This window comes from Scrofimicrobium canadense, assembly GCF_009696615.1.
GTDB classification, from domain to species: Bacteria; Actinomycetota; Actinomycetes; order Actinomycetales; family Actinomycetaceae; genus Scrofimicrobium; species Scrofimicrobium canadense.
The window spans coordinates 1-41,161 of the sequence record NZ_VULO01000017.1 but is presented as its reverse complement, the minus strand read 5'-3'; the positions used below and the strand labels follow the sequence as shown (position 1 = coordinate 41,161).

Sequence of the window (41,161 nt, the reverse complement as noted above, 5' to 3'; positions counted from 1 at the left end):
CTATCGATAGCCCATAGAGGCTGTTTGGGAGAATACTGATTCGCGCTACCGACGTAGCTCATGACATTCCATCCTTGGCCTATCACTTTAGACGTTCCGAGTAGTCCATTCGATGTGCCGGGGTAGAGGTGAAGCGTTCCGTCGCCGCGTCGCATTACGACATCGGGGATACTGTCACCTGTCCAATCGCCAACTCCCACGATCATGGTTGTGTTACCCCACCCTTTTCCCATTGAGACCCTGGAATTGAAACCACCCTTACCATTTCCTGGGTAGGAGAAGAGTTCCCCGCCAATGACTGCATAGATTGCTGGACCACGTGAAGTTCGGACTAACGCCATTTGGGTAGCAACGTTCCACCCCTGTCCGATCTGTCGACTTGCTTTAAAATTCCCGTTTCCGTTGCCGGAATATAAATACAAGCCGCCAGTACTCTTGTTTCTAGCGACTAGGTCCATTTTTCCGTCGCCATCCCAGTCAATGCCGCCTTGTACCCAATCCCATCCTTTCCATCCCCATCCAACTGGTTGGCGACTGCCGAACCTCTCTCCAGATTGGCCTTTGAAAGAGCCTAAGTTGCCCTGAGAATCGATGATCATGAGATCGGGATAGTTGTCGCGATCGATATTGCCTGCGAATATGGGTTTGCTAGAGCTCCATCCCCATCCGATTTGCTTACGATCTTTCCACGTTACCGTGGGTGCTGGGGGTTGAGGTTTCGTAGGAGATGTACCCCCGGGAGAAGTACCGTTATTCCCAGGCGCGGTACCACCATTGAACCATTTCTTCATGTTCATGTAGAAGTTGCGGTTGCCATAGGAACCACAAGAAGCGGTTCCAGGATAAGCATCTAGTGCTGCTTTATTAGGAACGTAAGGAGTATAGGTGTATAGAGACGCGGTGGCGTAGTTACTTATTTTGACTGTCTGTGCTCCGCAGGACTTGTCGGGATTATAGGGAATCGAGACCGAAGCCCCGTTCTTCACGGCTTTCAAATACGGCCAAGAATCAGGCGTCAACTTATAGGAAGCTAACTTGTCTGCCCCGTAATAGACCTGTTTCATGAACCCCGCCTGGGCTGAATCGCAGCTTTGACCGGTAGGACAGCCTGAACCCATGGCTCGCGTCCACTGATCATCTGTGAGCGGCTGGGTAATAGCAGAGGACTCTTTTTGAATAGTCGATAAGATCACTTGCGGGTTCAATCCGCAGGCAGACGCGGTCTTAGCAATAATCGTCCATGGAGCCTGGTTACCACTCAAGTTGAGAGGCTTGCATGCTCCCCGCAAGGTCTTGAGATTAGCCGAGGGGAATTTTTTGTCTTTGAGGCAGTTCTTCCCCGACCCTGACTTACAAGAAGCACCTTCCTTTTCGATGAAAGTCTTGATTTGTGCTTCAGTCATTGCGCCAGCATTGTAAAAGACCGCGTCCGAAATAATGTTGCCAGCATTCCAGCCGGGTGTTGCACTAGGTGAGGGGGTTGGTGTCGGGGTCGACGGCTTCATGTAGTTGGCGATCTTTGTCCTCAATGCGGGAAGCTGATTATAGAACGCCTGTCCAGGGCACGCAGTGCCCCCGATGTCTCGGTGTCCCGACACGCGGGGAACCATACGACCTTTGAAATCATAGCCGTCAACTTTAATCTGACCTGTTGCTGTAGTGATTCCATGAACCCCCAGTTTCCATGCAACTGCTTTTGCCACAGCGTCTTGAGCGACTGCAGGTGGTGCGGCGTTGGAGAAATCACCTAGAACGGAGATGCCGAAGGTCTGGGAGTTTGCACCGTAGGCCTGAGCACCTTTGATAGCTTTCGTGAGACCACCTGTGCGGCCTTCCCACACGCCGCCAAATTTGTCGACGAGGAGGTTGTATCCGATATCTCCCCAGTCCAGTGTGACCGCATGGTAGTAGTAGATTCCCCTCAGAATGCCGGGAACGTCAGCTTTGCTGTAGTTGTTCCCTCCAGCGGTGTGGTGAATAACCGCGCCTTGGATGGTGATAGGAACTGGATTCCCCGAAAGATATGCAGGATTGGGGTTCCACGCCTTGCGCGTGTTGATAACGAGACCATTTTTTCCTGTGTCGAATTGAGTGCCTGCCGGGTTGAGGGCAGTCGTGAGCGCACTAGGTGCCGCTGTCGCTGCGAGCCACGCCGGATCACCTTCGACGGCACCATCGAGATCATCTAGCTGGTCAGTATTTGAGTCAGCACCTTCTTGTGAAGGCTCTGGAAGTGAGTCCTCGTCTGGGTCAGTGAGGCCTTCGAAGTCCTCTGTAGTTGTTTCATCTTCTGATTTGTCGACATCTTCTTCAGGAGTGGTTTCGTCGACAACCTCTGGTTCTGCGATTTCATCGTCTTCGGTAGTCTCAGTGTCTTCCGATGGTGGAAGGTTCTCCAAAGAGTTTGCTATTTCTTGATTGCCCTCTGGGTCAACAACTGTGACGGTAATGCTGTCAATTGGATTGCCATCTTCAGTGTTGGCGACTACTTCGACGGCACTCGAGTTTGCTGCAATGAATGGTTCGGTTCCAGTTGGCGGAGCGTCGCTGTCCTGTTCTTGTGCAAGTTCAAGTTCACTCCATTCCGACCACAAGCCGTTTTCAAGAGTTCGTAGAGAAACTTTTGCCGGTTGGGGGCCATCAGGATTCCAGGTGACACCAATAATAGCGATGGTCGAGACCAAATCAGCTCTTGCAATGTAGTCGGTCGTCTGTTCTTGGTCTCCCTCTGCAGAGTTCTCTACAGCTTCGGCTTGTTGCCGGTCGCCTTCAGTCTGGAGTACAGCCGAGCTTTCGGTATACGCAGGGTCCAGGGTGGTTTCGACCATGGGTATGTCTGAGGCGGTTACTGCCCCGGCAGCTTCTTCGTAGACATCATCGTCCGCTATTGCTGCGGGCATAGTTGCGGCAAAGATGCCGGTCAGCGCCAGTGTGCTGACTAACGCAAAAGATGCTGACTTTTTCACTGTATTCATGCCAGTTTGCTCCAAACAGGGGACAATCACTGCCACATTAGCATCAGTAGTCACATTCTGCACAGTTGTAACAGAATATTTGGTTATTTAGCGTTTGGTGCCATCTACGCTGCCATTTAGACTGAACACCGTGAAAGTAATGTCTGTGGTGGGTGCGCGCCCTCAGTTTGTAAAGCTGGCTCCGATATCGAGAGCTTTTAAAGAAGAAGGTATCGAGCACGTCATCGTGCATACCGGTCAACATTATGATCCTCTGATGTCTGATTCGTTCTTCTCTGAGTTGGCGATTCCGCGTCCTGACGTTCATTTGTCGGTCGGCTCGGGTCCGCATGGGCAACAAACAGGGCAAATGCTTATAGAACTTGAGAAAGTCACCCAAGATAACGCGCCTTCTTGGGTCTTAGTCTATGGAGACACGAATTCAACTTTGGCTGCTGCGCTCGCTGCAGCAAAACTGCAAGTCCCTATCGCTCACCTCGAAGCTGGTCTTCGATCCTTCAACAGGGCAATGCCTGAGGAACACAATCGTGTGCTGACTGACCATTCAGCTGATCTTCTTTTGGCACCAACCGATGTTGCGATGAAGCACTTGGCGGATGAAGGACTCAGCCGTAGGTCGGTTCTTGTTGGCGACGTCATGACCGATGTGCTATTCCACGTACGTGATCAAGTCAAGGACCGGGCGCTGCCCATAGCTGCGATGGGTGACCACCCTTATTACATAGCGACTATTCACAGGCCCCAGAACACTGACACTCCTGAACGGTTGGCTGCGTTAGTTGACTCTTTGGCTGCCTTGGATGATCCGGTATTCCTTTTAGCGCATCCTCGGTTGCAGTCGAAAGCCAAAGAATGGAATCTGTACCAGGACGTGGGTACCCTCCGGTGGTGCGATCCGTTGCCTTACCCTCAACTAGTGAGAGCTGCTATGGGTGCAAAAGCTGTTATTACAGATTCTGGAGGCCTTCAAAAGGAGGCTTTCCTCCTTCGAACCCCCTGCATCACTGTCCGGACCGAAACGGAGTGGGTAGAGACCGTGGAACTGGGCTGGAATGTGTTGGCTGCTCCTGGACACGACATTCAGACTGCTGTAAAGAATTTGAATCCAATGCCAACGCAGGCCACACCTTACGGAGAAGGTCAGGCAGCAACGCGAGTAGCTGAGGTCTTGCTCGAAAAAGAAGGAAGCCGCCAGTCGTGAGTCAGAAGAAGCGGCGCATCCTCATTGCGACTAGAGTACACCTGCCCGAGCCCACAGCAGCGTCTCAACGTTGGGCGGCAGTAGAAAAGGCGCTTGTTAAAGCCGGGTTTGAGGTCGAGGTACTTACATCGAAGTATCCCCATACGGATGGAGGAGATCGTGACAATGACATTGTTGTGAAGCGCTGGCCCACCCTTCGCGATAAAGACGGAAACTTACGAGGCTACTTTCCGTATCTCTCTTTTGATATACCGTTATTCTTTCGATTACTTGCAGCGAAGCGCGCTGATCTCATCATGGTTGAACCGCCGCCAACGACAGGCTTGGCCGCGCGCGCAGCTGCAACTATTCGACGCACTCCCTATATGTGGTACGCCGCTGACACTTGGTCTTCTGGTGCGAAATCGATGGGCGCCCCAGGACTCGTGGTGAAGCTCTTGGAAAAGGCTGAGTCCTTCGCTATTAGTGGTGCCAAGGGAGTAATCGCCGTAACTGAAGGAGTCGAAAGACAAGTCAGGAAAATGGGGGCCAAACAAGTATTTCTGGTTCCCAATGGTATCGATACAGATGTCTATCGTCCCGGAGGTAGTCAGGACTTGGGGCTTGAAGACCCCTATTTTATTTATGCGGGTACAGCATCTGAGTTCCAGGGAGCCACTATATTCCTGGATGCTTTTGAAAGACTTCTAGAAACCAGACCGCAAACGCAGCTTCTTTTCGTAGGGGGAGGCTCGGATTGGGCGGAGATACGTCGACGGGCCCAACAGATCAACGACCAATACTCTGATATGGCTCCCAGGGTGCTAGTGATGGATATGCTGCAGCCACGGGAGGTGGCTCCATTACTTTCGAGTGCCATAGCGGCGCTGGTGTCTATAGCTCCCTTGCACGCCACAGATACGCCGTATCCAACGAAAATCTTGGCGGCGTTAGCTTGCGGGACGCCAGTTATTTTTGCTGGTCCTGGGCAGGCATCCGATGACATCACAAACGAAAAGCTAGGTATTGCCACCCAATATGAAATGGGTGAAATTCTTGATGCAATGACAGAGTTGCTCCGTACAGGGGACGTGTATAGCCCCAATTTTTTACGAGCTTGGGTTATTGAAAACAGGTCGCTTTCGAGAACGGGCGATGGGGTTCTTGGTGCTGTCAGGGATGCTCTGAGAAGATGAAAGACATCCTTCTATAGTCAGGACTGCTGTGCGGATTTGTCAGCCTCCATGCTGCACACGCTTGGCGCCAACAACTCACTTGTGGTGAGTGTGTGTAAAAAGGGTCTAGGTATCATCTTTAGAGCTCTAAGAGGCCGGACATAGCCGAGAAAAGGTAGAGTTGAAGAATGCTAGCAGGTAAGCGGTTCCTCATCACTCAGCCAACGGTGGCATGGATCAACGGGTCAACGGTGGCGACTTTTGAACTGTCGAAGTATTTACAAGAATCTGGTGCTCAGGTCACGGTATTCACATGGGTTTTAGACAGTCCTGCCCGTGATCTTTTTGCTGATAGCGGTATCGATGTGCTAACACCGCGGATGCGCTCGGTTAGCGTAGAGGATTTTGATTACGTATGGGTACACAGCCAGGTCCTCCCACAAGAGGTTCTTGAAGAGCTGCCTGGTGCCAAAGAACTTCCTATGTTCATCTATCTGCATATGTCTTCACTAGCTGAGTGTGCCGACGAAAGACCATTTGTCTTCGGTATTGAGGAATCTATTGCCTCCCTTTCACTTTTCATCTCACAGCGGGTGAAGGACGCCCAAGCTCCGTATTTCTCGTCTGGTTACGCTGGGGGCTTCTACTGTAATCCTGCTCCAGATGCTTTTGCCCAAATAGAAGCTAGGGCTTCTGGAGAAGCGCCACAGCGAGCCCTGGTGGTCTCAAACCATCCGCCCATAGAGGTTGTCGATGCAATGAGGATTCTGGAAGATTCTGGGTGTCAGGTGGTGTTTTTTGGTGAGAGCGGCGATGAATACCGCTTGGTGACACCAGAGGTTATCTCCGAATACGATCTGGTAGTCACCATAGGTAAGACGGTGCAGTATTGTCTCGTGTCGGGGACGCCGGTGTATATCTATGACCATTTCGGAGGTCCCGGATACCTCAACGCTGACAACTATGAGGACGCGGCATACTCTCATTTTTCGGGCCGCGACAGTGAATCGCGGTCAGCTTCTGAACTATTTGAAGACATTATTGGTAGATACTGTGAGGCCGCGAAATATCAGCGCGAACGACTCACAGATTTTCGGACCATCTATACTATTTCCAGTGTTTTCCTTGACATACTGCAATCCCTGACCGAAAGAAGCCTTGAGCCTCCCGAAGCGAGAGTGCTTCATGCAGCATCATCCGCATTATTAGTCGCCCAGCAGCGCTTCCAGAGCCAGTATGAGGCGAACACCCTTGCGTCCGGATTGCGTAAAGAGTCGACTAGGCTAGCTGACGCTGAAGAACAGCTGCGTCAAGCATGGTCGGATAATGTTTTACTTCAAGGGCAAATTGAGAGCCTACAAGATGAATTAACCGCCATAACAGATTCTCGCAGGTGGAGATATGTGAGCAAAGTGGCACGAATAAGCGACTCTCTGCGGCAGCTATTGGGAAGAAGATAAACCCCACTGCAATTATTGTGCATCTTTACAGGCTGTGATTTCAATCAGCTGCGATTTGCCCGAAGCGGCTATCACAGTGCCTATTTTGGGGTCGTAAAGATCGTGGACTGGAGAAAAAGTTTTGGGGTCCCCATATGGGCCATTATGTTCCCCTCGATCATTACCCAGACTAAGAATAAAACGATAGTTGTGATCGTTGGCAATTTGGCAGACTTCAGGGTCGGTGAGCGCGTTGCTAAGGTTTTCAATGAAGTAGGTTGTGTCGTCGCCCTCGGATGTATTGAGGCTGGGGAAAGCGAAGATTCTATTGGTGTATGCCGGAGAGAATACTGATCCATCCCAAGGGTCGCCGATGAGTACTTCATCGGGGTCCACGATATCTTCTACTTCTTCAAGTAAATCGAAGTCATCGCGCGAGAGCATCGCATCGTTGCTTGAAAAACTGTGGTTGAGTGCGACCATTGTATAGCTTGCGCGTAGCAGTGGATTGAATTGTGCTGCTACGAGAATCGAGCAGGTTACTAGTAATCCCACGGAGGTGGCTGTAAGTGGGGGGTGCAGGTATTTGACGATTAGTTCAGTAATGGTAAATGCGCCTAGTGCGGCTAATGGAGCAGCAACTAACCCTACAAGTGCGACTATGCGGTCAGTATCTGAATACCATATTCCGATGAGGTACGGTCTCCAAGGTCCGTTCACTCCGAGCGCTACAACGAATAGTGCGATAACTGTGGCGTATGAAAAAGGAAGCCATCGAGCTGCTGGTAACTTGAAACAATACAGGCAACCGACAATACAAAGAGCTCCAAGTAAAAAGGGAATAGGGCCAACAGTGATTGACTGCCAATCTACATAAGGTGTTTGAACCCAGCCTGCGCGGCCGGATAGTGCCGCCCATAAGGCCTCTTTCTTTCCTCCAAGAGCGTCCCAATGAGGTTTCGTGCGAAGAGCAGCTATGGAACGAACCCGCATACTTGCTTGGTTCACTATTAGTAGGACAATTACAGTTGCTAACGACGCAGCGGCAGCCCATGTGCGGGGATACTTCGAGTTGGGTGTCTTTATGCGGTAAACCCACAGGCCGATGCCATAAATGAATAATGGAGCAGAGATGACGGCGAAAGCGAAAAGGGCGTTAGGGTGAGCGAGGGTTATCCCGGGAAGGGAGAGAACTAGTAACAAAGCAGGAAGGTATTTCTGTTTCCTAGGTTGGCTTAGTATCTGTGCTGACATTCCCAAAAGGTAGGGCACAAGCACAAAACCCAATAGATTCGGATACAGCACGTACCACAAGAAATGGGCGGGGAACTGCGGTAGTATCCCTGCCAAAGCTGCACCCGTAAATGCCGCCGTTGGCAGACCGGTCAATGTCCACAGAAAGAGTCCTATTCCAAGACTCCATATCAATGAAGCCACCACAACCATTGTTGCATTGGTCGCGGTCGGAATAGAGCTGCCGGATACCTGGGCGACGAGAGCAACCAAGTCGTGCCAGGCGCTTGGATAGAAACTGTTACCAGAAGTAGATCCCACTAGGTTCCGAGATAGTGACGACCCCTGCCCGGTGCTGAGTATGGACCAAGCTAAGTTCACATGATGTGGAACATCATATGTTTGTGAGACCAAGCTGGGGTGGCTCAATGCAGATATTGTTCTAGCTGCAACGGAGGCTGTCCCTAGCGCTGTTCCTATTGTCAACCAAAGAAAGGGAGTTTTCCATTTTTTGGTAGATCTTGGGCTTTTGTATCTACCTCTGAGAAGGAAACCGCCCAATGAAACAGATACCAGCAGAACCCCCACGGAAATTGCATTCCAACGGATCCCCAGTGTTTGAAAGACAACTGCTGAAACTGAAATGAAAGTAATTGAGAGCGGAATCCCCCACAGGACAATCGGGTAGCCTCTCACACCCCAGGTATAAGTGAGTAGAGGGCCGGTAGCAGCTAACACAACTATTACCGCAAGAAAAGCTGCTGCGAATGAAATCCAGGTCATAGAAAACTCCGGTCGGTGTCCAGTTCGATGATAGTGATGCCATAAGAGTGCTACCGGATGAAAGTATAGGAACTATCTGAATGGCGCGTCCCCGTGGGCGGCAGAGAGTCACTTACTCTGCGTGACACTTTTTTGTTTTGAGTACCGGCAGTTAATATTACTGTCATATGGATGCTATCAGCGAACCTACTGCACACGATCAAGGTGGGAGCTTGCCCTACCCCGAGACCGATAGTCGAAGCACCTGCACCTAAGCAAAAGAAGCGTTTCTTCAAATTCGCTGTGTGGGGAGTCGGCGGTTTGTTGCTCCTACTAGGTTTGTTGCTTTTCACTGCGTCATCGTGGATTGAAAGCCGCTTTGGTGCGATTTCAGTACGTCAAATGCTGACATTCGTACCCGGGAATGCTGATGTAGCCGAAATCCCCAAGGGATATGTGAGGTCGTTTGCTTTCCGTGTGATTTTGGCATCAGTAGGGCTCACTGGATGCGTTACGTTTGTCACTCTTCTTGTTCGGCGGCTTTCCAGAAGAAAAAATGCCGTCAAATTAGAAAGGACAGCAGGAATAGCCTATGGTGTCATTTCTATGTCGATATTGGTAGTCGGATGTTGGCAGATGGCTTCGACTGTGAATCTTCAAGGGTATCTACGAACTCTGAACGGTGAGTACTCTATGGCTGACTATTATGTGAAGCCGGAGGTTGCGCAGCTTCCTTCGGGAGATTTGAATCTGGTCGTCATCTACCTGGAATCTATGGACGATGCTTTTGGGAATAAGGATCTCATCGGTGAAGATGCACTCACTACGCTAAAAGAAGCAACCGACGGGTGGGAGACAATAGAAAGACTCAGTCATTACCCCAGTGGGGGATGGACAATGCCAGGGATTGTCAGTACTCAATGTGGACTTCCGAAGCGCCCTCCCGAGTCTGAAACAACGTTCTTTGGCAATGCGGTATGTCTGGGCGACATCCTCTCAAACGCCGGATATACAAATGTCTGGATGGGAGGTGCTGACGCAGAGTTTGAAGACAAAGGCTTGTTTCTCAAATCCCACGGGTACGACGAAGTGCTGATGAAAGACTACTGGGCGCAACTAGGTGAGGACGTCGAGACTAGAGATTTCTGGGGTCTTTCTGATCAAAGGTTGTTTGAGCGTGCAAAAGAAAAGATTGTGGATTTACGTGAATCCGGTCGGCCATTTAACCTCGAACTATTGACGCTTGATAACCATGATCCTATATATCAGTGGGAATACTGTCCTACGACATCAGAAGACTTGACTATTTCAACCGTTCGGTGTCAATCCGATATCGTTGCCGATTTCTTAGATTTCATGAAAAATAACGGTTTCATGGAAGATACTGTAGTGGTTATCATGGCTGATCATTCGATGCATGCTCAGTTTCACCCAGTCTCGCAGTACACCCTAAAAATGGACAACGACGATCAGAGAAACATCCCTTTATTCAACCGCATATACAGTCCCAATCCGATCGAAATAGTACGAGAAAAAGACAACCAACTCCATATGTATCCAACGCTCCTAGAATTGGTAGGTGCCACTGTCAAAGATGGAAGGGCTGGATTAGGGGTATCGTTACTGAACTCTGATTCATCTACCAATAGTGCGCATACGATAGTTGGGAAAGACGTCGACGAGATTGGCCTCATACTTGAAGGCCCGTTGCCTCCGGAAGTCTTGAGTTCGCCGTAATGGGTGTGCAAGCGTTTAGCCATCAAGGTTAGAGAGTTGCGCTTAGCTGATTAGTTGACTATCGATACCTTTGATGTTGTTTAGTGTTGGGAACAACTCCAGCGATGTTAGCATTGCGTGAGTTACCCGCTTGAAAGGAGCTCCTGTGCCAAAGATCTCGGTGCTGGTCCCGATCTATAACGTCGAACGCTTCCTCCACGAGTGCCTCGACTCAGTAGTCCAACAAACGTTGAAAGACATCGAAATCATCTGCATAAATGATGGGTCAACGGACTCCTCATTGAGTATCATTAACGAGTATGCGGCTTTCGATTCCCGCATTGTAGTCATAGATAAGCCGAACTCCGGTTATGGCGACTCAATGAATCGGGGACTTGCGGCAGCAACGGGTGAGTATATCGGGATAGTCGAATCAGACGACTGGGCTGAACCCGACATGTTCGAAAAGCTTTATACTTTGGCAACCAAAAATGCTGCGGACGTCGCAAAGAGCAACTTTTATTCTCACTACACAGATCCTAAAAAACGCAGACTTACCAATAAAATTGTCCGACTAGTACACCCTGAACAGGTCGGCCGGTTAATTGACGTGGCGGCTGAACCGCATATTCTTTTCGAACGCCCGGCAATCTGGTCGGGTATCTACCGCAGAGACTTCTTAGAAGCGAACGATATTAAGTTCCTACCGACTCCAGGAGCGTCCTATCAAGACACTGGATTCGGATTTAAAGTGTGGGCCACTGCGCGCCGCGTGATTTTTACCGATGACGCATATCTTCACTATCGGATGGACAATGAAGCTTCTTCGGTAACAAGTCCAGGAAAAGCCATGTGTGTCTCAGATGAGTATTCTTCGATTGAGACATACCTGCGTGAACATTCCTTGTTTGAAAAATTCAAACCGTTTTTCTACATTGCTAAATGGGGTGCCTACGATTGGAATATTGAGCGCCTTGCGGCAGATGTTGCGGGCCCCTTCATTGAGCAGGCATCGCTGGAGTTTAGGAATGCATGGGAGTCGGGAAGTCTTGACCTAGGTATTGCAGATGCAAACCAACGGCGAGGAATTTTTGAACTTATCGAAACCCCAGACATGGTGAAGCAGCGCCGCGCTGCCCAAGACCGAGCAAAAGCTACGGTGATTGTGCCGGTCCATAACTCCGAAAAGTATATTGCTCAATGTGTGGACTCCATTTTGGAGCAGACAGTCCCCGAAGTCGACCTCATCGTTGTCGATGACGGCTCGGTTGACGGATCCGTTGAGATACTTGAAGAGCATTTCCGTACCGAACCACGGTTACGGTTATTCACCCAGGAGAATCGTGGTCAGGGTGCGGCGCGCAATATCGGACTGGAAAGAGCCTGCGCGGACGTCATCATGTTTTCAGATTCCGATGACTTTTTTGAGCCTGACGCAGTGGAACGTCTCGTTGAGGCGTTAGAGGACAACGGGGTTGACCTCACTGTGGGATCAATTCGTCCCGCCTACGAAAAAGGCAGCCGTACTGCGGCTGGACGCGCAATCGATGAGAGCTATTACCGAGTTCGCATGTCAGGCACTTTTGAAATGACCAGCGACCTTCTGGAGAAGACAGACGCATCGGTATGCAATAAAGCATTTCGACGTGAGTTGGTCGAAAACTTGGGGCTACGCTTTCCAGACGATCTGCGGTATGAGGACGCATATTTTGTCTCAGCCTACGGCATTAATACTCAAAAGGCTGTATATCTGAATCCTGAAGAACACGTGTATAACTATCGACGCCATGTCGGTAGCACCATGAACTTGACCTTCACCGGTGCAGCCCGTGGTGAGGACCATATGGACATCGCATTTCGCCTGCTTGAATGGCTCGACACAGGTGAGCTCAAAGAAAGGTTTGGGCAGTACTATCTATGGTTCTTGCGGACATCAATGCATTTTGCAGCTGCCAATTCTCCGTGGTATACCCATCGTGAGCTATGGAGACGCGCTGGAGAGTTCATTGCGTGGAATTGGAAGGAACTGTCTGAGCTAGACTCTTCTGGGTTAGAGAGACTTATTGCCTCCATGCCAGCCGAAAATGCTCGTGAGGTTCGCCGCGTGCGTACACTGCCAGGCAAAATAATGCGTAAAGTGCGGCACCGGGCCAAAGATGCTATGTGGAGGTTTATTCCTTCCTATCGTGCAGCTTCAACGGTAATGCGGCGCATTGACGAACTGTCATGGAAAATTGATGTTTTAGCAAACAGGATTGATAACGATAAATAGTCAGTTTTTCACCCGCTTGGGAGAATTGTCGCAGTAGCCTAGAGTCTGGCAAGATCGAGTGGACGCAAATTTGCGCCCACTCAAGGAACGGAACGTGATATGCGCATTGCAGTAGTAGCTATGGGAAAGATCGGACTGCCGCTGGCAGTCCAGTTCGCTGATGCTGGCCACGAAGTTGTCGGCGTGGATGTGAATCAAGAAACAGTTAACTTGATAAATAAAGCGATCGAACCATTCCCTGGTGAGGCGTATCTCCAAGAAAAACTCTCCAAACTGGTACCTGCTGGAAGGCTTCGTGCCACCACAGATTACTCTGAGGCAATCCCTGATGCAGATGCCGTCGTCCTTGTAGTCCCACTCTTCGTCAATGACGAAACGTGGGAACCGGATTTTGCGTGGATGGATGCGGCGACAGAGTCTTTGGCTGAGCATCTCACCCCCAATACTCTGGTCTCATATGAGACCACACTGCCAGTTGGCACTACCCGTGGGCGGTGGAAGCCGATGCTGGAAGAAATCTCAGGCCTCGAAGAGGGCAAAGACTTCCACCTGGTGTTCTCGCCCGAACGGGTACTCACTGGAAGAGTCTTTGCTGACCTCAGAAAGTATCCAAAACTGGTCGGAGGGCTCTCTCAGGCTGGTACTGAAGCAGGCATTGCCTTCTACAAGGATGTGCTGCAATTTGATGACCGTCCAGACCTCCCTCGTCCCAACGGGGTATGGGACATGGGTAGTGCCGAGGCTGCAGAAATGGCAAAGCTAGCCGAAACTACGTATAGGGATGTGAATATTGGTTTAGCCAACCAGTTTGCCGTATATGCAGACAAGATCGGCATCGACGTCAACAAGGTGATTGATGCTTGCAATTCACAGCCGTATAGCCACATTCACAGGCCCGGTATCGCGGTAGGTGGGCACTGCATCCCCGTTTATCCTCGACTCTATTTGTCGACTGATCCTGATGCCACAGTGGTTCGCACGGCTCGTACATTTAATGCGGGAATGCCAGGCTACGTAGTGAATCGCGTGAAAGACACCTTGGGTTCTCTGCAGGGGGCAACCGTGGCGGTACTTGGCGCATCATACCGAGGCGGCGTTAAAGAGACCGCATTCTCAGGAGTGTTTGCCACGGTTGATGAGCTGAAACAAGCCGGAGCAAACGTACTAGTGCACGACCCCATGTATTCGGACCAAGAGATAGAGTCGTTCGGATGGAATCCGTACCACCTAGGTGATGCTGTAGATGCCGTTATCGTCCAAGCTGACCACAAAGAATACTCAAAAGTACAGCCGACTGACTTCCCGGGTGTGAAGCTCCTATTTGACGGTCGGCGCGTCACCGATCCAGTTCTATGGGCGGGTACTCCACGCATGGTGATCGGCGAGTAGCCTCACCAGGTCGGATAATAATGGTTGAGCTATTCCAGGTGTGGCTACACGCGATCATTCCGTTTTTGGTCGCAGCGTGTATTTTAACCGCACCTGGATTGGCCGTTTCATGGGCCTGGGGGGCTCGCGGTTTTGGCCTGGCTGTTGCGATATTCCCGATATCCGCATTCCTCATGGGTTCCGGCGCAATCGCGGCAGAATTTGTTCACCTGCCCTGGAGTGTGTGGGCGCTTATTGTGTGGTCTGGAATATGGTTTGTTTCCGGATGGGGGATCCGGCGTCTGCTGCCTCACTCATTTAGCGTTACCGAACACGGTGGGCATGTAAAGGTGCCGGTTAAGACTATTGCTATTGGTGTTACCCTCAGTGCGATTGTTACCATCGGTGCCAGCGCTTATGCAATGAAGTCGCCTTTTCGACCCGCCCAAACCTGGGATGCTGTATTCCACCTGAATGCGGTCCGGCATATTGTCGACACGGGGTTGGGATCTACTCTCACTCTTGGTGCCGCTGCCAACAGTGATGGGTCCCCTGCGTTCTACCCGGCTGGTTGGCATGACTTCGTAGCACTTGTTGCAAGTGTGTGTGGTGATGTCGTAGTTGCAACGAACGTTGTAGCCATCCTCATTATGGCGATCGTTTGGCCCCTGGGAGCCGCGCTGCTTACCTATGCGATTGCACCTTCACTCCGCTTTGCGCCACTGGCGGCGGCGTTGCTTGCGGGAGCGTCCATAGCCTTCCCAGAACGGGTTGCCTCTTACGGAACGCTGTGGCCTCTGCTCTACGCATACGCATTAGTTCCATTAGTTCTCGCGCAACTCATATGGCTACTGAAAGGAAAGAATCTCTCCCTTGACGGGGGCGGCCTAGTATTGGCGTTGTTATCTGTTGCAGGGGTGGCAATCGGACACCCTCAAGGCCTGCTGGTGCTGGTAATGCTGGGCATTTGGAGGATTCTCTACCTGGTTATTGTCGTGATGGTAGGCCAGGTGCGCGCAACAGTGGGTGCCCAGATCGCACTATGGGGAGTGCTTTTGGGAACTGTCGGCGGAGTAGGCGCTCTATGGTTTAGTGATCTAGGGCGAAGTGTTGCATCATGGACATGGCGTCCGCCAACCGCATATTTACCAGGGGAGATTTGGGGAGTCCTTTCTGATTCCCAACTGGGCACTCAAGGATATGGCAACAGTAATCCAAACTATGTGTTGTTCATTGGATTGTGTGTAGGCCTCATTTTCTGCGCGACTAAGACTTCACGCATATGGATGATTCCAGCTTGGGGCAGTGTCACATATCTTTACTTGGCGGTATCGACGGGAGCCTTGCCAGGAACCGCAATAGGTGCGCTTTGGTATTCAGATCCTGTACGAATTGGGGCCGCGGTACCTCTTATTGCGGTTCCTTTAGCTGCACTTGGTTGGGGGGAGTTAGCCGCAAAGGCTTTCGTGTCGTTGGAAAAATCTAAACGTATGAGTTCTACCTGGCTGCCACCCGTGACGGTCGGCGTACTTATCTTCATAATTGTCTGTGGAACTGCTGGCTTATCAATCCGTAATGCAAGTTCTCAGCTAGATATCAACTATCGCTATTCGGGAAAAACTGGCCTCAATGCGCTGGTCAGCGATGAGGAGCTAGATATGCTGCGGCGCTTGTCGAACGAGCTGCCTGATGATGCAGTTATTCTGGGCACACCCCATAGCGGGGCTGCATTAGCGTATGCCGTTGGAGACATTTCGGTTGTATTTCCTCATTTCCAAGGAAGCCGCAGCGACGATACCAATCTTCTTGCAAATGACTTCGACATGCTTGGTTCTGATCCTCGTGTGTGCGACGCGCTAGTTCGAAACGGCATCGACTATGTGTATTCTGATCCGATTCGTTACGAATTAAACCCTGATAATGCGATGGCGTATTCTGGTCTCAACGATATTGATAGTATCGATGGGCTCACGCCGATTGACCACGGTGGGACAGCTACGCTTTATGAAATTACGGCATGTCGATAGAGAAAACCGCAATATGAGGACAGATTAGGTGAGTATGCGTCTGTACAAGATAGCTTCGAACGTTCCCCACTGGTGGGAAGAGTTAGACGCTAGAGAAAGAAAGCTCGCTGAAGCTGCAATCAGCTACCATAGCCTACTTAATCCGGGGCAGACAATAACTTATGCCTTCTATATGGGCAGTTCAGAACAATTCCCAGTGTTGACCAGTACCGAGACCTTCACTGAAGATTACTGCGCAGATGCTGAGAACCTGGGACAGGTGACTGCGCGCTCACTAGTGGAAGCAAGGAAGCCTACAGAGTCCCTAGATAAAACATTGCGGCCTTTGGAGGATTCCAATCATAGGTACATTCGGCTAACCCCGACTGTAACGAACGATTCTGTGCAACGGCAGCGGCCAGAAAAGCGACTGATACACCGCGTCTATGACTTTCTAGAAGACAAGACACCGCAATTTCTGGATGAAGCAAGGGTTGCTGGATGGGCACTCAAGGAGTCCCGCGCGAAACAATACGTCGAACGCTATGGAATGGCTGACGTCATCGAAGCGCTAGTTGAAAAGGAGGGAGCGGAAACCTGGAAGCCGGTTCCTCCTCGTTCCCACAACGGTCCTAGAGCGGCTCTATTCGGTCTCCATTGGCTCCAATCGGGCGGAGCTGAACGATGGGCGATCGAGGCAATACAAATCGCACGCGAAGCTGGATTACTGCCTATAGTAATTACTGATCAGCAATCCCATCACAACTGGATCACCCGCCCAGAGCTTGACGGATGTATTCTTTTGCCTCTCGATTTCCCTCTGCAGGTGGATCCGGGAGGCGAGCCTCTATTAGCGGTTTTGTCGCAGGTATTCAACATCTCTTCTGTCTTTGTGCACCATTGTGGTTGGCTATATGAGAGGTTGCCATGGATACGTCAGCATATTCCTGGCGTGTACATTTCCGATTCGCTACACATCGTTGAATATGCGAAGGGGGGCTATCCTGGCACCGGAGCCCTCTTTGATGACTATATTGACGAACACCACGTTATCTCACCTCAACTGGTTGACTGGCTTATTGAATATCGTGAAATCAATCCTTCTAAGATCACCTTGGCTCCTTTGATTGGGCTGACTACCGATACGGAGCTTGGCTACCGAGAACGGCCCGACGATAGAGAATTTACGATTGCCTTCATCGGCCGACTGGCCCGTCAAAAACGGCCTGATGTATTCCTGTCTCTGGCGGCTGCACTGTATCGTAGGTATCCCAATATTCGCTTCATCTTGCAGGGTGACGGTGAACTGGAATCAATGGTTGATAAGCGCACCGCAACACTTGGTTTGGGCAGGGTCATTGAGAGACGCCATGAAGATGTGCCAGTCTCTCAGACTTTGGCTGATTCCGATTTGCTGCTACTTACTTCAGGGAACGAGGGACTTACACTCACTACTCTTGAAGCTGTTGCGGCAGGAGTGCCAGTTATCTCCGCAGATGTTGGTTCCCAGCGGACCCTCATACCGAAACAGGCCCTATTGCCACGGCGGGGACGAGCCATGGTACGAAAAGCAGTGCCGTTGGTAGGGGCGCTCATGGCAGATGATAGAAAACGCCGTAGGCTATGGGAAGCTGAAGTGCATGCGGTCGAAGAGTTTTCTGCTTTGCAGAGTGCAGCCGACTGGATGCGCACGACGGTGAAGCGAATCAAAGAGACAGGGAGTGATCACCATGGCTGAGACGATCGCGGCGGTCGTCGTAACATACAACCGCCTAGAAAAACTCAAGAAGGTTCTGGACACTCTTGTCGACCAGACTCGCAAGCCTGATCAGATTATCGTGGTGGACAATGCTTCTAACGATGGAACTGCAGAGTTTCTAGAGTCATATGAGTGTTCCATCCCATTTCTAGTACTGTCACCGTCAGTTAACACTGGGGGTGCCGGGGGCTTCTTCCTCGGAATGAAAGCGGGCTACGAAAGCGGTGCGGACTATCTGTGGATCATGGATGATGACGCATATGCGAAGCCAGACGCATTAGGAAACTTGGAACGTGGATTTGTACAGTCCAACGAAGAGCTGGGCGGTCAGGTTCCTTTCGCATGTTCTGTAGTTGAGTATATTGACGGCAACATATGTGAGATGAACAATCCAGTTCCCACCTGGGACTGGGGTAGGCTCCTGGTCAAGGGAATAAACGCAGTAATGGTTTCCCGTTGCTCATTTGTTTCAGTCCTCATTCCACGCAGTACAGTGAAGGAATTTGGCTACCCGTATAAGGAGTACTTCATCTGGTTTGACGACGCTGAATATACGTCACGTATTACCCGCGACTGTCCTGGGGTGCAGGTTATGGATTCTGCCATGATCCATGACATGGGAGACAACAAAGGTGTTAACTTCACCATGATTGATGAGAAAAACGCGTGGAAGTTCGCATATGGCATCAGAAACGAAGCTTCAGCCACCATTAACAGCAAAGGTGTTGCATCGTATCTGCTGTTTATAGCCAATATGCAGCGACAAATGCGCCGTGGGCGAGTACCCATAATGCTTCGGGCACGGATGACTAAAAGGGTACTGGAAGGTGCATTCTTTAACCCTCCGTTGATAAAACCAAAACAATAATGCCGCCGCACGGTAGTGCCGTTAACTTCACGTTGTCTGATGGTTAATATTCGCGTAACCTTACGGAAGCGCAAAATGAACAGTTGACTACCAGATACGAGGTAACTATCCATGATTTCGGAGGGCCGAAGCAAACCTCATAAGCACAGTTTTCGAGGTGTTGCTCGCGTTTTCGGATACAGCATAATAATTCTGGCAGTTGCTGTTGGAGCCGTGATGATCGGTTCCGCATTCCAGGTAATTCACCAGTTTGGTGCGATTTCATTCCCGCAGATGTTGATGAATCTTCCCGGATTTGGTGGAGGAGAAGCCGAAGTTGCCCCCGGGTTAGTCGAAGAGTTCATTACACGTGGTGTCATCATTCCTCTAATCGTTGTGGCAATCCTCTGTTTGGTTGCGGGATTTTCCTTAGTTCGAGGGGCCAAACGAGGTGCAAAACGCGGACCTATTATGACGGTTGCTGCGTTGACGGCAGTAGTCAGCCTCGGGGCCGGATACCTGACTTTGGATCGGTCCATTGGGTTCAGCGCTTTTTTCTTTGGAGACCCACAAGCTGAATCATTAGCTGACTATTATGCGGAGCCTAAGCTTGATCAACCGATACCTGGCGACAAAAACCTTATTCTTATTTATTTAGAATCTATGGATGATGCGTTCGGTGATGAAACTCTAGTAGGGACTAATGCTCTTGAGTCCTTGCAAGATGCCACTGATGGGTGGGGTCAGATTGGTCGATACACCCAGAATCCGGCGTTGGGTGGATGGACAATGGCAGGAATCGTGGCAACACAATGCGGTATCCCTATTCGTCCGCCGGAAGGTGTAGCCCTTAGTAACGATGAGTCAGACGATTTGCCAGAGTTCCTTCCCGGAGCAAAATGCCTGGGCGACTATTTGGATGAGGCAGGGTATAGGCAGGTTTTCCTCTCTGGAGCAGACCAGGCATTTGCTGGAAAAGGATCTTTTTTGCGTACCCATGGATTCGATGAAGTAAAGGACCGGAACTACTGGAGGGAACAGGGAGAGACAGAGTTTTCCGCATGGGGGCTTTCCGATAGGCGACTATTCGCGCGGGCTAGAGAAGAAGCCTTGGCATTGCGTGCCAGCGGTGAGCCTTTTGTCCTGTCTATGCTCACTGTTGATAACCATGCTCCAGTCTACGAGGCAGAATACTGTCCCCGCACTGGGATAGATCCTTTCCTTGACGCAGTTGGTTGCCAGTCGGATCTCGCTGCGGACTACATTAAATTCCTCAATGAGAACGGTTTCATGAATGACTCAGTCGTTGTTGTTATTGGGGACCACCAGGTATTACCGTCTTATGATGTAGCGCAATACCGCGAGCAGCTCCCTGACAACCAGGCAGATATTGTTCCTGTATTCAATCGTTTCTGGAGCCCTCAAGGTTCCGTCGCGTTTGCGCGGGATAGTGCACACCAAATAGACATGTTCCCAACCTTCCTTGAACTCTTGGGTGCAGAAATAGCTGATGGCCGCGGTGGGGTAGGCGTGTCTCTTTTCGTCCCTGACGGCGACGCCCGCACAATCGGAACCGTCTTACCTATGAGTGATGCACAACTTGCCGAACTGCTGGGATCTCCTTCTCCAGGATTCTATGAGCGCATGTGGGGTCTTGAAGAGAAAGCTGCTGCTTCAGTAGATGGCGATAGCTAATCGCTGGGTGTGGTCCAGATTTCTTCAACCCATTCGTGAGATTCTGAATCCAGTACGTCTCGCTGTTCTTCCCAAGAAAGCGGAAGCAGTGTCTTTTGGCGACGCACTGCCTCTTCTGGAGTGAAGAAAGATACTCCAAGTCCCGCGCGACCATCTTGTAGCTTCCCACCTAACATTTCATAAAGAGTAGGGAAAAGATCCAATTGGGAACCTTGGTCGCGAGCAAAAGCTAGCTCACCACTGGGACTGTAAAACCTATTGAAGAGCGGGACCGAGTCGGGGTCGATATCTAGCGTGGAGCGGTAGCTTGCGATGGGATAGGCCTGAAGAATCCTATGGTCCGCAACCATTGCAACGACAGTGTTCTCTAGAAGCCCCTCATTCTTCATGAAGGTCAGCATTTCAGCCAACATGTCTGACTGACACTTAATGGCAGAAAGAGTTTCGTCAGAGTAAGTATCAGGACAATAGGGAAAATGCGGGGCTGGGCGATGATTGTCTAAAGTAGCAAAAGACAACATGAACGGCTGCGAATTATCACGCAGGGATAGCAGTTCTTCCTCAACGTAGTGAAAGAGACGCTGGTCCGACAATCCCCAGCCTGTAATTTGGGTCTCTCCGCGTTGTTCCCAATCGCGCAATTCGAGTATCTTGTCGAAACCGTGGCTCTGAAGGAAATTGCGTGAATTAGCGAATGCCAAATCACCGCCGGACATAAACACCTGGGTGTATCCGGCATCTGCAAGTAGGTCTGAAAGGCACGTCACTCCTGGCATGTAGGCGCCGTCACCGGCGGCAATATCCCAGTCGTTTTCCGCCGATTCTTCACCTGCAGCTCGGATTGGCACACCACACAGGGAAGAAACCATGCCAGCTTGGCTCCAACCGCCACCAGCATATTGAGTGAAATTGTCTATGCGGGCCCAGTCTGTGGTGGCGTTCTGTAATGCTTCGAGTGCATTTCCTTCAACAATGGTTTCATCACCGAAAGCGTCATCCATTGATTCCAAGAATATGAGGACAAGGTTTTTGTCCCCTGCCACTGCTTGGAGTATTTCGGGTTGGACATAGTAATCGGCAATATCCGCGTCCATCGGTTGATGGAAAAGCCACTTGCGGATACTTAACGACTGGTCAATGAATATGACACCGGTTGCTGCCACGACAACGCAGGCAACAGTGAGTTGCGCGCTCACAAACCGATACCAGAACTGCTTTCCATTTTTCTTTAAAGAAGCGGCAACGAAAAGCAGGGTGATTGCAATGCCGAATGCTGCCACGGTCGGTGCAATGACCAGTTTCGCTATCGACCAATAGAATGAAGCTGGAACGCCTTCACCACCACCCGAGAGATTGTCGAGTGCCTGCGGGACTGTGATGGGTCCAAACTCGCCCCATATCCATTCGGAAGCGCCTATTAAGAGAGCGCCGAGTGTAGTGCCAGCTACAACCGCTATGTTGAAGAGAAAGCGTGGAAGGCGACTGCTCTGTTGCTTCTTATGCGCTGGAGTATATCGGCGGGGACGCTTACTACTGGCTAGGCGCGATTGGGCAGCCAAATCGGAGGACAATCCAGAGGACATGGTGTTGAGATTACTCGTGACTCAATCCGCTATCAAACAACCCTGCAGACAATAGCTGCGTCGTATATCAATGCCTGTCAGATTTACTACCAACGAGTGGCTGCATGGGCTTCCACGTGGTATCGCGTTTGATCACGCGGGCGTCTTTCATGCCTCGCCACAACGCAGACATTCCGGTCTTCCACGTCTTATCCACTGTAGCAATGCGGATTATTTCCTTTGCGAATGTTAAAGCAGTTCCCGCGGCGAACCAGAAAGGCTTGAAATCGCCGTGCAGCGCAAAATACTTGGCCATATAGCCACGGTTTCTCATGATGTAGTAGCGCACCATATCTGATGTTCCATTGAGGCGCCGCACCTTGAGGTCTAAGTGTTTGAGAGTTCTAGTGCGGCGCATGATGAACTCATCCACAACTGCACAATTTGTGACTTTTGATGCGAGATAGCCGTAAACGGCGTCGTCCCAGTAAATGAAGAAACGTGGGTCTGGAATACCTATTTGCTCTGGAATAGAGCGGCGGAACATGCCACCTTCAAAACAGAGCGTGTTCATCGGCATGTATCCGTCTTTGAAATGTTCTTTAGCTATCGGGTTCGGGGCTCCCAATGCGGTGTTGAAGTCGTATTGCCAGTAGAACGGCGCGCCATCAAAATTGTAGCGTCTGCCTTGAACAACGTCGAAGCGCCTGGTCCAGGGGTAAAGTTTGAGGAGTGCGTCAGGTTCAACTGCAACGTCATCGTCCATGAGCCATATCCACTCTGCCCCAGTGTCGTAGGCGAGTTGTGTTCCCACGGAGAATCCACCAGAACCGCCGGTGTTCTCTTCCTGAAGCGAATATATGAGACGTTCTTCCCCGCGCGTGTTCGTGCCCAAAAGTTCGCGAAATCCCTCCACCACCTCAGGTGTGTTGTCTCCGGAAGCATTGTCAACGATAATTACGTATTCCGGTTTGAGCTCCATCTCTACGATTGATTGAAGGAGCAGAGCAAGAAGTTCGGGGCGTTTATAGGTCACTGCAGCAATTGCAACAGGGAAAGCCTCAGCTGTGGGTTTGGCCATTGCTCTATCATATGCGAACTGTGCGGGCGCTGTCCGGGGTACACTGGGCGGGATGAATGACAAATATGATCTTGTAGTTGTCGGTGCCGGGCTTTTTGGCCTTACTGTTGCTGAGCATGCGGCTCGCCAGTGGGGTTTGCGTGTGGCTATCGTGGAAAGGCGTTCTCATATTGGTGGGAATGCGTATTCTGAGATTGATCCAGATACTGGCATTGAAGTTCATAAGTATGGCGCGCATCTTTTCCATACCAGTAATGAGCGTGTGTGGGAGTATGTGAATAGGTTTACTGAGTTCACTGACTATGTCCATACGGTATATACGACTGTTCGGGGTGTTGTATATCCGATGCCTGTGAATATGGGGACCATCAATCAGTTCTTTTCTGCGTCGATGAGTCCAGATGAGGCGCGTGCTCTGGTTGCTGAGCAGTCTGCTGAGGTTGCCCCTGAGGATGCAGAGCGTGATTTTGAGACTAAAGGTATTTCCTTGGTGGGGCGTCCGCTTTTTGAGGCATTTTTCAAGAACTATACAGCTAAACAGTGGCAGACGGATCCTAAGGAGCTTTCAGCTTCGATTATTTCTCGGCTCCCAGTACGTTTTACGTACAATAATCGGTATTTCAACGATAAGTATGAAGGGCTTCCCAAAGACGGGTATACCGCCTTTATGGAGCGCATGGTTGAGAGCGATCTGATTGATATCTATCTCGATTCAGATTTTTTTGATCCTGAGAATCCGTTAGGGAAGTCAGCGGTTGTGGGGAAGATTCCTGTGGTGTACACGGGCCCGGTAGACCGCTATTTTGACTATTCAGAAGGCGACTTGTCGTGGCGCACAGTCGATTTTGAGCGTGAAGTTGCGGATACCGGTGATTTCCAAGGAACTTCAGTGATGAATTACGGGGATCTGGATGTTCCATATACTCGGATTATTGAGTTCAGGCATTTTCACCCTGAACGTGACTACCAAAACGAGAAGACAGTAATTTTCAAAGAATTTTCTCGCTTTGCGGGGCATGATGATGAGCCTTATTACCCGATCAACACACCAGCTGACCGTGAGAGACTGCTAGCGTATCGACAGGCTGCCAAAGATGAACCTCAGGTGTTTTTCGGGGGACGCCTTGGGACATATCAATATCTTGATATGCACATGGCTATCGCGTCAGCGATGCGGATGGTCAATAACGAACTGGCAGATGTCTTCGAAAAATAATGAGTATAGATAAAACACAATTTGACACTCCAGGACGCTCTAGCGGGCTGCTAGAAGTATTTCGCCGCAATTATCTTGAGTCCCTTTTGGTCCACAAGGAACTCCGCGTACGCTACCGAGGTTCTGTATTAGGGATGCTCTGGTCCTACGCGAAACCACTCACACAATTTGCGGTCTTCTATGTAGCCGTAGGCTTGTTTATGGGGATGGAACGAAATATTTCGCATTTCGTCCTCTACATGTTTGCGGGTGTCGTTCTGATCAACTATTTTACTGAAGCCTTCTCTAACGCTACGCGTTCGGTTGTGGTAAATGCTGCTTTGGTGAAAAAAATCTATCTGCCACGCCAACTTTTCCCGGTGTCCTCCATCTGGGTGGCATTAGTTCACCTAGGACCCCAGCTTGTTGTCTTACTGGTTGCTGCGCTGATCTTTGGATGGCGACCTGGACTCATGAACCTTGCAGCAATCGTTCTGGCGGTTATCATCGTGACTGTCTTTGCACTCGGTGTCGGACTTATGTTTGCCGCCGCAAACGTATTTTTCCGTGATGCGGAAAACTTCGTCGAACTAATTCTCATGATGGCTACGTGGATTTCCCCGATTCTATACAGCTGGACCATGGTCTACAAGGTGTTCGTCGACCACGGTCTGACATGGATATGGACTATCTACCAACTTAACCCCATGACGGTGGCAGTAGAACTCTTCCACTACGGCTTTTGGCAGCCGACGATCTCTCCCGAAGAGATTCTGGTGCATGGGCAAGCTGGTTTCGCAAACTTCTCCCCAGCTGAGATTGGAGAAATGAATGCCGCTCAGGCGGGTTCCTTCCCCCCTAATGCTTACCTGTGGGTTGCCTTAGCTTTCGTCATTTCATTCATCGTTCTTTTCGTGGGCGACTGGGTTTTCCGCCGCGCCGAACGTCGATTTGCTCAGGAGCTCTAAGATCGTGGACCCAGTAATCGTAGTTGACGAAGTTACGAAAGAATTCACCATCCGCCGAACTCACTCGATGAAAGAGTCGTTGGTGTGGGCTCTTACGGGACGCCGTAAAGACATTAGCGACCAGTTTCGTGCTCTTGACTCGGTCAGTTTCCAAGTGGGCCGTGGAGAATCTGTTGGCCTGATTGGCTTCAATGGCTCAGGCAAGTCAACAATGCTCAAGCTGATCTCTGGCGTAATGGTTCCGGACAAGGGTTTTATCGGTACTAAAGGCAAAGTTGCTGGGCTGATCGAGGTCGGAGCAGGATTCCACCCGGACCTTACTGGACGCGAAAATGTCTACCTCAACGCCGCAATCCTAGGCATGGAAAAGTCTGAGATTGATGCGGTATTTGAAGAGATCGTCGATTTTTCGGAGATACGAGACTTCATCGACCAGGAAGTCAAGTTTTACTCTTCGGGAATGTTCTTGCGACTAGCTTTCGCTGTTGCAGTGTACACAGACCCAGAAGTGTTCCTGGTCGACGAAATTCTGGCAGTGGGGGATGAGCCATTCCAAAAGAAATGTCTTGCCCGAATTAGACAACTGCAAGAAGAGGGACGTTCGTTGGTTATCGTTAGCCATGACCTAGACATGATTGCTGATCTTTGCGACCGCGGGGTAGTGCTCCAAAAAGGTTCTCTGGTCTTCGATGGGCCAGCTGATAAAGCGGTCGAAGCCTTGCGCGCTCTCTAATGGTCTCCCTTGCGTGATTTGAGGGCAAAATATACCGAGCTTAAGTCTTCGTTTTCGTGGCCTTCTGCTAGAGCTTTTTGGTATGTTGACTCAACGGCATCGATAATGGCGGTGCCAACCCCAGCTGTTTCTGCCGCTTGATTGATTAGTCCCAAGTCTTTACACACAGCAGCTAATGAAAACTGTGCAGAGAATTCGTCAGTGAGGATCTTTTCTCCCTTGATATGTGCGTAGGGAGAGTCGGAGGTGGCACCTTCAATGGAATCGAGGAACAACTGTGCGTCTAAACCGTAGGCTTGACAAAGAGCGATGGCCTGAGCAGCGGCTGAAGTAATTGTCGCGACCCATGAGTTACACGCAAGTTTCACGACGGTTCCGTCACCTACCTTTTCGCCACAGTACACAAGCTTCTTGCTGATTGCATGCCACACAGGTGCCAGTTTTTCAAAGTATGCTTTTTCCCCGCCACCAAGAAGGATGAGAGAACCCTCTTCAGCTTGCAGTTTCGACCCCATCATGAGTGTTTCCACCAGATTGATGTGTTTTTCCTCAGCGAAGGTGGCAACGCGTTTTGTGGCGTCCACACCAATGGTGGCAGTTTGAACCCAGAGGGCGTCAGATCTTGCGGCATCATGTGTGGACTCCAGAAAACCCATGACAGAGTCGCCATCAAAGAGAACGACAAAGATGGCGTCAGCGCCCGCAATTGCCTTCCTCGGGTCAGGTTCAACACGGGCACCTAAAGCAGCTAAATGCTCTGCCTTTTCAATGGTCCTATTCCACACAGTTGTTTTGATGCCACTGCGTAACAGTGATGTGGCTATACCGCTGCCCATGATGCCGGCGCCTACCACCGTTATATTGAGATGTGTGTTTGTCGTCTCATTGTCAGTGGCTGTATTCCGATTATCCATCGATATTCCTTTGTAGTTTATTTAAATAGATCCTTACTTCAGCGTACGTCTCTTATTGCTAATGCGGAAAGCTAGGATTTCACTCCCTAGTCATTCTCCGGTAGTCTGCTACACGCTCAATAGGACGTAACAAAGACATAATGCCGGAAGAATTGGTGTCGTCGAGATGAGGAGTAGCACGTAAGTGTCAGACGTAACCGCTGCGGTGCCCGCCAAAGGCACTACAGGACCAATCGGCTTCACGGCTACTTCGCCAGCTATTCGTAGACGCCTTGACATACAGGGTCTGCGAGCAGTCTGTATGCTCCAGGTGCTCTTTTATCACGCGTGGACCATTGGATCTCCGATTGGTGTCGATTCATTCATCATGATTTCAGCATTCTTGATGACCTCATCTTTTGTGCGGCGCAGTGAACGTGGCACCATGCCCAATTTCCTAGAGCGATGGGCTCACACATTCAAACGTCTGCTGCCGCCCCTCACGCTAATAGTTCTCACAACTCTTGGTGCAGTATTCTTTCTGTTTCCTGCCACACGCTGGAAGGAAATGGTCACCCAGGCTTTCGCCTCGCAAACCTATTGGGAAAACTGGCGCTTGGTGGAAGTCGCAGCTGACTACTACGCTGCAGACCACTCACTTCAAAGCCCTTTTCAGCACTTATGGTCCATGTCAATGCAAGGACAAATGTTCCTGGCATGGCCAGTGATCATGACTCTATGCGTTCTCCTTGCTAAGGCAGTCAAGATTCCTATCCGGGCCACCGTCGCGACAGCTTTTGGCCTGGTTACCGTAATGTCCTTGGCATGGTTACTATTGCTGGCTCCCAGCGACGGAAGCATCTATTTTGATACGAGGGCTCGGATTTGGGAGTTCGCGTTCGGATCAATGATTGCGGCGCTAGCACCGTACATTCGACTCCCTCGTGGCGTCGCACAATTCCTTGCATGGGCAGGTTTCGCGGTCCTGATAGCGTTCTGTCTTATCCCCATCGGAACGTATCCCGGGCCGATGGCATTCTTCCCGATGGGGGCCGTTAGCCTGATCTTGCTGTTCTCAAGCGAAGAAGATAAGAGAGGGACTGGACGAACTCTCGCATGGAAGCCGCTTGTATGGCTGGGTAATATTTCGTACGCAGTCTACTTGGTTCATTGGCCGCTGTTTATCTTCTACCTGACTTTCATGGGATATGACCGGCTGAGTGTCAAATCGGGGCTCTCACTGATCGCATTGTCACTAGGCATTGGCTACCTGGTGACACGTTTCCTTGACGACCCTCTTCGTTCATGGAAGTGGGCCAACCGGGCTATGCGAAATAAGTGGACGGTCGTCGTCTTAAGTTTGATAGTTGGCCTCCTCCCAATCGGAGCTGCCCACATCATCCTAGAAAAACAGGCCAACGATTTTGCAGATTCAGTGAGTTCGGTAGACCACCCGGGCGCCGCAGCGATTGGATCAGTTCAGCTTAACCGATACGAGCAAACTCCGATCCCAGGGCCCCTGTCCCTAGGGGAAGAATGGCTGTCCTATCCTGATGGATGCAACCCCCTATATCAGCAGGTATTCCCAGAACCGGCAAAAGGGCAGTCATGCACCAAATACGGTCAGGGGAGTGAAAAACATGTTCTCATAGTGGGGGACTCCCATGCGGAGCAAAACCTGCTACCTGTTTTTAGTGAGATGGCTGATACAGATGATGAGCTGAGTGCTGAGGCAATTCTTACAGGAGGGTGCAGCACCACAATGCCGAGAGGCGACGAAAACTGGTGTGATAAGCGTAATCGCGGAATAATTGACTATATTGAGGCGGCTTCACCTGACTATGTTGCTCTAGTTGCTACTCGTGTGAGTGCAGATTCACCTGAAGAGGAGCTGCTCCCCGGTATCGAAGATCTCATCCAGCACCTCACGGACAGGGGGATTACCGTATTGGCCTTTCGTGACAACCTAAGGTCGGAAGAAAACCTATACGAGTGTTCCGCCGAACGGCCAGCCGACCAACTGATGGGTGGGTGCCTATTGGACCAAAACCAATACCTGGCCGCCACAAATCCGGCTTTAGAGCTTGAAGGGCCGAACGTCCACGTATTTGATGCCACGGACCTGCTATGCATCGAAGGTACATGTCCGACAATCATGGGCAATGTGCATATCTATCTTGACGACAACCATCTCACGAAAGCCTACTCACAGACCATGGCGCCTATCATGGCCCAACGCGTGAGAGAAGCACTAGGCAACTAGCGCTTGCGGTAAAGCTTCTTTGACTGGAACACAGGTTCGCTGGTTACCTGTACCCCCAGACTACGGAAGATCCCCTCGTCGACAGATCCGAGAATGACCGATGTGTGAACGTCTAAACCTCGCAAATGTGGCAGTTGATCCATCGCCAACTGGGCATGGGGATCGGTGGTTGCTGCAACGGCCAGCGCAATGAGCACCTCGTCCGTATGGAGGCGAGGGTTCTTACTGCCCAAATGTTTGGTCTTGAGCTCTTGGATAGGCTTGATTGTTGCCGCAGCTAGGAGGTCGATTTCTGGGTCAATATTAGCCAGTTTCTTTAGCGCATTGAGAAGTAACGCTGAACTGCTACCCAATAGTGCCGAGGTCTTGCCAAGGACAATGCTGCCATCGGGTAGTTCCATGGCCGCCGCAGGTCCTTTGGTGGTCTTAGCAAGATCACATGCTGGATCGACTACAGGGCGGTCGTGAACGGTGATACCCATCTGTCCCATAAGTAATGCGATGCGATCAGATACGACAGGCTCGACGCTTTGAGCCACCTCATCCACCCGGGCTTTGAAGTAGCGGCGGATGATTTCTTGTTTTGACGCTTGACGGCAAACCTCATCGTTCGAAATACAGTATCCAGCCATGTTGACACCCATGTCGGTGGGTGACTTGTAGGGAGACTCACCGAGGATTCTCTCAAAAAGAACGTTGAGAACTGGAAAGATTTCTACGTCCCGGTTGTAATTGATTGCCTGTTCACCGTAGGCAGCCAAATGGTAGGGATCAATCATATTGACGTCATCGAGGTCAGCAGTGGCAGCCTCATAGGCGACGTTGACAGGATGGTCAAGGGGGAGATTCCAAATGGGGAATGTTTCAAACTTGGCGTAGCCAGAGGAAATACCCCGCACATTGTCGTGATAGAGCTGTGAAAGACACGTGGCCATTTTGCCGCTTCCAGGACCAGGAGCCGTCACCACAACCAGATCGCGGGATGTTTCGATATATTCATTTTTTCCGTAGCCGTGTTCCCCGATAATGTGGGGGATATCGTGAGGGTACCCGTCTATTGAATAATGGCGGTACACCTTGAGTCCTAAACGTTGTAACTTTCGCCTGAACTCTTTTGCCCCGCGGTCATCCCCCGTGATTTGGGAAATGACGACAGAGCTGACGAACAGCCCATAGGACCTGAATTCGTCAATAAGGCGCAAAACATCAACATCGTAGGGGATACCTAAGTCGCCACGCACTTTGCGGCTGGCAATATCTTTGGCTGAGACTACGACTACTACCTCAGCCTCATCTTTCATGGCCTCTAGCATGAGGATTTTGTTGTCAGGCAAGAAGCCAGGCAAGACCCGTGAGGCGTGCATGTCGTCAAAGAGCTTCCCACCAAACTCTAAATAGAGTTTGCCGCCAAACTGGCGCCTACGTGCCTCGATATGTTCGGTCTGAAGAGAAATATACTTTTCGCGGTCAAAACCGCTGCCTTGTTCTGCCACGTTCTCTAATGATACACGTACGCGAATGGGTCAAAGTGACCATCTATCCACTTATTTGCTCACGTGCACTCCACCCGGGATAACTGAGGCAGTGAAGTCACTAACATCAGTGAGCGGGTCACCATCGAGTTCAATCACCTGCGGTGAGTCGAAGCCGACCCGAACCTTGTCAATCTGTAGGACCCGAGTATGATTGCCCTCAACATCTTCGATTTCACCATCGTCATCTGTGAATACTCGTTTGATTCCTTTATCCCAGAGCATAGTTTTGGCGGTGTCAGCCCATGCCCCCACAGATCCTCCTGAAATGAGTAGCAGGTCTAGTTTTCCATCGAAGGGATCGGCATCAGGTAAGACGGCAACTCCTCCTTGCAGTTGACCACAGTTCCCGATCAGCATGGTGTGGCCGCTAGTCGCCTCGTCAGGACCATCGTCAACACTCAACTTCACATTGGCTTGATCATTTCCTGACAATGCATCCTGGGCTGCGCCCAGGTAGGCGAGCCATCCGACCTTTTCTTTGGCATCCTCGTCAACGTTATCCATGATTTGAGCATCAAGGCCAAAGCCGCACATGACAGTGAAAACCGAAGTCTTCTCTCCCTCAGGTGTGCGGTAGGTCAGTTCTCCGACATCCATGGCAGTGGGGGTGCCTTGAGCAGCGACCAAAAACGCCGCCGATATATCATTGAGCGGAATACCAAGATTTCGGGCGAGGAGATTCCCAGTTCCTAAAGGAATGATGCCCAGTGTCGTATCCCCAACTGCATGAGTCATGGCTTCTGTTACTGCACGGACAGTCCCATCCCCACCCGCAGCGAGAACTAGATCAGCCTTAGCATCAAGTGCTTGCTGAGTTACTCCCTGGCCTTCATCCTCAACGCTGGTCTCAAACCACACTACTTCTGGTGTCCCAGGCAATGTTCTAGCTGCCTGAGACACCGCGCTGTGTATCTCTTGCGTATCGACTTTGGAAGGATTGAATACAACAGCAATCTTTTTCGTCATGGTGACCTCCTGGAGGATAATCTGCCATGGAGAAGGCGATTGCGCTATGCAAATGCAGAAAGAGCCTTTATCGCTGCGCGCGCGCCCTGAGTACGAATGAGGCCAAGAGCTGCGCAATAGTCTTGTCTGAAGTGGTTGTTTTCAGTGAGCGGCCCCAATACTGCCACATCTGATAAGAGGCCTTCAGCGTTGCCGCCGCCGTCATGAGACACCAGCTTCTTGAGTGTCGGCCAGTGGCTGTCCTGGATGTCCAGCTGCACCATTGAGCCCTCCATGCCCAACGCCCACGCTGCACACATTCCGGCGGCCAACGGTGATGAATCCCCGGCATGGGCGCGATCAATTGCGGTAGGTATGACAAACTTTGGCATTCTGTCAGATGCGTCGAATGCCAGGCGTGCCAAGGTATCGGCAATTGCACTATTGGTGAAGCGCTCGAAAAGAATGTCAATATAGTTGGTCACATCAATGCCGGGGACCTCTGGCAATGTAGTGAGGGCCTCACGGGTGAGGAACTCCCTGGTGAAGTGCTCGATGTCAGGATCGCTGGCGGCCTCATGGGCAAAGGTGTATCCCAGGAGACGCCCCCAGTGCGCTAGAGACTGATGAGAGGCATTGAGCAGTCGCAGCTTCATGAGTTCATAGGGGACAACGTCATCAACTAGTTGGACGCCAACTTCTTCAAGAGGAGGGCGGCCTAAGGGGAAATCGTCTTCAATGACCCACTGGATGAACGGTTCACAGGTCACTGGCCAAGCATCGTCTATTCCCGTTGTTTCACGTACTAGAGCGATGTCTTCTGGGGTTGTTACCGGGGTGATCCTGTCAACGACACTATGCGGGTTTTTGGAGAGGCCATTATCTCTAGGACTGTCTGGCGGTCTTCAGTGGCGAAGACGTAGTCGACGATAGAACCGATAGTGGAGGTCTCAGATGTGCCATCGGGATATTTGAGAGTCACAGTGTAAAGGCAGTCTTGTCCAAGTAAGGCATCCCTCATGGCGCTGTCACCCGGCATGACACCGACTCCGCAAATCCCCCAGTCAAGGGCCTTTCCTTGACGCATCAGCTGGTCGAGGTACACCGCCTGGTGAGCTCGATGGAAGTTGCCTACTCCGAAGTGGACAATCCCAGGTGTGATGGTTGAACGGTCGTATGCGGATTTCATGATTATCTGTCTACTTTCTATGAATGGGCAATAGCGGAAGCGGGCGCGTTGTCTGCTGGCTGTGAATGGAGGACTCGGGCGTTACCGGGCAGTTTGAGGAAAAAGAGAAGGAAGAAGGAAATGACATAGAGTCCTGCTAGTGCGAACATCACTCCAGCCGGTCCAACCGTACCAACGAGAGCGGTGACGATAGCGGGTCCAACGAATGACCCAAGTCCAGCGCCAAGATTGAGCACTGCGAGTGCATTTCCAGTTTCATTGTGAGAAAAAGCTACGACCAGCGGGGTAGATGGTACGTGGGCTGACAGGCCGATACCTATCCAGCCATTCCCAAAGCAATCAACCAGAAGTTGGCCCCGAAGACGTTGGGTATCACGTAGAGGCAGATGAGGGAAGCAGTGCATATTGGTGTGGCAAACCATTGCATCGTATTGCGCCAGCCGATGCGGTCGCCGACCACACCCCATATTACATCCCCAACAACTGCAACCACGCCAAAAATGCTGAAAAGAAGTATGGCTTGCGGCAGTGGCAAAGCACGTGGCTAACGTTTTCCTCAAACTTGGTATGACGCCGGGGGAGGAAAATCGGCGAGTGCGGGCTGTACTCACGTGGTTGCAGGCGTAACTATGTTCTGCCTGCAACCACGATTATCCTAATTGCCGATTTATAGTGAGGGAAGACGTCTCGCCCGACTGCTAGCAGTTTGCTCGGTTCGCGACAGTAGGGGAGATTGACCTCGTTGTGACCGATGCAGGCATTTCAGCTCAAAACATCAAGAGCTTCGAAGAAGCTGGTGTACGTTTTCTGATAGCCAGTTAGCGTGGATTACGTCGACATAAGAGCGGCTCAATTCCCGTCGTATTAATGTGTGAGGATTAGGACAACTTGATATGTCTTGCTTGTCCTGTTACTACTTGAGGGAAGTTACCCATGGATAGGGTCAGTATATTCTTCAAAAATAGTAAGCCGATCCATGGGCTCGATTCCGATCGCGCCGTCAAATGAGCCTGCCTGCCAGTCTTCTTGGGTTGACCATGTGACGGTTCCGCTAAGGCCCTCTCGGTGACACAGTAATGTGCAGACGTCTATTCGTGGGATCCGTATTCTTTCGCCGAGTGTAGCAGTGCCGGTCAATGTGCACACGATTCGAAAGAATTCTCCTTGGAGGTTTGTTGGCAGATTGTATGTCTTGGTGCCGTCATCTAGATAGACCTCATAAAAAGCGTCAACAGTTTTCTGGTTATTAGAGACCTCAATACGAACTTGTGTCCGGCACTGAGGGGGGATTTGTGCAGATACTTTGAGTGCATCAAGGCTCCATGTATCCGCATCACGGAAAAAATCACGCTTGTAATTGCGGACTTGACGCCATTGCGAGGTGTAAATTCCCTCAGTTTCTATGGCGCCAAAGTCAAGGTTAACTCTGATATTGGGTGAAGTGCTGGCTTGCCAATCAGAACTGGTTGCTATTTCCAGATCATCTGTATAGGTATCCGCGTATACGACGCGAGAAATACTGCCAGGAAAATGGGTGAAATATTTGGGGCGGCCAATATCTTCAATGACGTGTCCAATGAAAGAGTAACCAACGAATAACGGCAATGAGGAATAGTCGTTGAGAGCTACTGAGTCACCAACCGGAGGCACGCTTGCAACAGTTTGTGTGTCGATACGACTAATGCCGCCATCGCGTACTCCAAACTGAAATGCATAGTTTGCCCATTGCTTCAAGCTAGCGTTGCCACCAGCCCACCCATATTCATTGGGGCCGTAGCAGGTTCCCCATTTCATTGTGCCATTACGGTCGACAACCATGCGAAGGTGATAGGTAGCTCCCCATCCGACGGAGAGACCTCGAACAAGCAAAGGATTGTGCGCCATTTCCTCGGAAGTCGCCAGGCGATCCATTTTTGCCCGAATCAAGGCAGAAAAAGATTGCCCACATTGCAGCGAAGGTGATGGCGGTATTTCGATATAGTCTCCTTCGTCGACAAGCTCCAGATAAGGTTGGCCTTCATGTGCGCAAAGACGGGGTGTTCCTCTGATGAGGCCATCATTGCCCCACAGGCTTTTATCCCGAATTCTTGGTACTACTGTGATTCCTCCTCCACATTCGTACACCTTTTCATACACGACAACGTCGTTGAGTCTGATTGAGAGAACATGGCTGCCCCCCTCTTTGAAGTAGTAAGGAATCTGGAGTCCTACACAACTTGCGGGAGAAATATCGAGATCTTGGCTCGAAACTCTCACGCCATCCCAGTACAAAGCAAGTGTGACAAGCCTTAGTTTTTCAGATTGATTTACAAGATCAGATGTCACGGTGATAAGTGAATCGTCTCGTGAGAGTTCCACGGAGATGTTCCCACACGTGACCGAGTCAACCTCCGCAATGTCTATCGTATATTCGGACCCGGCGAACTCCAGACAGTGGCTTCCGGGTGTTTTAGGGGAATAGGTGAAAGTAATAGAGAGTGACTCACCTGGATCGAGGTAGGCCAAGGACCCTGGCGCTCCAAGATCCCCAAGAAGAGGAATAGTGTGGAGTGCTCCATTATCGACGACGACTGGTCTAATAATTCCCAATCCGGTGCCGGAGTTATGTGCTATTGCTCTTATAGTCACGATCCCCTCGTGAAGTGAAAACTCTGGAGCGACATAGCGAATACAGTCGTCCCCGAGCTCTCTAGAGAGGATGACTTTATCGATGAGGTGTTGAGTGCCTTCACCATTAAATCCGAAGATACGTATCTGAAGTGTTTCCTGGTCTGCGTCGAGCTCTGCGTAGTTGCCGTTTCCAGTTGCAAGCATTTCGGGGAATTCCTCCATCAGTCTCCCCTTGATGCTGCCGCGCTGAAAGCCCTCTGCAGGATCTTGGCAGCTGGGCAGTGTGAGATACACGGGTTTCGGATTGACTTTTCCTTCAATAGGTACAGCTTTGTGGTATTCGTGGAGATGGCCTGAAAGCACAAGGTCGACGGCAAATCTTTCCACTATGTTACAAAGCCGTCTATTCGTCAGCGGATCTGTATAGGGGTGGTGGAGGAGGACAACCCGCCAGTGTGCATTAACCGCTTCCTCACTTTGTAAATCCTGGACTAGCCACTGTTCAATTTCATCTATACGTCTTTGTGCTGCATCATCAAGCGGAATCCCAGAGTTGACGGCATTCATTTCGGTGAGTCCCCATGGGTTACTATCTACCACGACAAAGTGAATACCAGCAGTATCTGTGAAGGAAAAAGACCTCCCTTTGGAATCTCGGTTCCAGAGGTGAGATTGGTGGGAAAAATACGTGTCGAAGTGGGGACCGTCATCATGGTTCCCTGGAGCATATATGAAGGGGATTCTTGCTAGAGGCTCAGCGAACGCTTCAAACCATCCCCTGCTGTACTGTTCCTTTTGGTAGCCAGTCCCACTTGGCATATCTCCTAGGTGAAAGACCGCATCATACTGACCTGCAAACGTAACTTTTGCCATTTCTTCACGCAGGTTGAAAGCATGCGAATCACTCATAAGCAGGTAACGCGACGATACTTTTGACTGACTGGGAGTACGAAACGAACCAGACCCTACGATTTCGTGTCCGTTGCAGATAAAGTAATCGTATAGTGTGTCTGGGCAAAGCTCCTCAATGTCAATCCAATATACTCCATCCGGTTCGCCTAAGAGAGAAGAAAACTGTGTGACTGGCGTGCAGATATTGTCATCTGGAGAGAGGGCAACAGTCTGCTCTTCTTGACCTGCCGGACGAATTCGAACAGAAAAGACGATACCGGCAGGTGCTTCCCATGCAATAGAAACTGAATGGGCAGTTGGTGCCAATAGGTAAGGGAAAACGTGCATGGATTCAGTCCTCAAAGGGTTTCTATCGAATCAGATGTATTGACCTTTTTCAGTTCAAGTTCTTCTTGTCGTAGTCTTTTTTCTTGTCGTATCTGGCCATAAAGAACCGGGAAGACGAAGACGACCATCAGGATTGTAGACGCGACCCAGAAGATTATGATCGACTCAAAATGGTAAGTAGTGACACCATCTACCGTGGTACTGAAATGACCCATCATCCAACCATTGATAATTTCTTGGGCTGTAGCGCCAAAGTATGCCAACAGGCCGACCATGCCCATGGCTGCTCCCGTGGCCTTTTGGGAAACCAGTGAAACTGCCAGCATGCCTCCCAAAAAGGATAATTCGATGCCAAGAGCAAATCCATACACTGCCGCTGAAACCATACAAAGCATACGATTCTCGTAGAGGGTGACGATGCCAAGAATGCCAAGGATCATGACAATCCCAAAGACAATTGAAGTAATTGCGTGTCGAGACTTGAAGATTTTGTCGGAGATAATGCCGGATAATACAGAGCCGACACCGCCCATAACTGCAACAATGCCCAAGGTTGACCCTGCAGTAACGATCTCATAGCCGCCTTGCTCCTGAAGAAAGATCACACCCCAAGAGGCTACAGAATAGCGAGTGATCCCTAGGAAAATCGCGCTAAATGCGGCAAACCAAACAAACGGGTTCTTTGCAGCCTCGATTTGAGCTTCTTTGGTTGACGTTTTTTCTTCGATCTTCGCTAAAGCTGTTTCACCCGCGAATTCATCGGCTGATGGCAATCCATAAGTTTGAGGACGATCATTCATGAAATAGAAGACCACTGCGGATAACACGATACAAATGACGCCGGGAATAAGAAAAGCCTGTCTCCAGCCCAAGGCTGCAACGATGAACGCTGTACCGACGTATGTGAGTCCCTCCCCCAAATAATGGGCAATGCCGAAAAACCCATACCACGTAGCTAACTGTTTCTTTGGAAACCATTGTGAAAGGGATACTGTGGCAGGAGCAGACCCCATTGATTGGAAACAGCCGTTAAGAACCCACATCACCACAAACAGTCCGTAATAGACAGGAGCGAGTCCCAGGACAACATTGACAATGGCTGCACCCAGGAGCCCTAGAGGGATGATCTTTTTGATATTTGCGTGGTCGCCGATAAAACCATTGGTGAACTTGCCAAGAGCAACCGCAATAGTGAGTCCTGCACCTATGACTCCCAGTTGAGGTGCTGTGAGCCCCGCTTCAAGAAGGGGTTGTTTCGCAACGGATAGCGGCAGACGCATAACGTAATACATCGCGTATCCAATGGTCATTGCGATGACGCCTGAATAGCGCCGTTTAAGGAATTGCTTGCGTACAACTTGGGGGTCGGTGATACGAGGTTTGTCCGGTCCTGTAAGGAACCATCTGAACGGATTCTTCATCGTTATCCTTTTCTAGAAAGCGCGCGTCGACTTCGGCGCGGCCGAATCGGGAGAGGAGAGACAACTCAAAAAGCTATCAATCGCTACTCGGTAGATTGGCACGAGGACGCGAGCTAAGGAAGAGCGTTGACATGTTGTATCGATCCAGCACTATGTCGAATCGATACAACAACACCTATTTTTCAGGTACCGGACCAGTCGAGGACCTAACCACCAGATGCGATTCCACTGCGATTTCGGTTTTCTCCTTTGATGGTGCTAATGGATCGGAAGACAGTCTCGCGGCCAACAATTCCAAAGCCTTATCAGCTAATAAGTATCCGTCTTGACGGATTGTCGTGAGAGAAAATGCTGGATTTGCTGCAATCGTTAGATCGTTGTATCCAACCACCGATATATCTTGAGGAATTCTAAAACCATATTGGCGTAGCCGTAGTATCACGCCTGAAGCTACAGCATCGTTGTAGCAAGTAACAGCCGTGGGAAGATGGTCGCCGGTTGTTAGTAAATCGGCGCCACGAACACCAGCCTCAGTGTCATCACCGCACTGCAAGACATGGGCCAGGTCAATCAATCCAGAATCTGACATTGCACTGAGATAGCCTTTCTCACGCTCAGGTGCCATAGACCTTTTGACGCCCCCGATATGGAATATATGTCTATGCCCTAGTTCGTACAGATGCTGGACTGCCATTCGTTCCCCCTCGACGGGGTCAGAATAAACAGAATCAACATTGTGTGCACTGGAATATCGTGCAAGCGTTAGCGTCGGAATTATCCGGCCAGCCTCCTCAAGATACCGATTAGCCAAAGAGGATCCCGTGACTATCAGCCCCCGGCATCTTTCGGCTAGAAGAAGCCGCAAACAAGCCAGTTCGCTGTGATGTTCGGTGCCGCCCGCCAAAACGACCTCGAGGTCATGCTTTGCTGCTGCGGCATAGACGGAATCAACCAAAGATGATTGAAAAGGACGACTAACCTCATAGATCATCCCGATGACTGAATTTGTGTTCTTGCGCAAAGCGGATGCTCTACGGTCAGGGCGCCAGCCCAACTGGTCGGCTGCATTGATTATTTTTTCCCTCGTGATAGGTGAAATTCGCGATCCCGGGTTAAATGCTGCCGACACTGTTGAGGGTGAGGTTCCCGCAAGTCTAGCTACCGTTCGAATTGTTACGTGTTTTGACACATCATCACTTTCGTTTTCGGACGCACAAAAGGTAGTTTAGCGGCACCGTGCCTCCATTGGCTCACAACGATAGCTTACGCATCGAAGGTAAGGATGCGTGCGACACCGATTCTAAAAAAAATAGCACCCCGAGCAATGCCTGGGCGACTTGTCAGTGTCCTGAAGACAGGGGGAGTCTCTTCCGCATCAACTGTCGTATCGTAGTTGTGACCAGAACCGGCTAAATGAAATGAGAGGATGGCCTTGTTAGAGTTTGGGCGAAGTAGTCATGTTTCTGGTTTGGAAGCCAGGCGCTCATGTCGAGGAAACTCTTGTTATCGTCTGCACTTTCATGACACTTTTTCAATTGGGTTGATACAAGAAGGCAGATCGACCCTTACAGGTGCCCTTGATGGTCCGATCGGTCTCGAATCTGGGGACGTCGTAGTTATACCGGCTGGCCATGTGCATGCCTGCAACCCTGAAAAGGGCCATGGCTCTACCATATGATCCACACCAACCAGCAGTGGGCGTATTTGCGCATTGCTGAGGGAATGGGGAACGACATATTCTCAGGCATACGCCTTCTGCGGGACTCAGCACTGCCTGACTTGGTGCATGCTTTCAGCCGCGCTATTTTTGAGGACACATCCAAGAGTGCCATTGAAGAGCACGCGAATAAACTATTGCAGGCGATGGGCAGGATTACTCCCGCGATCTTGGCCAAAAACACAGTTGATGTGAAACTTGCGCAAAAGTTGGAGCCAGTGCTGGTCAGGTTGAAAGATGATGCATCGATGCCGCCACTTAACGAACTGGCCGAAGAAGTACATATGTCAAAGTATCAGTTGGTACGTGCCATGAGAAAGGCAACAGGCCTCACGCCTGTCGCGTGGAGACATAATGCCCGCATCATCGAGGCACGCCATTTATTGAGCGAGGGGCAACCAATTGCTCAGATCGCGCATGTACTTGGATTTACTGATCAGAGTCACTTCCACCGCGTATTCCGTGCTTACGTTGCCGCATCACCTGGCAGATATTGAAGTCAACTGCAATAACGTACAAGACCTAGAAGCGTCCTAGAGAAAGACTGGAATAGAGTCCAGTACACATCGGGGAGCGCATGGAACAGTTTGTCGCGGTGGCAGTCGCCCATTTTCTAGCGCTACTCATTCCGGGGGTCGTTTTTTTCTTATTGTTCGCACCGCTATGACAGGTGGTTGGCGAAATGCCACGGGTGTGTGCTTGGGGATTGCCTGCGCCAACGGTTTCTTCATAGTGGTAGCTTTTTCGGGCCTATCATTGATATCGCATCCAATGGTCCTCAATCTCATTCAACTTGCTGGCGGAGGTTTCCTCATATTTATTGGGGGAGTCTTCCTTCGGTCACGGGCAACTGTATTTGTCGACGAAGAACCAGTTGTCGGGAGCGTAACGTGGCTTCGCAACTTTGGCCTGGGATTCATATCCGGCCTATTGAACCCGAAAAATGCGCTGTTCTATATGAGCTTGGCTGCCGCTATACACAGTGATGACACCACAGCTCTTGTGGTCTATGGAGTATGGATGTTTTCTGTTCTTCTTCTCTGGGACATCTTTGCAGCGGTAGTCTTTGGATCACATCAGGCACTTCGTTTCTTGAAACGAGTTCTTCCATGGATTTCCGCACTTTCAGGTGGATTCCTTGTCCTTTTTGGTGCCGGAATGATCTTGCGTTTGGCTTTTTCAGCCTTCCAGCTGCCCATCACGGTGTTCTAATTCCCGTGGCAGTTTGATATTTCTCGCTGGGATGGTGGTTTAGTGGCTCTTCGGACTTTGGTGGGGTGTGAAGGTGTTTCATACTTTTAGGTGTGATCCAAAAAGATAATAGAAACACCTTCACTGTCTCTGATCCTACGTTGATTCTTCAGGCTTTGGTGAGTTTGAAAG

31 protein-coding genes and 1 pseudogene are annotated in these 41,161 nt (G+C 50.5%); 18 read left to right on the top strand and 14 right to left on the bottom strand.

The annotated features are described in order from the left end of the window. The coding region (locus FYJ24_RS11865; protein ID WP_206192703.1) for an N-acetylmuramoyl-L-alanine amidase at window positions 1-3,029 on the bottom strand (3,029 nt) is incomplete at its 3' end. A gap of 76 nt (window positions 3,030-3,105) precedes the next feature. Between FYJ24_RS11865 and wecB the strand changes: the two genes are divergently transcribed. From wecB to FYJ24_RS11850, 3 genes are all read left to right on the top strand, one after another. Further along, entirely contained in the window at window positions 3,106-4,176 is a 1,071-nt protein-coding gene (gene wecB, locus FYJ24_RS11860) for a non-hydrolyzing UDP-N-acetylglucosamine 2-epimerase (RefSeq protein WP_318656698.1), read from the top strand. Further along, window positions 4,173-5,351, top strand: a complete 1,179-nt coding sequence (locus tag FYJ24_RS11855; protein ID WP_154546660.1) for a glycosyltransferase family 4 protein — start codon at window positions 4,173-4,175, stop codon at window positions 5,349-5,351. Before wecB ends, FYJ24_RS11855 begins: the two co-directional genes overlap by 4 nt. Before the next feature lie 167 nt (window positions 5,352-5,518). Continuing rightward, window positions 5,519-6,790 (top strand): glycosyltransferase family protein, encoded by a 1,272-nt coding sequence (locus tag FYJ24_RS11850; protein ID WP_154546659.1) that lies wholly within the window; start codon window positions 5,519-5,521, stop codon window positions 6,788-6,790. A gap of 12 nt (window positions 6,791-6,802) precedes the next feature. On the opposite strand, the gene FYJ24_RS11845 is transcribed toward FYJ24_RS11850, so the two are convergent. Next, window positions 6,803-8,785: a DUF6541 family protein gene (locus FYJ24_RS11845; protein ID WP_154546658.1), complete on the bottom strand. Its 1,983-nt coding sequence runs from the start codon at window positions 8,783-8,785 to the stop codon at window positions 6,803-6,805. A 171-nt stretch (window positions 8,786-8,956) separates the two neighbouring features. Here FYJ24_RS11845 and FYJ24_RS11840 point away from each other — a divergent pair, with 171 nt between their 5' ends. The 7 genes from FYJ24_RS11840 to FYJ24_RS11810 all read left to right on the top strand — a co-directional run bounded on the left by FYJ24_RS11840 (window position 8,957) and on the right by FYJ24_RS11810 (window position 20,427). Then, on the top strand, window positions 8,957-10,501 hold the full coding sequence (locus FYJ24_RS11840; RefSeq protein ID WP_154546657.1) for an LTA synthase family protein: 1,545 nt from the start codon (window positions 8,957-8,959) through the stop codon (window positions 10,499-10,501). Window positions 10,502-10,646: 145 nt separating this feature from the next. After that, the gene (locus FYJ24_RS11835) at window positions 10,647-12,752 is read left to right on the top strand and encodes a glycosyltransferase (RefSeq protein ID WP_206192702.1); all 2,106 of its coding nucleotides are present in this window, start codon (window positions 10,647-10,649) and stop codon (window positions 12,750-12,752) included. 99 nt (window positions 12,753-12,851) lie between these two features. Beyond that, on the top strand, window positions 12,852-14,141 hold the full coding sequence (locus FYJ24_RS11830; protein WP_154546655.1) for a nucleotide sugar dehydrogenase: 1,290 nt from the start codon (window positions 12,852-12,854) through the stop codon (window positions 14,139-14,141). A gap of 20 nt (window positions 14,142-14,161) precedes the next feature. Further along, a complete protein-coding gene (locus FYJ24_RS11825; protein ID WP_154546654.1) occupies window positions 14,162-16,147 on the top strand; it encodes a DUF6541 family protein in 1,986 nt (661 codons plus the stop codon). A gap of 34 nt (window positions 16,148-16,181) precedes the next feature. Beyond that, window positions 16,182-17,864 (top strand): glycosyltransferase, encoded by a 1,683-nt coding sequence (locus FYJ24_RS11820; RefSeq protein ID WP_225872161.1) that lies wholly within the window; start codon window positions 16,182-16,184, stop codon window positions 17,862-17,864. Continuing rightward, window positions 17,857-18,753: a glycosyltransferase family 2 protein gene (locus FYJ24_RS11815; RefSeq protein ID WP_154546652.1), complete on the top strand. Its 897-nt coding sequence runs from the start codon at window positions 17,857-17,859 to the stop codon at window positions 18,751-18,753. The genes FYJ24_RS11820 and FYJ24_RS11815 overlap by 8 nt, the downstream gene beginning before the upstream one ends. 111 nt (window positions 18,754-18,864) lie before the next feature. Then, a complete protein-coding gene (locus FYJ24_RS11810; protein ID WP_154546651.1) occupies window positions 18,865-20,427 on the top strand; it encodes a sulfatase-like hydrolase/transferase in 1,563 nt (520 codons plus the stop codon). Here FYJ24_RS11810 and FYJ24_RS11805 read toward each other — a convergent pair. Together FYJ24_RS11805 and FYJ24_RS11800 are read right to left on the bottom strand one after the other, a co-directional pair. Beyond that, on the bottom strand, window positions 20,424-22,010 hold the full coding sequence (locus FYJ24_RS11805; RefSeq protein WP_154546650.1) for an LTA synthase family protein: 1,587 nt from the start codon (window positions 22,008-22,010) through the stop codon (window positions 20,424-20,426). The two genes, FYJ24_RS11810 and FYJ24_RS11805, sit on opposite strands and share 4 nt — an antisense overlap. Before the next feature lie 67 nt (window positions 22,011-22,077). Then, complete coding sequence (locus FYJ24_RS11800; RefSeq protein ID WP_154546649.1) at window positions 22,078-23,070, bottom strand: glycosyltransferase; 993 nt, start codon at window positions 23,068-23,070, stop codon at window positions 22,078-22,080. Window positions 23,071-23,122: 52 nt separating this feature from the next. On the opposite strand from FYJ24_RS11800, the gene glf reads away from it, so the two are divergent. From glf to FYJ24_RS11785, 3 genes are read left to right on the top strand one after another with little or no spacing between them, the layout of a single operon-like run. Next, complete coding sequence (glf, locus tag FYJ24_RS11795) at window positions 23,123-24,286, top strand: UDP-galactopyranose mutase (protein WP_154546648.1); 1,164 nt, start codon at window positions 23,123-23,125, stop codon at window positions 24,284-24,286. Next, the gene (locus FYJ24_RS11790; RefSeq protein WP_154546647.1) at window positions 24,286-25,233 is read left to right on the top strand and encodes an ABC transporter permease; all 948 of its coding nucleotides are present in this window, start codon (window positions 24,286-24,288) and stop codon (window positions 25,231-25,233) included. The genes glf and FYJ24_RS11790 overlap by 1 nt, the downstream gene beginning before the upstream one ends. Window positions 25,234-25,237: 4 nt before the next feature. Beyond that, entirely contained in the window at window positions 25,238-25,966 is a 729-nt protein-coding gene (locus tag FYJ24_RS11785; protein ID WP_318656697.1) for an ABC transporter ATP-binding protein, read from the top strand. Here the strand turns inward: FYJ24_RS11785 and FYJ24_RS11780 are convergent. Further along, window positions 25,963-26,880, bottom strand: coding sequence for an NAD(P)-dependent oxidoreductase (locus FYJ24_RS11780; protein ID WP_154546646.1), 918 nt, complete (start codon window positions 26,878-26,880; stop codon window positions 25,963-25,965). The genes FYJ24_RS11785 and FYJ24_RS11780 overlap by 4 nt on opposite strands. A 184-nt stretch (window positions 26,881-27,064) precedes the next feature. Between FYJ24_RS11780 and FYJ24_RS13465 the strand changes: the two genes are divergently transcribed. Next, on the top strand, window positions 27,065-29,122 hold the full coding sequence (locus FYJ24_RS13465) for an acyltransferase family protein (RefSeq protein WP_154546645.1): 2,058 nt from the start codon (window positions 27,065-27,067) through the stop codon (window positions 29,120-29,122). Here FYJ24_RS13465 and FYJ24_RS11770 read toward each other — a convergent pair. The 6 genes from FYJ24_RS11770 to FYJ24_RS11750 form a co-directional block, all read right to left on the bottom strand. Continuing rightward, window positions 29,119-30,615, bottom strand: coding sequence for a DUF1846 domain-containing protein (locus FYJ24_RS11770; RefSeq protein ID WP_318656696.1), 1,497 nt, complete (start codon window positions 30,613-30,615; stop codon window positions 29,119-29,121). The two genes, FYJ24_RS13465 and FYJ24_RS11770, sit on opposite strands and share 4 nt — an antisense overlap. Before the next feature lie 51 nt (window positions 30,616-30,666). Beyond that, on the bottom strand, window positions 30,667-31,623 hold the full coding sequence (locus FYJ24_RS11765) for a diacylglycerol/lipid kinase family protein (protein WP_154546643.1): 957 nt from the start codon (window positions 31,621-31,623) through the stop codon (window positions 30,667-30,669). 44 nt (window positions 31,624-31,667) lie between these two features. Further along, window positions 31,668-32,417, bottom strand: a complete 750-nt coding sequence (locus tag FYJ24_RS11760) for a mannitol dehydrogenase family protein (protein WP_318656700.1) — start codon at window positions 32,415-32,417, stop codon at window positions 31,668-31,670. Window positions 32,418-32,431: 14 nt separating this feature from the next. Next, the gene (locus tag FYJ24_RS13460; protein ID WP_318656695.1) at window positions 32,432-32,791 is read right to left on the bottom strand and encodes a mannitol dehydrogenase family protein; all 360 of its coding nucleotides are present in this window, start codon (window positions 32,789-32,791) and stop codon (window positions 32,432-32,434) included. 17 nt (window positions 32,792-32,808) lie between these two features. Beyond that, window positions 32,809-33,027 carry a hypothetical protein gene (locus FYJ24_RS11755; RefSeq protein WP_154546641.1) on the bottom strand — a complete coding sequence of 73 codons (219 nt, stop codon included), beginning with the start codon at window positions 33,025-33,027 and terminating at the stop codon, window positions 32,809-32,811. An 80-nt stretch (window positions 33,028-33,107) separates the two neighbouring features. Next, on the bottom strand, window positions 33,108-33,326 hold the full coding sequence (locus FYJ24_RS11750; protein ID WP_154546639.1) for a hypothetical protein: 219 nt from the start codon (window positions 33,324-33,326) through the stop codon (window positions 33,108-33,110). Between FYJ24_RS11750 and FYJ24_RS13605 the strand changes: the two are divergent. Further along, window positions 33,314-33,418: pseudogene (locus FYJ24_RS13605) on the top strand (DNA-binding response regulator); the annotation flags it as partial. The gene FYJ24_RS11750 and the pseudogene FYJ24_RS13605 overlap by 13 nt on opposite strands. Window positions 33,419-33,718: 300 nt before the next feature. Here the strand turns inward: FYJ24_RS13605 and FYJ24_RS11745 are convergent. From FYJ24_RS11745 to FYJ24_RS11735, 3 genes are all read right to left on the bottom strand, one after another. Then, the gene (locus FYJ24_RS11745) at window positions 33,719-36,640 is read right to left on the bottom strand and encodes a metallophosphoesterase family protein (RefSeq protein ID WP_154546637.1); all 2,922 of its coding nucleotides are present in this window, start codon (window positions 36,638-36,640) and stop codon (window positions 33,719-33,721) included. Window positions 36,641-36,651: 11 nt separating this feature from the next. Then, window positions 36,652-38,061 (bottom strand): MFS transporter, encoded by a 1,410-nt coding sequence (locus FYJ24_RS11740; RefSeq protein ID WP_154546635.1) that lies wholly within the window; start codon window positions 38,059-38,061, stop codon window positions 36,652-36,654. Between the two features lie 175 nt (window positions 38,062-38,236). Further along, window positions 38,237-39,250, bottom strand: a complete 1,014-nt coding sequence (locus tag FYJ24_RS11735; protein ID WP_154546633.1) for a LacI family DNA-binding transcriptional regulator — start codon at window positions 39,248-39,250, stop codon at window positions 38,237-38,239. A gap of 237 nt (window positions 39,251-39,487) precedes the next feature. Here FYJ24_RS11735 and FYJ24_RS13600 point away from each other — a divergent pair, with 237 nt between their 5' ends. The 3 genes from FYJ24_RS13600 to FYJ24_RS11725 are packed head-to-tail and all read left to right on the top strand — an operon-like array spanning window position 39,488 to window position 40,990. Then, window positions 39,488-39,739 carry an AraC family ligand binding domain-containing protein gene (locus FYJ24_RS13600; protein WP_225872158.1) on the top strand — a complete coding sequence of 84 codons (252 nt, stop codon included), beginning with the start codon at window positions 39,488-39,490 and terminating at the stop codon, window positions 39,737-39,739. Further along, a complete protein-coding gene (locus FYJ24_RS11730; protein ID WP_206192700.1) occupies window positions 39,736-40,275 on the top strand; it encodes a helix-turn-helix transcriptional regulator in 540 nt (179 codons plus the stop codon). The genes FYJ24_RS13600 and FYJ24_RS11730 overlap by 4 nt, the downstream gene beginning before the upstream one ends. A gap of 52 nt (window positions 40,276-40,327) precedes the next feature. Further along, window positions 40,328-40,990: a LysE family translocator gene (locus FYJ24_RS11725; protein WP_318656699.1), complete on the top strand. Its 663-nt coding sequence runs from the start codon at window positions 40,328-40,330 to the stop codon at window positions 40,988-40,990. The last annotated feature ends 171 nt before the right edge of the window (window positions 40,991-41,161 follow it).

Excerpts from the sequence above, each read along its gene's own strand:
- FYJ24_RS11850 (WP_154546659.1), top strand. The coding sequence starts at position 5,519 with ATGCTAGCAGGTAAGCGGTTCCTCATCACTCAGCCAACGGTGGCATGG.
- FYJ24_RS11845 (WP_154546658.1), bottom strand. The coding sequence starts at position 8,785 with ATGACCTGGATTTCATTCGCAGCAGCTTTTCTTGCGGTAATAGTTGTG.
- FYJ24_RS11840 (WP_154546657.1), top strand. The coding sequence starts at position 8,957 with ATGCTATCAGCGAACCTACTGCACACGATCAAGGTGGGAGCTTGCCCT.
- FYJ24_RS11830 (WP_154546655.1), top strand. The coding sequence starts at position 12,852 with ATGCGCATTGCAGTAGTAGCTATGGGAAAGATCGGACTGCCGCTGGCA.
- FYJ24_RS11825 (WP_154546654.1), top strand. The coding sequence starts at position 14,162 with ATGGTTGAGCTATTCCAGGTGTGGCTACACGCGATCATTCCGTTTTTG.
- FYJ24_RS11820 (WP_225872161.1), top strand. The coding sequence starts at position 16,182 with ATGCGTCTGTACAAGATAGCTTCGAACGTTCCCCACTGGTGGGAAGAG.
- FYJ24_RS11815 (WP_154546652.1), top strand. The coding sequence starts at position 17,857 with ATGGCTGAGACGATCGCGGCGGTCGTCGTAACATACAACCGCCTAGAA.
- FYJ24_RS11810 (WP_154546651.1), top strand. The coding sequence starts at position 18,865 with ATGATTTCGGAGGGCCGAAGCAAACCTCATAAGCACAGTTTTCGAGGT.
- FYJ24_RS11805 (WP_154546650.1), bottom strand. The coding sequence starts at position 22,010 with ATGTCCTCTGGATTGTCCTCCGATTTGGCTGCCCAATCGCGCCTAGCC.
- FYJ24_RS11800 (WP_154546649.1), bottom strand. The coding sequence starts at position 23,070 with ATGGCCAAACCCACAGCTGAGGCTTTCCCTGTTGCAATTGCTGCAGTG.
- glf (WP_154546648.1), top strand. The coding sequence starts at position 23,123 with ATGAATGACAAATATGATCTTGTAGTTGTCGGTGCCGGGCTTTTTGGC.
- FYJ24_RS11790 (WP_154546647.1), top strand. The coding sequence starts at position 24,286 with ATGAGTATAGATAAAACACAATTTGACACTCCAGGACGCTCTAGCGGG.
- FYJ24_RS11780 (WP_154546646.1), bottom strand. The coding sequence starts at position 26,880 with ATGGATAATCGGAATACAGCCACTGACAATGAGACGACAAACACACAT.
- FYJ24_RS11765 (WP_154546643.1), bottom strand. The coding sequence starts at position 31,623 with ATGACGAAAAAGATTGCTGTTGTATTCAATCCTTCCAAAGTCGATACG.
- FYJ24_RS13460 (WP_318656695.1), bottom strand. The coding sequence starts at position 32,791 with ATGAAATCCGCATACGACCGTTCAACCATCACACCTGGGATTGTCCAC.
- FYJ24_RS11745 (WP_154546637.1), bottom strand. The coding sequence starts at position 36,640 with ATGCACGTTTTCCCTTACCTATTGGCACCAACTGCCCATTCAGTTTCT.
- FYJ24_RS11740 (WP_154546635.1), bottom strand. The coding sequence starts at position 38,061 with ATGAAGAATCCGTTCAGATGGTTCCTTACAGGACCGGACAAACCTCGT.
- FYJ24_RS13600 (WP_225872158.1), top strand. The coding sequence starts at position 39,488 with ATGGCCTTGTTAGAGTTTGGGCGAAGTAGTCATGTTTCTGGTTTGGAA.
- FYJ24_RS11730 (WP_206192700.1), top strand. The coding sequence starts at position 39,736 with ATGATCCACACCAACCAGCAGTGGGCGTATTTGCGCATTGCTGAGGGA.